Origin of the sequence: Methylibium rhizosphaerae (assembly GCF_006386545.1) — a bacterium.
Classification (GTDB): domain Bacteria; phylum Pseudomonadota; class Gammaproteobacteria; order Burkholderiales; family Burkholderiaceae_C; genus Pseudorivibacter; species Pseudorivibacter rhizosphaerae.
The window spans coordinates 1-56994 of the sequence record NZ_SWAR01000027.1; the positions used below are offsets into that span (position 1 = coordinate 1).

48 protein-coding genes and 1 pseudogene (1 of these 49 only partly in view) are annotated in these 56994 nt (G+C 70.2%); 27 read left to right on the forward strand and 22 right to left on the reverse strand.

Translation table 11 applies throughout. From position 1 onward, the window contains the following. Positions 1-154: 154 nt before the first annotated feature. The 3 genes from E8D38_RS18415 to E8D38_RS18420 all read right to left on the reverse strand — a co-directional run bounded on the left by E8D38_RS18415 (position 155) and on the right by E8D38_RS18420 (position 1368). Positions 155-787 carry a hypothetical protein gene (locus E8D38_RS18415; RefSeq protein WP_140634195.1) on the reverse strand — a complete coding sequence of 211 codons (633 nt, stop codon included), beginning with the start codon at positions 785-787 and terminating at the stop codon, positions 155-157. Between the two features lie 32 nt (positions 788-819). Further along, a complete protein-coding gene (locus tag E8D38_RS28360) occupies positions 820-993 on the reverse strand; it encodes a hypothetical protein (RefSeq protein WP_181179236.1) in 174 nt (57 codons plus the stop codon). Positions 994-1110: 117 nt separating this feature from the next. Then, positions 1111-1368: a hypothetical protein gene (locus tag E8D38_RS18420; RefSeq protein ID WP_140634197.1), complete on the reverse strand. Its 258-nt coding sequence runs from the start codon at positions 1366-1368 to the stop codon at positions 1111-1113. A 122-nt stretch (positions 1369-1490) separates the two neighbouring features. Between E8D38_RS18420 and E8D38_RS18425 the strand changes: the two genes are divergently transcribed. Next, positions 1491-2393 (forward strand): alpha/beta hydrolase, encoded by a 903-nt coding sequence (locus E8D38_RS18425; RefSeq protein ID WP_140634199.1) that lies wholly within the window; start codon positions 1491-1493, stop codon positions 2391-2393. Here the strand turns inward: E8D38_RS18425 and E8D38_RS18430 are convergent. Together E8D38_RS18430 and E8D38_RS18435 are read right to left on the reverse strand one after the other, a co-directional pair. After that, a complete protein-coding gene (locus tag E8D38_RS18430; protein WP_140634201.1) occupies positions 2390-2827 on the reverse strand; it encodes a GNAT family N-acetyltransferase in 438 nt (145 codons plus the stop codon). The two genes, E8D38_RS18425 and E8D38_RS18430, sit on opposite strands and share 4 nt — an antisense overlap. Before the next feature lie 8 nt (positions 2828-2835). Beyond that, the gene (locus E8D38_RS18435) at positions 2836-3183 is read right to left on the reverse strand and encodes a GFA family protein (protein ID WP_140634202.1); all 348 of its coding nucleotides are present in this window, start codon (positions 3181-3183) and stop codon (positions 2836-2838) included. 151 nt (positions 3184-3334) lie between these two features. Here E8D38_RS18435 and E8D38_RS18440 point away from each other — a divergent pair, with 151 nt between their 5' ends. After that, positions 3335-3922 (forward strand): DUF924 family protein, encoded by a 588-nt coding sequence (locus E8D38_RS18440; RefSeq protein ID WP_140634204.1) that lies wholly within the window; start codon positions 3335-3337, stop codon positions 3920-3922. On the opposite strand, the gene E8D38_RS18445 is transcribed toward E8D38_RS18440, so the two are convergent. Continuing rightward, positions 3919-5628 (reverse strand): long-chain fatty acid--CoA ligase, encoded by a 1710-nt coding sequence (locus E8D38_RS18445; RefSeq protein ID WP_140634206.1) that lies wholly within the window; start codon positions 5626-5628, stop codon positions 3919-3921. The genes E8D38_RS18440 and E8D38_RS18445 overlap by 4 nt on opposite strands. A gap of 144 nt (positions 5629-5772) precedes the next feature. Between E8D38_RS18445 and E8D38_RS18450 the strand changes: the two genes are divergently transcribed. From E8D38_RS18450 to E8D38_RS18475, 6 genes are all read left to right on the forward strand, one after another. Then, entirely contained in the window at positions 5773-6939 is a 1167-nt protein-coding gene (locus tag E8D38_RS18450) for a YbaY family lipoprotein (protein WP_140634208.1), read from the forward strand. An 82-nt stretch (positions 6940-7021) separates the two neighbouring features. Continuing rightward, positions 7022-7558 (forward strand): hypothetical protein, encoded by a 537-nt coding sequence (locus E8D38_RS18455; RefSeq protein WP_140634210.1) that lies wholly within the window; start codon positions 7022-7024, stop codon positions 7556-7558. 122 nt (positions 7559-7680) lie between these two features. Then, positions 7681-8493, forward strand: a complete 813-nt coding sequence (locus tag E8D38_RS18460; RefSeq protein ID WP_140634212.1) for a transporter substrate-binding domain-containing protein — start codon at positions 7681-7683, stop codon at positions 8491-8493. Between the two features lie 50 nt (positions 8494-8543). Next, the gene (locus tag E8D38_RS18465) at positions 8544-9206 is read left to right on the forward strand and encodes an amino acid ABC transporter permease (protein WP_140634214.1); all 663 of its coding nucleotides are present in this window, start codon (positions 8544-8546) and stop codon (positions 9204-9206) included. A gap of 16 nt (positions 9207-9222) precedes the next feature. Further along, a complete protein-coding gene (locus E8D38_RS18470) occupies positions 9223-9876 on the forward strand; it encodes an amino acid ABC transporter permease (protein WP_140634216.1) in 654 nt (217 codons plus the stop codon). Then, the gene (locus tag E8D38_RS18475) at positions 9860-10624 is read left to right on the forward strand and encodes an amino acid ABC transporter ATP-binding protein (RefSeq protein ID WP_140634218.1); all 765 of its coding nucleotides are present in this window, start codon (positions 9860-9862) and stop codon (positions 10622-10624) included. The genes E8D38_RS18470 and E8D38_RS18475 overlap by 17 nt, the downstream gene beginning before the upstream one ends. A 4-nt stretch (positions 10625-10628) precedes the next feature. Here E8D38_RS18475 and E8D38_RS18480 read toward each other — a convergent pair whose 3' ends face one another. After that, positions 10629-12365, reverse strand: a complete 1737-nt coding sequence (locus tag E8D38_RS18480) for a serine/threonine protein kinase (RefSeq protein ID WP_140634220.1) — start codon at positions 12363-12365, stop codon at positions 10629-10631. 159 nt (positions 12366-12524) lie between these two features. Between E8D38_RS18480 and E8D38_RS18485 the strand changes: the two genes are divergently transcribed. Continuing rightward, on the forward strand, positions 12525-12872 hold the full coding sequence (locus tag E8D38_RS18485; RefSeq protein WP_140634222.1) for an FKBP-type peptidyl-prolyl cis-trans isomerase: 348 nt from the start codon (positions 12525-12527) through the stop codon (positions 12870-12872). 10 nt (positions 12873-12882) lie between these two features. Here the strand turns inward: E8D38_RS18485 and E8D38_RS18490 are convergent, their stop codons facing one another. Continuing rightward, positions 12883-13215 carry an antibiotic biosynthesis monooxygenase gene (locus tag E8D38_RS18490; protein ID WP_140634224.1) on the reverse strand — a complete coding sequence of 111 codons (333 nt, stop codon included), beginning with the start codon at positions 13213-13215 and terminating at the stop codon, positions 12883-12885. 74 nt (positions 13216-13289) lie between these two features. Continuing rightward, positions 13290-13700 carry a hypothetical protein gene (locus E8D38_RS18495; protein ID WP_140634226.1) on the reverse strand — a complete coding sequence of 137 codons (411 nt, stop codon included), beginning with the start codon at positions 13698-13700 and terminating at the stop codon, positions 13290-13292. 430 nt (positions 13701-14130) lie between these two features. Between E8D38_RS18495 and E8D38_RS29425 the strand changes: the two are divergent. From E8D38_RS29425 to E8D38_RS18535, 8 genes and pseudogenes are all read left to right on the forward strand, one after another. Further along, positions 14131-14403, forward strand: a pseudogene (locus E8D38_RS29425) (MFS transporter); the annotation flags it as partial. Continuing rightward, positions 14384-14779, forward strand: a complete 396-nt coding sequence (locus E8D38_RS29035) for a hypothetical protein (RefSeq protein WP_246099559.1) — start codon at positions 14384-14386, stop codon at positions 14777-14779. The pseudogene E8D38_RS29425 and the gene E8D38_RS29035, both read left to right, overlap by 20 nt. A gap of 36 nt (positions 14780-14815) precedes the next feature. Continuing rightward, positions 14816-15625: a helix-turn-helix domain-containing protein gene (locus E8D38_RS18510; RefSeq protein WP_140634228.1), complete on the forward strand. Its 810-nt coding sequence runs from the start codon at positions 14816-14818 to the stop codon at positions 15623-15625. 64 nt (positions 15626-15689) lie between these two features. Next, the gene (locus E8D38_RS18515) at positions 15690-18017 is read left to right on the forward strand and encodes a putative bifunctional diguanylate cyclase/phosphodiesterase (RefSeq protein ID WP_140634230.1); all 2328 of its coding nucleotides are present in this window, start codon (positions 15690-15692) and stop codon (positions 18015-18017) included. A gap of 59 nt (positions 18018-18076) precedes the next feature. Beyond that, positions 18077-19228 carry an extracellular catalytic domain type 1 short-chain-length polyhydroxyalkanoate depolymerase gene (locus tag E8D38_RS18520; RefSeq protein ID WP_140634232.1) on the forward strand — a complete coding sequence of 384 codons (1152 nt, stop codon included), beginning with the start codon at positions 18077-18079 and terminating at the stop codon, positions 19226-19228. A 40-nt stretch (positions 19229-19268) separates the two neighbouring features. After that, entirely contained in the window at positions 19269-20285 is a 1017-nt protein-coding gene (locus E8D38_RS18525) for an ABC transporter substrate-binding protein (RefSeq protein WP_181179237.1), read from the forward strand. After that, positions 20282-22312 (forward strand): diguanylate cyclase domain-containing protein, encoded by a 2031-nt coding sequence (locus tag E8D38_RS18530; RefSeq protein ID WP_140634236.1) that lies wholly within the window; start codon positions 20282-20284, stop codon positions 22310-22312. The genes E8D38_RS18525 and E8D38_RS18530 overlap by 4 nt, the downstream gene beginning before the upstream one ends. Positions 22313-22387: 75 nt before the next feature. Beyond that, a complete protein-coding gene (locus tag E8D38_RS18535) occupies positions 22388-24259 on the forward strand; it encodes an ATP-binding protein (protein ID WP_140634238.1) in 1872 nt (623 codons plus the stop codon). A 58-nt stretch (positions 24260-24317) separates the two neighbouring features. Here E8D38_RS18535 and E8D38_RS18540 read toward each other — a convergent pair whose 3' ends face one another. Further along, positions 24318-24566, reverse strand: coding sequence for a DUF3297 family protein (locus E8D38_RS18540; protein WP_140634240.1), 249 nt, complete (start codon positions 24564-24566; stop codon positions 24318-24320). Between the two features lie 134 nt (positions 24567-24700). Here E8D38_RS18540 and E8D38_RS18545 point away from each other — a divergent pair, with 134 nt between their 5' ends. From E8D38_RS18545 to rarD, 3 genes are all read left to right on the forward strand, one after another. Further along, complete coding sequence (locus E8D38_RS18545) at positions 24701-25642, forward strand: pseudouridine-5'-phosphate glycosidase (RefSeq protein ID WP_140634242.1); 942 nt, start codon at positions 24701-24703, stop codon at positions 25640-25642. Positions 25643-25715: 73 nt separating this feature from the next. After that, positions 25716-27275, forward strand: a complete 1560-nt coding sequence (locus tag E8D38_RS29360) for a methyl-accepting chemotaxis protein (protein ID WP_140634245.1) — start codon at positions 25716-25718, stop codon at positions 27273-27275. Between the two features lie 108 nt (positions 27276-27383). Then, a complete protein-coding gene (gene rarD, locus E8D38_RS18555; protein WP_140634247.1) occupies positions 27384-28268 on the forward strand; it encodes an EamA family transporter RarD in 885 nt (294 codons plus the stop codon). Between the two features lie 20 nt (positions 28269-28288). On the opposite strand, the gene E8D38_RS18560 is transcribed toward rarD, so the two are convergent. From E8D38_RS18560 to E8D38_RS18570, 4 genes are all read right to left on the reverse strand, one after another. Then, complete coding sequence (locus E8D38_RS18560) at positions 28289-29764, reverse strand: M48 family metalloprotease (protein ID WP_140634249.1); 1476 nt, start codon at positions 29762-29764, stop codon at positions 28289-28291. 106 nt (positions 29765-29870) lie between these two features. After that, entirely contained in the window at positions 29871-30038 is a 168-nt protein-coding gene (locus E8D38_RS28365; protein WP_181179239.1) for a hypothetical protein, read from the reverse strand. Further along, on the reverse strand, positions 30035-31219 hold the full coding sequence (locus tag E8D38_RS18565) for a PepSY-associated TM helix domain-containing protein (RefSeq protein ID WP_140634251.1): 1185 nt from the start codon (positions 31217-31219) through the stop codon (positions 30035-30037). The genes E8D38_RS28365 and E8D38_RS18565 overlap by 4 nt, the downstream gene beginning before the upstream one ends. 167 nt (positions 31220-31386) lie before the next feature. Then, the gene (locus tag E8D38_RS18570; protein WP_140634253.1) at positions 31387-33267 is read right to left on the reverse strand and encodes a PAS domain S-box protein; all 1881 of its coding nucleotides are present in this window, start codon (positions 33265-33267) and stop codon (positions 31387-31389) included. Positions 33268-33432: 165 nt separating this feature from the next. Here E8D38_RS18570 and E8D38_RS18575 point away from each other — a divergent pair, with 165 nt between their 5' ends. From E8D38_RS18575 to E8D38_RS18585, 3 genes are all read left to right on the forward strand, one after another. Next, positions 33433-34776 (forward strand): TAXI family TRAP transporter solute-binding subunit, encoded by a 1344-nt coding sequence (locus E8D38_RS18575; protein WP_140634256.1) that lies wholly within the window; start codon positions 33433-33435, stop codon positions 34774-34776. 66 nt (positions 34777-34842) lie between these two features. Continuing rightward, positions 34843-36210 (forward strand): NAD(P)/FAD-dependent oxidoreductase, encoded by a 1368-nt coding sequence (locus E8D38_RS18580; protein ID WP_140634258.1) that lies wholly within the window; start codon positions 34843-34845, stop codon positions 36208-36210. A gap of 103 nt (positions 36211-36313) precedes the next feature. Continuing rightward, positions 36314-38131 (forward strand): aminopeptidase P family protein, encoded by a 1818-nt coding sequence (locus E8D38_RS18585; protein WP_140634261.1) that lies wholly within the window; start codon positions 36314-36316, stop codon positions 38129-38131. A gap of 38 nt (positions 38132-38169) precedes the next feature. On the opposite strand, the gene E8D38_RS29365 is transcribed toward E8D38_RS18585, so the two are convergent. The 3 genes from E8D38_RS29365 to E8D38_RS18600 form a co-directional block, all read right to left on the reverse strand. After that, positions 38170-39750, reverse strand: coding sequence for a methyl-accepting chemotaxis protein (locus E8D38_RS29365; RefSeq protein WP_140634263.1), 1581 nt, complete (start codon positions 39748-39750; stop codon positions 38170-38172). A gap of 237 nt (positions 39751-39987) precedes the next feature. Next, positions 39988-40773: a LytR/AlgR family response regulator transcription factor gene (locus E8D38_RS18595; RefSeq protein ID WP_140634265.1), complete on the reverse strand. Its 786-nt coding sequence runs from the start codon at positions 40771-40773 to the stop codon at positions 39988-39990. Beyond that, entirely contained in the window at positions 40773-41849 is a 1077-nt protein-coding gene (locus E8D38_RS18600) for a sensor histidine kinase (RefSeq protein WP_140634267.1), read from the reverse strand. The genes E8D38_RS18595 and E8D38_RS18600 overlap by 1 nt, the downstream gene beginning before the upstream one ends. A 164-nt stretch (positions 41850-42013) precedes the next feature. Here E8D38_RS18600 and E8D38_RS18605 point away from each other — a divergent pair, with 164 nt between their 5' ends. Further along, a complete protein-coding gene (locus E8D38_RS18605) occupies positions 42014-42643 on the forward strand; it encodes a YitT family protein (protein ID WP_140634269.1) in 630 nt (209 codons plus the stop codon). A 16-nt stretch (positions 42644-42659) separates the two neighbouring features. Here E8D38_RS18605 and E8D38_RS18610 read toward each other — a convergent pair whose 3' ends face one another. From E8D38_RS18610 to E8D38_RS18630, 5 genes are all read right to left on the reverse strand, one after another. Further along, complete coding sequence (locus tag E8D38_RS18610) at positions 42660-44846, reverse strand: C1 family peptidase (RefSeq protein WP_140634271.1); 2187 nt, start codon at positions 44844-44846, stop codon at positions 42660-42662. Between the two features lie 81 nt (positions 44847-44927). Next, complete coding sequence (locus tag E8D38_RS18615) at positions 44928-47777, reverse strand: zinc-dependent metalloprotease (protein WP_140634273.1); 2850 nt, start codon at positions 47775-47777, stop codon at positions 44928-44930. A 272-nt stretch (positions 47778-48049) separates the two neighbouring features. Next, positions 48050-49714: an energy-dependent translational throttle protein EttA gene (gene ettA, locus E8D38_RS18620; RefSeq protein ID WP_140634275.1), complete on the reverse strand. Its 1665-nt coding sequence runs from the start codon at positions 49712-49714 to the stop codon at positions 48050-48052. A gap of 147 nt (positions 49715-49861) precedes the next feature. Then, complete coding sequence (locus E8D38_RS18625) at positions 49862-52387, reverse strand: ATP-binding protein (RefSeq protein WP_140634277.1); 2526 nt, start codon at positions 52385-52387, stop codon at positions 49862-49864. Positions 52388-52400: 13 nt separating this feature from the next. Further along, positions 52401-53501, reverse strand: coding sequence for a TRAP transporter substrate-binding protein (locus E8D38_RS18630; protein WP_181179241.1), 1101 nt, complete (start codon positions 53499-53501; stop codon positions 52401-52403). A gap of 246 nt (positions 53502-53747) precedes the next feature. Here E8D38_RS18630 and otsB point away from each other — a divergent pair, with 246 nt between their 5' ends. From otsB to otsA, 3 genes are all read left to right on the forward strand, one after another. After that, positions 53748-54491 (forward strand): trehalose-phosphatase, encoded by a 744-nt coding sequence (gene otsB / locus E8D38_RS18635; protein ID WP_140634280.1) that lies wholly within the window; start codon positions 53748-53750, stop codon positions 54489-54491. Between the two features lie 68 nt (positions 54492-54559). Next, positions 54560-56377, forward strand: coding sequence for a glycoside hydrolase family 15 protein (locus E8D38_RS18640; RefSeq protein WP_140634282.1), 1818 nt, complete (start codon positions 54560-54562; stop codon positions 56375-56377). A gap of 32 nt (positions 56378-56409) precedes the next feature. Next, positions 56410-56994: the start of an alpha,alpha-trehalose-phosphate synthase (UDP-forming) gene (otsA, locus tag E8D38_RS18645; protein WP_140634284.1), read on the forward strand. It continues 813 nt past the right edge of the window; 585 of the gene's 1398 nt are visible here — the first part of the coding sequence; it begins with the start codon at positions 56410-56412; the stop codon falls past the right edge of the window.

Sequence of the window (56994 nt, forward strand, 5' to 3'; positions counted from 1 at the left end):
CCCCTGGCAGGCACTCACCCTGCGGGCCGGGGCCGGCAAGGGCGCATGCGGGTGTTGCGCCGCTTGCCCAGGCGTCCAGCCTGGGCTGCGCACCGCGCCTACGCCTGCACCCTTGTCGGCCCCCGCGGGGGGGCCATTTCACTGACGCAGTGGACTAGAAAAGCCCTGCCTTCTCGGCTGCGCCCAAGGCGGTCTTGGCCAGCGAACCGAGCTGGGCATTGATGTCGGCCGAAGGCGGGGTACTTGCCTTGGCCGTCCACAGCAGCCGGCCGCTGGCCACGTCGGTGATGCGGTTGTCGGTGGCGTAGCCGGCAGTGGGCTGGCCGCCGCCGATGGGCACCGACACACCGCCTCCCACGCCGACCCGGCCGGTGCCGATGCCGAAGCCGCCGATCCCGATCGACATGCCGGGGCTCAGATCGCGGGCGGCCAGCATGACGGTGGCCGACAGCACCGCCTTCGCACCCGCCTCACGGGCCGCCGCGAAATACTGCTCGGCCGGCAGCGGACGGCCAGGCTCCGGGTTGACGACCTTGGAGGCATGCACGGGCACGGCGCCGCGCGCGACCACTTCGGCCGCCAGCTGGTCCTGGCAGATCTGCTTCACCACGCTTTCGAAGGCCTCGCAGGCCACCAGTACCTTCGTCCCGCGCAGCGAGGCGGTGCCCCCCAGCTGGGGGTCGACCCATTGCGCGTCGAGCCGCGTCGAGGCGCAGCCTCCCACGAGCAACGCCGACACCAACGCGGTGGCGGCCAGCAGCGGGCGGGTTGCGGCGGTGGGTGACATGGGGTCCTCCTTTGCGCGTCACGCGTCAAGCGTCAGTCGGATCGGTGCGGGTCTTCCGCTTCGTTGCCATCATCGTCCTTCGGGATGTCTTCCTCGAAGGCCTGCTCCGGCTGTTCGTTGTCGAGTATCGGCGAGCGAGCCGGGCGTTCGGGCGGCGAGTTGCGAGTGTCGGGGTTGGACGGACCGGCGGGTTGGCGAGCGGACATGGCGAACTCCTGCAGTGACGGTGGGCATGCCCGCAGTGTCCTGTGCGCACGGGCCGCGCCCCATAGGGCAGCCGGCCGGCCGGCTGTCGGCAGCGGCTGACAGCCGCTGACAGCCGCCTATCGGTGCTTGACGTGTTCGCGGTTGAACCCGCGGGTGGGCGCGATGGTGCTCGGCAAGCCGGAAGAATTCGGATCGCACGGCGCCTGCCATTCGCGCAGCTCCTGCTCCAGCACCTTGTGCCCGTCTCGCGCTGCGATCTGGATCAGCTCGAACACGTTCACGTCGTTCACGAGGTCATGACCCAGCCCGCGCTTGAGCAGGCGGTAGATCTCCTGAACATCCTCGGTGGCTCCTGGCTTGGTGGCGTCGTTCATGGTGCGACCTTCCGGTTGCTGCGTTGCGGGATATCTGCATTGTGGGCGTCTGCCGTGCCTGGCACGTAAAGAAATCCCTGATCGCCTTGAACTTTCGGGCGGGCGCGCGATCTTGCAGCTCCATGACGAAGGACAGGAAATCGCCGGCCGCCCTGTGGCGGGCCGGACTGGGCGCCGTGCTGGCCACCGCAGCGCTGCTGGGCTGCGGCTCGTTCGAGGAGCAGCAGCGCAAGTGGATCTTCCAGCCCTCGAAGGAAACCTGGCGGGCCGGCGCCAGCGCCGCCGAAGGCATGGAGGACGTGTGGATCGACTTCCATTCCGCGGCCTCGGGCACCCCGGCGCGCCTGCACGGCCTGTGGCTTGCGCAGCAGAACGCCGACGCCCCGGTGCTGCTGTACCTGCACGGCGCACGCTGGGACGTGCGGGGCAGCGCGCCGCGCATGCGCCGCATGCACGAGCTGGGCTTCTCGGTGCTGGGCATCGACTACCGGGGTTTCGGCAGGAGCACCGAGGCCCTGCCCTCGGAACTGATGGCCTACGAGGACGCCCGCGCCGCCTGGGATTGGCTGGCGCAGAAGCACCCGACCGCGGGGCGCTATATCTTCGGCCACTCGCTGGGCGGCGCCATCGCGGTGCAACTGGCCAGCGAAGCGGGCAACGAGCTGCAGGGCCTGATGCTCGAAGGCACGTTCACCTCGATCCCTGCCGTGTTCGACACCATGAAGTGGGGCTGGCTGCCGCTGGGTCCTTTCATCACGCAGCGCTTCGATTCGGCCAGCCGCATCGCCAAGGTCAAGGCACCGGTGCTGGTGGTGCACGGCAGCGCCGACCGGCTGATCCGGCCGGAGCTCGGTCAGCAGCTGTTCGAGCAGGTGAAGGCCGAGAAGAAGAAGTGGCTGCTCATCGAGGGCGGCTCGCACCACAACACCAATGCGCTCGGACAGGCGCAGTACCGCCAGGCGCTGGCGGAGCTGTTCGGGCTGGGGGCGAAGGCAAGAGGCGGCGCCGCGGCTGCCCTGCACTAGCGGGTTAGGGCGCGCTTTTGCATCAGGTACTTGACGATGCCCTGCGGGTATCCGGAGATCTGCGCCAGGGCTTCGTAGCCATGGCGGCGGTAGAACTGCGGCGCCTGGAAGCTCAGGGTCGTGAGGTAGTAGATGCAACAGCCTCGCGTCGCGGCATGCCGTTCGAAGTCCGCCAGCAGCCGCGATCCGACGCCTGAGCCGCGGTGCGCCTCGTGCACCCACAGCTGCAGCAGCTCGCAGCAGCCGCCCCAGGTGCGGCCCACGGCCCCGCCGACCACCTCGCCGCCGGCGCTTCTGGCAAACACCGCCAGCGGCCGCACTTCGCCCAGCGGCGCGGCCGCGAAGTTGTAGCCGTCGAGCCCGGCGTCGACCGCGTCCAGGGCCTCCTTCGGAGGCTGGTCGCAGACCTCGAAGCGCGGGGAGTCGACGTTCATCGGCCGCGCTACTTCGACCGACCGTCGAACGGCGTGACCTGCACGCTGGCGAGGTCGATGTCTTCGAGGCAGCGGATGTTGATGGCCGCCATGCGGTTGCCCTTGGGGTCGGTGCCCTCGCCATAGGGATGCATGCCGCACGACGGGCAGAAGCGGTGCTTGATGACGTGCTTGTTGAAGGTGTAGGTGCTGGCGTTCTCTTCCGGTGTGAGCAGCCGGAGCTGGTCACGCGGCACGAACCACATCAGCGAACCCTTGCGCTGGCAGATCGAGCAATTGCAGGAGATCACGCCCTGCGGCTCGCCGTCCACCTCGAAGGCGATGCGGCCGCAATGGCAACTTCCGCGGTGAGTCATGCTGGTTCTCCTTGGGCTTCTAGGCTTCCAGGCAGGCAGGGGCGCGAGCGCGAGCTGTCCCGTTTGATCGGCCGCAGCCTACCGCAGGAGGCCTCGTCCGGAGAAGCCCCACGGCTGCCGGCGCGGCCGCATGAGGGCACGATCGCCGCCCATGACCATGCACACCCCCGTTTCGAACGCCGCCGCGGTGACCGACTTCTGGTTCGGCACCGACCCCGACTACCCACAGCGCGATGCCTGGTTCCGCAAGAGCGACACCTTCGATGCGCAGATCCGCGACCGCTTCGGGCCCACCATCGAAGCCGCGCTGGCAGGCGGCCTGCACGACTGGGATGCCACGCCGCAGGGCCTGCTCGCACGCATCGTGGTGCTCGACCAGTTCACCCGCAACGCCTTTCGCGGCTCGGCGCGGGCCTTTGCGGGCGACGCCCTGGCGCTGGCCGCTGCACGGCAGCTGGCGGACGCGGGGCTCGACCGCGAGCTGCATCCGGTGTGGCGCTGTTTCGCCTACCTGCCCTTCGAGCATGCGGAAGACCTGGCGATGCAGGAGCGGTCGGTGGCGCTGTTCACCGCGCTGGCCGCGGCCGATGCCCGCTTCGAAGGCCACCTCGACTATGCACACCGGCATCACGACGTGATCCGCCGGTATGGGCGGTTTCCGCACCGCAACGCCGTGCTGGGCCGTGCCTCAACCCCGGAGGAGCTGGCCTACCTGGCACAGCCGGGCGCCGGCTTCTAGGTGCCCGCGCCACCGGAGCGCTCGCGCTCCTGCAGCACCCGCCACAGCACCTTGCCCGCACCCGACTTCGGCAGCGCATCGACGAACTCCACCACCCGCGGGTACTTGTATGCCGCCATCTGCTCGCGCGACCAGTCGATGAGGTCGGCCTCGGACACCTGGCCGCGCTGTTCGGGGCGCAGCACCACCACCGCCTTGACCGTCTCGCCGCGGTAGGCGTCCTGCGTGGCGATCACGCAGGCTTCCTGCACCGCCGGGTGCTTGTACAGCAGCAGCTCCACCTCGGCCGGCCACACCTTGAAGCCGCTCGCGTTGATCATGCGCTTGAGCCGGTCGGTGATGAAGAAGTAGCCTTCATCGTCCATGCGGCCCAGGTCGCCGGTGCGGAAGAAGCGCTCGCCGTCCACTTCGACGAACGCCGCCGCGGTGGCCTCGGGGTGGCGCCAGTAGCCTTCGAACACCATCGGCCCGCGGGTGACGATCTCGCCCACCTCGCCCACCGGCATCTCCTTCAGCGTGACCGGATCGATGACACGGGAGTCGGTGCCGTACAGCGGGATGCCGGCGCACTGCAGCTTGGCCCGCTCGGGCGGGTTGCCATGGGTGGGCGCTGCGGTTTCGGTGAGGCCGTAGCCTTCGGCGAAGGTGAGGCCGAACTCCGCCTGCAGACGCTCGGCCACCGCATGCGGCATCGCCGCGCCGCCGCCGCTCAGGTAGCGCAGGCTCGACAGGTCGAAGCTGCGGTAGTTGGGGCTTGCGAACAGGTCGATGATCATCGTGGGGATGCAGGTCCAGTGCGTCACCCGATGGCGCGAGATCAGGGCGCCGGCGAGCTCGCGGTCCCATCGCGGCATCAGCACCACGGTGCTGCCGCACCACAGCGCGCAGTGCATGCCGTACATCATCCCGGTGATGTGGAACAGCGGCACCACGCCCAGGCTCACCGACTCGGCGCTGGCATGGCCCCACAAGGCGCCGCCCACCGCGTTGTGCATCAGCGTGCGGTGGTTGTGCATGCAGCCCTTGGGCAGCCCGGTGGTGCCTGAGGTGTAGGGCAGGATCGCCAGGTCGTCGGACCGCGCCTGGTGCGGCCCGGGTTGCATCCGGGCGGCCAGCGCGTCGGCCCAGCGGGTGGCGCCCAGGGGCAGCGGGTGCTCGGCCCGCAGCCACTGCTCCATGGCGGCCGGCGGCGCGAGGCCGGGCTCGTACTGCTCGGGAAGTGCGTCGGCATAGCGGGCCACCAGCAGGTGGCGCAGGCGGTCTCCGGCCGGCAGCGCCTCGTTGGCCCGCGCGACATTGGCCGCGAGGTCGGCGCTGCAGATGGCCACCCGTGTCTGCGGGTCGGTGATGTAGTGGCCGAACTCTTCGGCCTTGTTCATCGGGTTGACCGGCACCACCACCGCGTCGGCACGCAGGATGGCGTAGTAGGCCACCACGTACTGCGGGCAGTTCTGCATGTACAGCGCCACGCGGTCGCCGCGCTTCACGCCGGCATGCTGCTGCAGCCAGCCGGCCAGGGCCTCGCACTGGCGCTGCAGTTCGGCATAGCCGAGCGAGCGGCCGAAAAAGAGGTAAGCAGTCTTGTCCGGATAGCGGCGCGCCGCGACCTCGAGGTTGAACCACAGCGTGGTGTCGGGCACCACCAGTTCCCTGGGCAGGCGTTGCGGCCAGTGGCGCAGGTGCGGTCGATCGGCGGGAACGGGCATGCAGCGGCTCCGGAAGAAACAAGGGCAGACCGGTGTACCGCAGCGCCGCCCGGGGCGCCATGGGAACGCCCCGCACCCGCCCTGTCTCCGGCGCGACAAGCCACGGCGTACGATGGCCGGCTCCTGCCACCCGAAAGACACCCGATGCTCACGTCGCTGCAGCAACGCCTGGCCGCATTGGCACTGCCGTGCCTGGCGATCGGCGGCACTGCGGCCGCCGCGCCGTCGGCCCAGGTGGCCCACCGCTGCAGCGGCCAGGAACAGGTGGTGGTGCTGTACGACAACAGCGCCCGCGAGCCGGGCCGCGCGCTCGCCTGGGTGCACGACGGCACCCAGACCCACCGGCTGCCGCTGGTGCGCTCGGCCTCGGGTGCGCGCTATACCGACGGGCTGTGGTCGTGGTGGGGCAAGGGCGGCGAGGCGCGACTCGAACGCAAGGGCCGGCCGGCCCTCACCGGCTGCCGGGCCGAACTGACGCAACGCGTGCTGATCGACCGGCGCACCCGCACCCAGTGGCTGCTGCCGCCGGCCTGGACCGAAGAGCGGGTGGACGAGACGCTGCTGCAAGGCCGCGCCGCCGAGGCCGCGCAGCCCGGCGCCCAGGTGCTTGCGCGCTACAGCGCCCGTCCCGCCGCCGCGGCCGGTGCGCCGCAGGTGCTGGCGCGGCTCCTGGTGTTCGGCACCCCCGACTGGGAGGCCCTGGCCGCGTCGCCCAGCGGCGCGGCAGCCGGTGAGCCGGTGCTGCGCACGCCGACGTGGACCTACGTCATGCACTTGCCCCCCGCACCTGCCGCACCCGCGGGCAGCGCGAGCACGCCGGAAGGTGCCGCCTCCGAACCGACGCTGTCGCCGCCGCCGGCCGGGCAGGTCGAACTCGAAGCGGCCGCCCACGGCCTGCGGTCGGGCCTGCAGCTGTGGGGCCGCGGTCCGCTGCTCGAAAGCTGCCGGGTGCAGGGCAGCGTGAACCATCGGGAACGTCTGGCGCTGTTGCCGGGCGACCAGCTGCAGGTGCAGCTGCTCGACCTGTCGAGCCCCGGCACGCCGCCCAAGGTGCTGGCCGAGCACCGACGCGCGGTGGGCCAGGCCCAGGTGCCGCTGCGCTTCGAGCTGCCCTGCGGGCCGGCGCCGCTGCCCGAGGGCGCGGACGCGCGCATCGTGGTGAAGGCGCGCATCACGCGAGGCGGCCAGGTGCTGCTGGCCAGCGAAAACCCGGCACCGGTGCTCACCCAGGGGCTGCTTCACGAAGCCACCCTGCAGCTCAGCCGCATGCGCGACAAGCCGGCCCGGCCCAGCCGCGAAACCAGCCGCTGAACCAGCCCACAACCCTGCCCCGGCCGCGGTTGTTGGCACGCGCACGCGGGGCTATGCTGGCCGGCTCCTGCCCGCACCCACCATGGCCCTGCCGCTCGCCGCTGCGTTTGCTGCCCCCAATCTCGCACCCGCCGTCATCGACGTCGAGGCCTCGGGATTCGGCCGCGACAGCTACCCGATCGAGGTGGGGCTGGCGCTCCCCGACGGCCGCTGCTGGTGCAGCCTGATCAAGCCGCTGCCGCACTGGCAGCACTGGGACGCCTCGGCCGAGTGCATGCATCACATCGAACGCGCCACGCTGCTCGACCATGGGCGCGACGCGGTGCTGGTGGCCCGCGAGCTGAACCGGCTGCTCGGCCGCCAGACCGTGTACTCCGACGGCTGGGCGCATGACTACACCTGGCTGGCCAGGCTGTATGACGGCGTGGGCGAAAGCCCGTCGTTCCGGATCGACACGCTGCGCGGCCTGCTCAGCGACGACGAAGCGGCCGTCTGGCATGCCACCAAGCAGGAGATCGCCAACGAGGTGAGGCTGGAGCGCCACCGCGCCAGCAGCGACGCCAAGCTGCTGCAACTCACCCTGCTGCAGGTGCGCACGTTGCGCCGCTCGCGGTCATAAAGCACCATGTCGGTGCGATGGCCGTCACAAATGCGGGCATGCGACGGCTCGGTGCGCACCGGAATCGAGCGATGCCTTGCATACAAGCCTGGCATGCAACCTGCACTGAGGAGCCGGGCCCGATGCCCGCCCCTTTCCAGGAGACACGCGTGAACCGACCCCGCCTGCTTGCCGGCCTGCTGGCCGCCCTTGCCCTTGTTGCCGCCCCTGCCGCCCGCGCCGATGCGCTGGACGACGTGCTGAAGGACAAGCTGATCCGCATTGCCGTCCCGACCGACTTTCCGCCCTACGGTTTCGTCGCCACCGACCTGAAGCCGCAGGGGCTGGACATCGACATGGCCAACCTCATCGGCGCCAAGCTGGGCGTGAAGGTCGAGCTGGTGCCGGTGACCAGCGCCAACCGCATCCCGTACCTGCAGACCAAGAAGGCCGACCTCGTGATCTCCACGCTCGGCAAGAACCCCGAGCGCGAGAAGGTGATCGACTTCACCGCGGCCTACTCGCCCTTCTTCCAGGCCGTGTTCGGCCCCAAGGGCACGACCGTCAAGAGCGCGGCCGACCTGGCGGGCAAGAGCGTGTCGGTGACGCGCGGCGCCATCGAGGACATGGAGCTCACCAAGATCGCGCCGTCCGGCACCGACATCAAGCGCTTCGAGGACAACAACACCACCGTCTCCGCCTTCGTGTCGGGCCAGGTGCAGCTCATCGCCACCGGCGCCTCGGTGGCCGGCAACCTGATGGCCAAGAACCCGCAGCTTGGCACCGAGTTCAAGTTCGTGCTGAAGGACTCGCCCAACTTCATCGGCGTGGCCAAGGGTGAAGACAAGCTGCGCGCCAAGGTCAACGAGATCATTGCCGAGGCCAAGAAGGCCGGCGAGCTCGACAAGCTGGCCGGCAAATGGCTCGGCCGCCCCGCGGGCGACCTGCCGCAGTGATGACGACCACCATCCCTGGCCACTGCCACTGGCTTTAGCAGTACCGGCGCATGAGCATCAGCTTCGACTTCGCGGCCGTGCTGGCCGAGTGGCCCCTGCTGGCCAAGGGCATGGCGGTGACGCTCGCGCTCACCGCCGTGTCGGCCGCGCTGGGCATGCTGCTCGGCGTGGCCTGCGCCTGGGCCCGGCATGAAGGGCCGGCCTGGCTGCGCGCGCTGGTGGGCACCTATGTGGAGCTGATCCGCAACACGCCCTTCATCGTGCAGCTGTTCTTCCTGTTCTTCGGGCTGCCGAGCCTGGGCGTGAAGCTTTCGCCCGAGCTGGCCTCGGTGCTGGCGATGGTGATCAACCTGGGCGCCTATGCGGCCGAGATCGTGCGTGCCGGGCTCGCCACCACGCCGCATGGGCAGATCGAGGCCGGCCAGAGCCTCGCGCTCGACCGCTGGCAGCTCTTCAGGCATGTGGTGCTGCCGCCCGCGCTCAAGCGGGTGTGGCCCGCGCTGGTGAGCCAGATCGTCATCGTGATGCTGGGCTCGGCGGTGTGCGGACAGATCGCCACCGAGGAGCTGTCGTACGCAGCCAACCTGATCCAGTCGCGCAACTTCCGCGCCTTCGAGTCCTTCATCGTGGCCACCGCGCTCTATCTCGCGCTCGCGGTACTGGTGCGCCAGCTGCTGAACTGGGCCGGGCCGCGCTTCCTGTTCGGCCGCTGAAGGGACACACAACACCATGGTCGACTTCAGCCTCTGGGACATCCTGCGCAACCTGCTGCTCGCCGCGCGCTGGACCGTCGGGCTTTCCCTCATCGCGTTCTTCGGCGGCGGCCTGGTGGGCCTCGCGCTGCTGGTGGCCCGGGTGGCCAGGCTGCGCGGCGCCGAGCCGCTGGTGGCCGGCTACGTGCAGCTGTTCCAGGGCACGCCGCTGCTGATGCAGCTGTTCCTCGCCTACTTCGGCATCGCGCTGCTGGGCATCAACGTGTCGCCCTGGGTCGCCGCGGCGCTGGCCCTCACCCTCTACACCAGCGCCTTCCTCACCGAGATCTGGCGCGGCTGCGTCAACGCCGTGCCGCGCGGGCAGTGGGAGGCCGCACAGGCGCTGGCCCTCAACCTGCGCGAGCAGCTGCGCTACGTGATCGGCCCGCAGGCGCTGCGGGTGGCGCTGCCGCCCACCGTGGGCTTCCTCGTGCAGGTGATCAAGGGCACGGCGCTCGCGTCGGTGATCGGCTTCATCGAGCTCACCAAGGCCGGCACGATGATCACCAACGCCACCTTCCGTCCGTTCACCGTCTACGCCTGCGTGGCACTCATGTACTTCGTGCTGTGCTACCCCATCTCGGCCTGGAGCCGATCGCTCGAAAGGAAGTTGCATGTCGCTCGCCGCTGAGGCGCCCGCCCCCCGTACGCCGGGCATCGTCGAGATCCGCGGGCTGCGCAAGCGATTCGGCCAGAACGAGGTGCTCAAGGGCATCGACCTGACGGTCGCCCGCGGCGAGGTCATTGCCATCATCGGCAAGAGCGGCTCCGGCAAGAGCACGCTGCTTCGCTGCATCAACGGGCTCGAGAGCTTCGACGAAGGCTCGCTGAGCGTGGACGGTCAGGCGCTCGAGCACGGCAACCCGCGCGCGATGCGCGAGCTGCGCCAGCACGTGGGCATGATCTTCCAGAGCTTCAACCTGTTCCCGCACCTGAGCGCCGGCCGCAACGTGATGCTGGCGCCCCGGCTGGTGAGGAAGACCCTGCCGGTCAAGGGCGAGGAGCAGGCCAAGCGGCTGCTTGCGCGGGTGGGCCTGGCCGAGAAGTTCGACGCCCTGCCCGAGCAGCTCTCGGGCGGTCAGCAGCAGCGGGTGGCCATCGCCCGCGCGCTCGCCATGGAGCCGGCGGTGCTGCTGTGCGACGAGATCACCTCCGCGCTCGACCCCGAACTGGTGGGCGAGGTGCTGCGGGTGGTGGAAAGCCTGGCCGACGACGGCATGACGCTGCTGATGGTCACCCATGAGATGAACTTCGCCCGCAAGGTGAGCGACCGCGTGGTCTTCATGCACGCCGGCCGCATCCACGAGATCGGCCCACCCGAAGAACTCTTCGGCAACCCCAGGACCCCCGAACTCCAGCAGTTCCTCTCGCGCGAATGACCCGTCAGGGCTGATAGGCCCGCTGGTTGGCTTCTTCCTGTTCGCGCACCCGCTTGCATTGCGTGTGGTGGGCGAATTCCGGCTTCTCGCATTCGCGCTTCATGCACAGGAAGAGCGCCAGCAGCACGCGGCTGCCGCAGGCTTCGCGCGGGCTGCGCGGGCCGGCCTGTGGCGCCGGCGTGTGCACGGCGGCGTTTTCTGCCCGCTGCTGCTGCTGCTGCGGCGGCGTACGCCGGGGTGCCGGTTCGGGCTCGCCGCCTTCGGCTCGTGCGCCGGACGGCTCATGGGTCGGCCTCGCGCGCGGCCGCGGCGTGGGCGCCGCGGCGGCCAGCAACGTGCCGGGCGCGGGCGTCGCAGCCGAGGCAGGTGCGGCGACCGCCGCACTGGCGGCAGTGGCCTGCGAAGCTGCCACCATGGCCACACTGGCCGCCTGAGCCACCGTCTGCGCCGGCGCAGCAGAGGCCGGCATCGCCACCGCAGAGGCGGCGGGTGACGAGGCAGCCGCCTGCACCTCGGCCGGGCCACGCTCCGGCTTCGACGTCACGTACCACAGCAGGCCGGCAAACACGATCGGCACGATGCCAAGAGCGGCCAGGGGCCAGCGGCGGCGCCCGCCGGCCGACGCCTCGGCGGGGGGCCTGGCGGACTCCAGTGGCGGCGCCCCGGTTGCCGGTGCCCAAGCCGTCTGCGGCTGGGAGGGGGCTCGCGGCACCACCACCGTGGCCTCGTGCGCCGCTTCGGCGGGCGCAGCCGGGCGCGGCGGCGAATAGGGCTGCGTCGGTGCATAGGCGGCCGTGGGTGACGCGGCCTGGCCTGCCTGCTGCGCACCTTCGCCGCGCAGCAGCGCCTGCAGAGCGGCCACGTTTTCCGGACGCCCCTGCGGGCGTACGGTGAGGCAGGCGTCGATGGCGCCGACGAAGGCGTCGCTGTAGTGCAGATGGGCTTCGCTGGCCAGGGTGGCGGCCACGCTGCGTGCGGTGGGCAACTCGTCGTGGACGGCCCGCGCCGCCGCCGGCGTGGGCGGCCGGCCGGTCAGGCAGAAGTGCATGACCGCGCCGAGCGCGTACAGGTCCGTCCAGGGGCCCTGCCGCAACCCGGCCGTTTCGGCGTATTGCTCGATCGGCGCGAAGTTGGGCTTGAGGATGGCGGTGAGCGTCTGCGTCCGGTCGCCGATGACGCGGCGGGCCGCGCCGAAGTCCAGCAGCACCGGCTGGCCGTTGGCCAGCAGCAGGATGTTGTCGGGCGCGATGTCGCGGTGGTAGACCTGTTCCTTGTGCAGCACGTCGAGAGCGCCCAGCAGCGGCTCGAGCAGGTCGCGCAGCCAGGCCTCGCCGGGCGGCTGCTCCATGCTCTTGCGCACGTCGCGCAGCGTGCGGCCCTGGTAGTAGGGCATCACCATGTAGGCGGTGCCGTTGTCTTCCCAGAAGCGGTAGACCTTCACCAGCGACGGATGGTCGAAGCGCGCCAGCAGCTTGGCTTCGTTGACGAAGGAACGCAGGCCCACGCCGAAGGTCTCGACATGCGAGGTCGAGCGGATCGACACCGAAGCCCCCTGCCCTCGCGCGGCCAGCGCCTGCGGCATGTATTCCTTCAGCGCCACCAGCCGCTCGAGGGCATGGTCGAAGGCGAGGTACACGATGCCGAAGCCGCCGACGCCGAGCACGCGCTGGATCTCGAACTCGCCCAGCCGGGTGCCGGGCTGCAGCGCGTCATGTTCGGGAGGCGGCGTGTCTTGCGTCATGGGGGCCCGGGGAACGGAAAGGCAAACAGGCGGCAGCTTAGCTCACGGCGTTGGGGTGGTGGCCAGTGACTTGCGACTGGAGACCGGCAACCGTTCACAATGCACTCCCCTGGTCAGCAGTCACCAGTCACCAGTCACCAGTCACTACCAAGAACCACCATGATCACCACCGCATCCGGGCTCCAGTACGAAGACACGAAACAAGGCACCGGCGCCACCGCCCAGGCCGGCCAGCAGGTCACCGTGCACTACACCGGCTGGCTCTACGAAAACGGCCAGGCCGGCGCCAAGTTCGACTCGAGCAAGGACCGCAACGACCCCTTCGAATTCCCCCTGGGCGCCGGCATGGTGATCCGCGGCTGGGACGAAGGCGTGCAGGGCATGCAGGTGGGCGGAACGCGCCGCCTGGTGATCCCGCCGCAGCTCGGCTATGGCGCTCGCGGCGCCGGCGGCGTGATCCCGCCGAACGCCACGCTGCTGTTCGAGGTGGAGCTGCTGGCGGTCTGAGCCCGCCGGCTCAGGCGTTGCGGTAGGCGCCGAAGTCCGCCCGCACGCCGAGCCGCTTCATGAAGGCCGGCGGGTCGAAACCTTCCTGCGCATAGCGCTGCTGCATGACCGCCTTCGCATCGGCGGCCGCCTCGGCGCTGGCCCATTCGACGAGGGTGACCACCCGGGTGTCGCCCCCGTCACCCGGCTGCGCCAGCACGAGGTTCTGCAAGCAGCCTGGCTGCGGATCGAGCGCCTGCTGCACCTGGCGCAGGCGCTCCATGAAGGCTTCGAGCGCTGCGGCCGGTACGTCGAACCTGTCGATGCGGTACAGCGATGCAGTGTTGCGGGCGGCTTGCGACATGTGAGGCTCCTTGAGGGTCGATCGAGGTGGCAGGCAGTCTGCAACCTCAATCAACCTTCAGGTCAAGCCCCCCTTCAGGCCGCCGCCAGCGACGGCGTGCCGCTGCGGCGAAGCCCCATGAACTCGAGCTCGGTCAGCGCCAGCACGACGACGATCTGCACCACGAGGAAGGCCTGGCCAAGGAAGGTGGGCGACGCCCACGAGCCCACGAGCAAGCCCAGGCAGCCGAGCACCCAGCCCACATTGCAGGCGATCACCACCCACACCGCCGCACGCGGCAGCGCCTCGCCCAGCGCCATCAGCAGCAATGCAGCGGCAAAGGGCAGCAGGCCGAGGCCCGCGTAGTGCAGCAGCGGCGCCGGCAGGCCCAGCAGATCGGCGAGCGGCCCCTGCGCCAGCACCATCAGCGCGCCGCAGGCGGCGCCGGTGGCGGCATCCACGGCCAGGGTTCGACGCAGCAGGGTGGAGGGACGGAACATGTTCATGGCAGTCTCCTTGCGATGTGCCGCCCGATCGGGAGGCTTCGCACGCATGATCGGAGGGCGGCTGCACCGCGTCGATTACCTGGCAGGTCATAGACTGCGCCTTCTTCCAACCGGAGCCCCACCGTGCTGCTGAAGGTAGGAGAGCTGGCCCGGCACACCGGGCTCACGGTGCGCACCTGCACCACGACGACAGCATCGGCCTGCTGTGCCCCTCGGCCCGCTCCGAGGCCGGCTACCGCCTCTACGCGCCGCGCTTCGCCGCGGTGCGAGACGCCATGGAGCGCGGCGTGCCGCCCGATTCGCCGCAGATCCAGCCTGTGATCCACCGGTGGATGCGCCTGATGCTGCGCTGGATGAACGGCGACTTCGACCTGATGGCCCCTGAGCGCGGCCCGACTTCCACTGGTGGATGGGCGGCGCATTCATCTCGATGCTGGGCGACCAGTTCACGCTGGTGGCCCTGCCGTGGCTCGTGCTGCGCACGACCGGTGATCCGCTGGTGCTGGGCACCGTGCTGGCGGTCATCAGCGTGCCGCGGGCGCTGCTGCTGCTGGTGGGCGGCGCCCTCGTCGACCGCTACTCGCCCAAGCGCGTGCTGATGCTCACCAAACATGTGAACACCGTGCTGCTGGGTGTGCTGGCCGCGCTGGTGGCCGCGGGCAGCCTGTCGCTGTGGATGGTCTATGCGCTGGCCGCCGGCACCGGCGTGGCCACCGCATCAGCATCCCGGCCGGCACGTCGATGCTGCCGCACGTGGTGCCGCCCAGGCGAGCTGGCAGGCGGCCACGCTGCTGCTGGCCATCGGCCTGCTGGGCGGGTTCATCCAGGTGAGCGTGTTCACCTGGATCCAGCAGCGCGTGCCGCGCCGGTTGCTGGGCCGCGCGATGAGCCTGTTCATGTTCATCTTCATGGGCCTGGCACCGCTGGCGGGCGCGGCCACCGGCTGGCTGCTGCGCGGCGTGTCGGCGGCACAGGTGTTCGGCGGCATGGGCCTGGCGCTGCTGGCCACCGTGCTGCTCGCGCTCGTCGCCTCGCCGATGCCCCGGGTGCGCGACGCCGCGGCGCTACCTCCCACGTAATGGAGGCGCGGCCGGCGCTGCGATATCGTCGCCCGCATGAACCACCCCCACGGCCCCCAACCCGTTGGCGTGATGCTGCGCGAATGGCGCCAGCGCCGCCGCATGAGCCAGCTCGACCTGGCGCTCGAAGCCGACATCTCGACGCGCCACCTGAGCTTCGTCGAGACCGGCCGCTCGCAGCCCAGCCGCGAGATGCTGCTGCACCTGGCCGAGCGTCTGGAGATCCCCTTGCGCGAGCGCAACGTGCTGCTCACCGCGGCCGGCTTCGCCGCCGTGTTCCAGGAGCGGCCGCTGTCGGACCCGGCCATGCAGGCCGCACGCAAGGCCATCGACCTGGTGCTGGCCGCGCACGAGCCCTTTCCGGCCATCGCGATCGACCGCCACTGGAACCTGGTGGCCGCCAACGCGGTGGTGCCGCTGCTGCTCGAAGGCGTGGACGCCTCGCTGCTGGAGCCGCCGGTCAACGTGCTGCGCCTGAGCGTGCACCCCAGGGGGCTGGCGCCGCGGCTGGCCAACCTGGCCCAGTGGCGCGCGCACCTGCTGGCGAGGCTGCACCACCAGGTGCAGCTCACCGCCGACCCGGTGCTGGCCGCCCTGCTCGCCGAGGTGCAGGACTACCCGATGCCGGCCAGCACACCGCCGCCCACCGGCGCCGAGCCGGACTATGCCGGCGTCGTGGTGCCCTTCCAGCTCGTCACGCCCGCGGGCACGCTGTCCTTCCTGGGCACCACCACGCTGTTCGGCACGCCGGTGGAGGTCACGCTGTCCGAGCTGGCCATCGAATCGTTCTTCCCCGCCGACGCGGCCACCGCGGAAGCCTTGCGGCAGCTCGCCGCCGCGCGCTGACAGGGCGCCGCCCCTCAAGTTGCGGCGCGGGGCGCCGATAACCCTGGGATCCTGCGCGATCCCGATGCGTTTGCCCGCCCCGCTCCACCGGCTGCGCCAGCCCAGCCGACTCACCCTGGCCGCCATGACGGCGACCGGGGCGCTGGTGGGCGCCTTGTGGCTGAGCGTCTGGTGGACGCTCAAGTCGGAGTACGAGATGCACGCGCGGCTGGCGCTGGGCCAAGCCGACAACGCCGCGCAACGCCTGGCCGACCGTGCCTCCAAGCTGCTCGACCGGTTCAGGCAGACGCTGCTGTTCAACAAGCACCTGTACGAACGCGACGGTCGCATCGACTTTGCCGGCCTGTCGCGTGCCGGGCTCACCGGCGAGCACCGGCGGACGATCGCCTACCTGATCGGCCCGGACGGCGTGGTGATCGCCGACTCCGACGGCATCGGCCAGGGCCACGACCTGTCGGACCGCGAATACTTCCGCGCCACGCGGGTGGGCTCGGAGCTGCATGTGTCCAGGCCGGTCTATGGCCGCCTCTACAAGCGCTGGATGGTGCCGATGGCCCAGGCGATGCACGACCGGCTGGGGCGCTTTGCCGGCGCGTCGGCAGTGGCCTTCGAGGCCGGCCTGCTGACCGACGGCTTTGCGCTCGGCCAGTACGAAGACACCCTGGTCGCGGTGCTGCGCCCCGACGGCGAATACCTGTCGCGCCGCACGGGCAGCCAGCACAGCGTGGCCGACCACATCGACCCGACGGTGATCCGCCAGTTGGTCGAGCAGCAGCGGCGCGAACTGCGGCCGTCGATCAGTCCCATCGACGGGCGTGCGCGCTTCGGAGCCATCGTGCCGATCGAGGGCTATGGCCTCAACGCCATGGTCGCCCTGTCGCCTTCGAGCGCGCTGGAGGGCTACTACACCTCGCGCACGCAGGTGCTGGTGGCCGCGGTGTTTGCCACGCTGGCCATCATGGCCGGCGCGGCGATGCTGACACGGCAGGCGCACCGCATGGGCGACATCGAGGCCGAGAAGGAACGCGCCCAGCGCAAGCTGGTGCATGAATCCCAGCGGCTGCGCACCAGCCTCTTGTCCGATGCCCTGACCGGCCTGCCCAACCGGGCCGCCTTCGAGGCCCGCCTGGACGCCGTGCTGGACGACGGCCAGCGCCAGGACTTGCAGCATGCGCTGATGTTCATCGACCTCGACCAGTTCAAGGTCGTCAACGACACCTGCGGCCATGCGGCCGGCGACGAGCTGCTCAAGGAGGTCGCTGCGCTGCTCGGGCAGGAGATCCGCAGGCACGACCTGCTCGCCCGCCTGGGCGGCGACGAGTTCGGCGTGCTGCTCGAAGGCTGCCCGCGCGAACCGGCGCTGCGCGTCGCCGAGTCGATGCGCCGGCGCATCGCCGAGTTCCGCTTCCTGTGGAACAACCGGCCGTTCCAGCCCGGCATCAGCATCGGCGTGGTGCCCTTCGCGGTGGGCGAACACAGCCGCACCGAGCTGCTGCGCCTGGCCGATTCGGCCTGCTACGTGGCCAAGGAGGCCGGTCGCAACCGGGTGCATGTGTACGACGAGACCGACACCGCGGTGGCCAGCCGCTGTGACGAGCTCGACTGGGTGTCACGCCTGCAGCGCGCACTGGCCGAGGACCTGTTCGAACTGCACGGCCAGCGGATCCTGCCGATCCAGCCCGACGGCGACCATGACGTCGAGCATGTGGAGATCCTGATCCGCCTGCGCGGCGACGACGGTCGCATCGTGTCGCCGATGGCGTTCATTCCCGCTGCCGAACGCTACGGCCTCATGCCCGCCATCGACCGCTGGGTGATCCGCCAGGCGCTGGCGGCGCATGCGGCATACGAGCGCCACAGCGGGCGCGCCGCGCGCTTCTCGATCAACCTGTCGGGTGCCACGCTCGCCGACCCGGCATTGCTCGACTTCGTGAGGGAGCAGCTCGCGGTGCAGGGCGTGGCACCAGGCATGGTGTGCTTCGAGATCACCGAGACGGCCGCCATCGACAGCCTCGATGCGGCGGCCGACCTGGTCGGCCGCCTGCGTGGGCTGGGTTGCCGCATCGCGCTCGACGACTTCGGTTGCGGCATGTCGTCGTTCGCCTATCTCAAGCGCCTGCCGGTGGACTGCGTGAAGATCGACGGCGGCTTCGTGAAGGACATGCTCAGCGAACCGGTGGACTATGCGATGGTGGAGGCGATCCACCACATCGCCCGCCGCATGGGCCTGCGCACCGTGGCCGAGTTCGTGGAAGACCAGGCCACCGCCGACGCCTTGCGCCGGCTCGGCGTGGACTATGTGCAGGGCTATGGCGTCCACCGCCCCGCGCCGCTGCTGGCCGAACGGGCCGCACCGGCCGCTCGCGGCGAACCCCAGCGCGAAGCCGCGTAACAGTCTGTCGAACCTCGGGCCCCCGGGTCCCGATACCATCCTCCGCAACCCGGAGGACCATGAGGCCGACACTTCAACAGCTCAGGCAGCGGGCGCAGTCGCTGCTGCGCCGCATCGTCGAGGCCGCGCACCGCCTGCTCGAAGCGCTGCGTGCGCGGCTGCCTTGGGGGCAGCCGCCTCAGGAGCCGCAGGCCACGGCCGCCCCGCCCGTCGAACCGCCGCCACAAGCGCCGCGCGAGCTGCCGCCGCCCGAACCGCCGCCGCGAGGCCAGGGCCGCTTCGATGCCGGCTACTTCAGCCACCGCGAGGGCGACCGGCACTACCGGCTGTTCGTGCCGCCCGCCATGCCGGAGCGCACGCTGCACCCCTTGCTCGTGATGTTGCATGGCTGCAAGCAGCACGCCGAGGACTTTGCCGCCGGCACCCAGATGAACGCGCTGGCCCGGGACCTCGGCCTCTACGTGCTCTATCCGGAGCAGCCCCGTTCGGCCAACATGCTGCGCTGCTGGAACTGGTTCAAGCGCCGGCACCAGCAACGCGACAGCGGCGAGCCGGCGGTGCTGGCCGACCTGACCCGCGAGGTGATGGCCGAGCACCCCATCGACCGGCGGCGCGTCTATGTGGCCGGGCTGTCGGCCGGTGGCGCCATGGCCGCCATCCTGGGCCATGCCTACCCCGACCTGTTCGCAGCCGTCGGCGTGCACTCGGGCGTGCCGCGCGGCGCAGCCCATGACGTCGCCTCCGCCGTATCCGCCATGAAGGACGCCGGCGCGAGCGACCATCCGTGGGCCCACGAAAGCTTCCGGCACGGCGGCCGGCCGGCCGCCGGGGAGGCGCCGCTGCCACGGGTGCCCACCATCGTGTTCCACGGCGACCTCGACACCACGGTGCACCCGCGCAACGCCGAGCTCGTGCTGCAGGCCGCGCTCGCAGGCGGCGACGCCACCGTCTCGCCCCTGGCAGCCACCGAAACCGGCCTCTCGGCGCATGGCCTGCGCTACACGCGCACCGTCTATCGCGTCGCCGGCGATGGCCCGGCCCTGGCCGAACACTGGCTGGTCCACGGCGTGGGCCATGCCTGGTCGGGCGGCCATGCGACGGGATCCTTCACCGGCCCCAGCGGACCCGACGCCAGCCGCGAGATGTGGCGCTTCTTCGAGGCACACACATTGCCGAGCACGGCTCTCGCCGAGGTCGCCGAGACCGCCTGATTCAAGCCCCCTTGCCGCCTTGCCGAAATTCGAGGAATCCATGCCTGGACGCAACGCCCTGACGCCTTGGCTGCCGGCACTGCTCGGCCGGCTGCGCCTCTGGCTCGGGCTGGCCGCGTTGCTGGTGGGCGCCGCGGCGGCCGGCGCGCCGCCGAAGGAGCTGACCATCGCGGTGGCGAACACACCGCTGTCGCTGCCGCTGTTCGTGGCCGACAGCCAGGGCTACTTCGCCGACGAAGGACTGAAGCCCCGGCTGCAGGAATGCGTGGGGGGCTTCCGCTGCATGCAGCTCATGTTCGCCGGCGAAGCCGACCTCGCCACGGCCGCCGACGCGCCCATCATGTTCAACAGCTTCGACCGTGCCGACTTCGCCGTGCTGGGCACCTTCGTCGTTGCACATGACGACACCAAGCTGATCGCACGCAAGAGTGCAGGCATCACCAAGCCGCAGCACCTGACCGGCAAGCGGGTCGGCGCAGTGCTGCGCTCGTCCAGCCATTACTTCGTCGATGCCTACCTCCTGATGAACGGGGTCGAGCCGAAGTCGGTCACGGCGCTGGACCTCGCGCCAGGAGCGCTGGTGGGGGCGCTGGCCTCGGGCCAGGTGGATGCGATCGCCGTCTGGGAGCCGCAGGGCTGGCAGGCCATGCACCGCCTCAAGGACGACGCCACGCTGCTGCCCAGCCGGGGCGTCTACAACGAAACCTTCAACCTCGTCGCCTCGCACCGTGTCATCGGTACGCGCGACGCCGAGCTTGCCAAGGTGCTGCGTGCCATCGAGCGGGCCACGCGCTTCATCCGCGCTCGGCCCGCCGAAGCCCAGGCCCTGCTGCGTGCCAGGCTCAAGCTGGACCAGGACACCGTCGACTGGCTGTGGCAAGGCATGCGCTTCCGCCTGTCGCTCGACCAGGGCCTGCTGCGCACGCTGGAATCCGAGGCGCGCTGGGCCCTGCGCGAGGGCCATGTCCCGCAGGGCAAGGTGCCCAATTTCCTCAAGTACGTGCACACCGCTCCGCTGCGCGCGGTCAACGAGTCCGCCGTCGGCCTGCCCCAATGAAGATTCGCACGCAGCTGCTCGCCTCCGTCGCCGCTTCGCTGGCCCTGGCCCTCGTGGTGGCCGCCGGCGTGTGGGTCAGCGCCCGCCAGCAGATCGCCGCAGCCGACGAACAGGAGCGCGCGCAGACCACGGCGCGCGAGATCACCGGCCTGCTGGTGCTCACGCAGGAATACGCGCTGCATCTCGAGGAGCGCGCGGCGATGCAGTGGCAGGTGCGGCATGCGTCCTTGATGGGCGGGCTCGATGCACCCGCCGCGTTCGGCGCCGATGCCATCGGTGAGCTGCAATACCAGGCCAGCCAGCTGCCGCCGCTGTTCGCCCGCCTCACCGACCTGGCGAATGCGCCGGAGATCCCGTTCACCGACCGCCGCAAGGAGCTGCTGGTGGACCGGCTCGTGGGGGGCATCCAGGGCATGTCGGACAGCGCCTATCGCTGGTCGCGCGAGGCGGCGCAGGCGCAGCGAGCGGCCGAGCGGCGCTTCCACGTCGCCGCATCGGCCGCCATCGCCGCCACCGTGCTGCTCGCGGTGGCCCAGGGGCTGTTCTTCACGCGCCGCGTGCTGAGGCCGTTGCGCGCGCTCGAGCGCGCCACCGAATCCATCGAGCAAGGCGACCTGTCCGCCCGCCAGCAGTGGCTGCCGCGGCGCGACGAGCTGGGCGACCTGGCGCGCCGCTTCGACGCCATGACCGACGCCCTGCGCCAGCGCACCGAGCAGCTCGAAGCCACCAACGCCTCGCTCGACCGCGAAGCCGAGCTGCGGCGCCTGTCCGAGCAGCGCATCCGCAGCATCCTCACCCATGCGCCCGACGCCTTCATCAGCATCGACAGCCAGGGGCACATCCGCGACTGGAACGGTCAGGCGGAGCAGACCTTCGGCTGGACGCGCGACGAGGCGCTGGGGCGCGACCTCGCGGCCCTGCTGATCCCCGAGCGCTACCGCGAGAGGCACCTGGCGGGCATGGGCCGCTTCGCCGCCTCCGGCGAAGGGGTGGTGTTCAACCAGCGCATCGAGATGCAGGCGCTGCGCAAGGATGGCAGCGAGATTCCGATCGAGATGTCGATCGCTGCGCTCGAAACCGATGCCGGCTGGACCGCCAACGCCTTCCTGCACGACATCTCCGAGCGCAAGCGGGTGCGCGAGCAGATCCAGACCAGCGAAAGGCGGCTGCGCGACATCACCGACAACCTGCCGGTGCTCATCTCCTACATCGACGAGCAGCAGCGTTTCCGCTTCTGCAACGGCACCTTCATCGACTGGCTGGGCGTCGAGCCCACCGAGATGCTCGGACGCACGGTGCTGGAAGTGACGGGGCGGGAGCTGTACGAGCAGCGGCGCGAACTGATCGAGCGGGCGCTGGCCGGCGAACGCGTTTCGTTCGAGCTCGCATCCACCGCGATGGGCCGCACCCGCCATCTGCAGACCACCTACGTGCCCGACGTCCGATTCGACGGCACGGTGGCCGGCATCTACACGCTGTCCACCGACATCTCCGACCTGAAGGCGGTGCAGCAGCAGCTCAGCCAGATGGCGCGCTTCGACACGCTCACCGGGCTGGCCAACCGGCGCCAGCTCAACGAGAAGCTGCCCGAGGCCGTGGCGCGAGCACGCCGCTCCGGCGAGGCGATCGCGCTCATGTACCTCGACGTGGACCGCTTCAAGGCCATCAACGACAACTACGGCCACGCCACCGGCGATGCGGTGCTGCAGGAGTTCGCGCGACGCGTCCGCTCCAGCGTGCGGGTCACCGACATCGTCGGCCGTCTCGCAGGCGACGAGTTCGTGGTGGTGCTCGAGGGGCTGCATGCCGCGGCCGAGCCGCAGTTCGTGGCGCGCAAGATCATCGCCGCGATCGAGCGGCCGTTCGAGCTGGCCAGCGGCCTGGTGCTGCAGGTGAGCACGAGCGTCGGCATCGCCTTCGCCGCCGACGCACGGCTTGCGCCCGAGGCGCTGCTGGCCCGTGCCGACGCGGCGCTCTATGAAGCCAAGGCGGCCGGTCGCAACACCTTCCGGCTCGCCACCGTCTGAGGCCGCGGGCATGCTCCGTGCTGCCGCCCCCTCTGTATAGGCGTACCATCGCGCAAACTTCGCGAGGGCGTTCTCGTGAACGTGCCCGAGGCCCACCCCTTCGAGTCCAGCTTCACGCTCGACGCCGCGCTCCTGGCGAGGCAAAAGGCCGACAACGCCCGGCGCCTGTACACCGCGCAGGTTCCGGCGGTGCGCATGGTCGGCTTCCTGATCATCTGCGTGATTGCGCTGCTGCAGCACGTGCGCGGGCAGACCGTGCTCGCCCCGGCGCAGCTGGCGCTGTTCGTGGGCGGCAACCTGCTCTACGCGGTGCTGGCCTGGGCGGTGCTGCGCCATGGATACGACCGCTTCAGGGGCGTGGACCTGAGCCTGCTGCTGTTCCATGCCGACGTGCTGGTGTGGCTGCCCAGCCTCTACCTATTCGAGCAGGCAAACCTCTTCTTCGCCTTCTTCCTGCTGGTGCGCGTGGCCGACCAGGTGGGCTTCGGTTTCCGGCGCGCGCTGTACTTCAGCCATGTGGTGTCGCTGGCCTACGTGGCCTACTCGCTGTGGATGCCGCGCCACCCGGCTGGCGCGACGCTGGCCGACCGCCTCACGATCGCCGCCACGATGTACATGCTGGGCGGCTACCTCGCCGTCACCGGCCTCGTGATCGAGCGGCTGCGCGATCGCCTGCGCACCGCCGTGCATGCGGCACGCGACCTGGTGGTGCGGCTCGAGCACGAGACCCGCACCCTCGAGGCTCAGGCGGTGGAGCTCGACCTGGCCCGCCATCAGGCCGAACAGGCCAGCCAGGCCAAGTCACAGTTCCTGGCAGTGGTGAGCCATGAGATCCGCACCCCGATGAACGGCATCCTCGGCACCACCGAGCTGCTGCTCGGCTCCGCACTTTCCGCCGAGCAGCGGCGCTATGCCAAGGCGGCGCACCGCTCGGCCATGGTCCTGCTCGCACTGATCGACGACGTGCTCGACCTGTCGCGCATCGAGGCCCGCAAGCTGGTGCTGCACCCCACCAGCGTGGATCTGCGCGCGCTCGCCAGCGAGGCGGTGGAGCTGATGAGGGTGGCCGCGCACGAGAAGCCGGTCACCCTCGCCTGCAACCTGCCGGCGCAACTGCCGGCCTACGTGGAGTGCGACCCGATACGCCTGCGGCAGCTGCTGGTGAACCTGCTGCACAACGCGGTGAAGTTCACCGAGCGCGGCAGCGTTTCGCTCGACATTTCGCTGCTGGCTGAAAGCGTTCGCAGCGTGCGCCTGCGTTTTGCGGTCACCGACACCGGCATCGGCATCGCGCCCGATCAGCTCCAGTTGGTGTTCGAGTCGTTCACGCAGGCCGACAACTCCAGCACCCGCCGCTATGGCGGCTCGGGCCTGGGGCTCGCCATCGTGAAGCACCTCGTCGAGCTGATGCGCGGCCAGGTCGGCGTGAGCAGCAAGCCGGGCGAAGGCTCGAGGTTCTGGTTCGACCTCACCCTGCCCAAGGCCGCCGCCCCTGCCGCGCCGGCCCAACCGCTTGCAGGCGCGGACGGGCACGATCCGCACCACAAGCTGGCGGCGCGGGTGCTGCTCGTGGAAGACGACCCGGTCAACCAGCTGGTGGTGGAGAACATGCTGGTCAAGCTCGGCTGCACGGTCGACATGGCGGGCGACGGCAGGGTCGCATGCGAAGCTGCGGCGGCCGCGCACCACGACCTGATCCTGATGGACCTGCACATGCCCGGCATGGACGGCTACGAGGCCACCCGCCGCATCCGTGCACAAGAGGAAGCCCGCGGCACCTACACGCCGATCGTGGCGCTGACCGCCGATGCGCTGGCAGGCGACCGTGAACGCTGCATCGAAGCCGGCATGGACGACTTCGTCACCAAGCCGATCAGCACGGCAATGCTGGCAGCCGTCGTGGAGCGCTGGACGGGACACGGCACGCCGTCCCCCACCCGCTGGTAGTTTGAATGGTGACTGGTGACTGGTGATTCACGAGTCACTGATCACCGGTCACTGGTCACTACCGATAGAACGCCTCGACCTTGCCCTTGAGGGTGATGAGCAGCGGCTGGCCGCGGCGGTCCTTGGTCTTGCCGGAGGGGACCTTCACCCAGCCTTCGCTGACGCAGTACTCCTCCACGTCGAAACGCTCCTTGCCGTTGAGGCGGATGCCGATGTCGTGCTCGAACGCGGCGGCCACATGGTGGGGGCTGCGCGGGTCGGTCGAGAGGCGGTCGGGCAACGCGGGCTTCTGGGCCGGTTCGGTCATGGGTCTGCTTTCTTTCGGGTCAACGGTCGTGCCGGGTCGGGCATTTTCGCGGATTTGCTCTCCAATACCGCATGCGCCGGCATCCGGCATCCGGCATCCGGCATCCGGCATCCGGCATCCGGCACGGAGGACACATGGCACACACGCTGCTCGACATCCAACCCGACGTGGCCGCCGCGCTGGCCGAAGGCCGGCCGGTGGTGGCGCTGGAGTCGACCATCATCTCGCACGGCATGCCGTGGCCGCGCAATGTCGAGACGGCACTGGCGGTCGAGGCCGAAGTGCGGGCCCACGGCGCCACCCCGGCCACCATCGCGGTGATCGACGGCCGCCTGAAGGCCGGGCTGGCACGCGAGCAGATCGAACGGCTGGGCCGTGACGGCCAGGCAGTGGCCAAGCTCAGCCGGCGCGACCTGCCGGTGGCCGTGGCCGGCGGCGGGACCGGCGCCACCACGGTCGCGGCGACGATGATCGTGGCGGCGCTGGCCGGCATCCGCGTGTTCGCCACCGGCGGCATCGGCGGCGTGCACCGCGGCGCCGAAACCAGCTTCGACATCTCGGCCGACCTGCAGGAGCTCGCCCGCACGCCGGTGGCGGTGGTGTGTGCCGGCGCCAAGTCCATCCTGGACCTGCGGCTCACGCTCGAGTACCTGGAAACGCACGGCGTGCCGGTGATCGGCTATCGCACCGACCGTCTGCCGGCCTTCTTCTGTCGCGACAGCGACTTCGGCGTCGACGTGCGGCTGGACGAGGCCGCCGCGATCGCGCGGGTGATGCAGGCGAAATGGTCCCTGGGCCTGGGCGGCGGGCTGGTGGTGGCCAACCCGGTGCCACAGGCCCACGCCCTGCCGCGCGAGACCGTGGACGCCGCCATCGACCAGGCGCTGGCCGACGCACAGGCACAAGGCCTCGCCGGCAAGGCGGTCACGCCCTTCCTGCTGGCGCGGGTGAACGACCTGACCGGCGGCGACAGCCTGGCCGGCAACATCGAGCTGGTGCGGAACAACGCCCGGCTTGCGGCCGCGGTGGCGGCGGCCTACGCAGAGCTCGCCGCGCCGATGGCGAGCCCCTGGTAAAAACCCTAAAGGCTGGTGCGGAGCAGCCGATAAGGGGGCGAGTTCACCGTTTGCGTACAAGGACCCGCTCTCCATGCTTCGCCAGTTCAAGCTTCGCACCCGCCTGCTGGGCGGCTTCTCGACACTGCTGCTGATGTGCGGCGTACTGCTCTCCGTGGCGGCCTTCGGCCTCGTGGTCGCACACAAGGGCCTCGACGGCATCGTCAACAGGCTGATTCCCGTGAGCAACATCACGGTGGCCGCCCGCACCGGGCTGCTCGACAGCCGTGCGCAGACGGCACGCATGGTGGCATCGATCTTCGACCGCGCCGAGATCACCAAGTCGCGCGCCGATTGGGACGCCGCCCAGAAGGTGCTCGACCAAGCGATGGACGACTTCGACCGCGCCACCGACCAGAAGGAACACAAGGACAGGCTGCAGACCTTCCGCGGCCACGTGAGCACGTATCGCCAGGCGGTGCTGCCGGTCGCCGCGAAGCTGGCCGAGGACGGCTATGCCGATGCGCAGGAAGCGATGCAGGCCATGCGTGCGTCCGACCCCAGCGCCCAGGCCATGCTGGCCATGCTGGCCGACATAGAAGGCAACCTGAGCAAGGGCAGCCAGAAGGTGTTCGCCCAGGTCCAGGGCATGGTGTCCTCGGCCATCACCTCGCTGGCCGTCGGCTTCGTCGTGTTCGCGGTGCTCGGCATCGCGCTGGCCTGGCGCCTGTCGCGTTCGATCAGCCTGCCGCTTGACGAGGCCCGCGTGCTGGCCGACAGCATCGCCGCCGGCGACCTGCGGGCCAGCCCGCCGGTGGAAGGCCGTGACGAGGCCGCCGAGATGATGCGCTCGCTCGTGGCCATGCGCGCCTCGCTCGCCAGCATCGTGGGCAACGTGCGCTCCAGCGCCGACAGCATCCAGGTCGCCAGCACCGAGGTGGCCACCGGCAACATGGACCTGTCGTCGCGCACCGAGCAGGCTGCGAGCAACCTGCAGCAGACGGCGGCCTCGATGGAGCAGCTCACCGGCACGCTGCAGCACAGCGCCGAATCGGCCGGCAACGCCAACCAGCTCGCCTCGTCGGCGGCGCAGATCGCCATCCGGGGCGGCGAGGTGGTCGACAAGGTGGTCTCGACGATGGACGAGATTTCCGCGAGCTCGAAGAAGATCGCCGACATCATCGGCGTGATCGACGGCATCGCCTTCCAGACCAACATCCTGGCGCTCAATGCCGCGGTGGAAGCGGCGCGTGCCGGGGAACAAGGCCGCGGTTTCGCGGTGGTGGCCGGCGAGGTGCGCTCGCTGGCCCAGCGCTCGTCGGAAGCCGCCAAGGAGATCCGCGGACTCATCGGCAGCAGCGTCGACCGGGTCGAGGCCGGCACGCAGCTCGTGCGGGATGCGGGCACCACGATGAACGACATCGTGGCCAGCGTGCAGCGGGTGACCGACATCATCGGCGAGATCACCGCCGCGGCCACGCAGCAGAGCGCCGGCATCCAGCAGGTCAACGCCGCGGTGGGCCAGCTCGACCAGATGACGCAGCAGAACGCTGCACTGGTCGAACAGAGCGCCGCCGCCGCCGACAGCCTGAAGGACCAGGCGGTGAAGCTGGCCGGCGTGGTGTCGACCTTCAGGCTGGCCGAGGCGGGCTGAGGACGCCCAAGACCCCGCGCGGGCAGCGTGCCTGCGCTTTGCCGACAATCCGCGCCTCCCTCACCTCGCTGCCGGGCGCTCCGACTGCCCGCAACGCCTTGCCTGACCATGCGCCGCGGAATCGTCTACGCCGCCCTCGCCTACATCTGCTGGGGCCTGTTTCCTCTGTACTTCAAGGCGCTGCAGGGCGTGGCGCCGCTCGAGGTGCTGGCGCATCGCGTGCTGTGGTCGCTGGTGTTCGTGGCGCTCGTGCTGCTGGTGCAGAGGCACTGGAGCTGGCTGGGCAAGGTGTGGCGAGAGCCGCGGCTCGCGCGGCCGTTCGTGGCCAGCGCCACCGTCATCGCGCTCAACTGGTTCGTCTACATCTGGGCGGTCGTCAACGGCCACGTGGTCGAGGCGAGCCTCGGCTACTTCATCAACCCGCTGGTCAACGTGCTTGTGGGCTACCTGGTGCTGAAGGAAAGGCTGCGCCCAGGCCAATGGGCCGCCGTCGCCCTGGCCGGGCTGGGCGTGCTGTGGCTCACCGTGCTGGCCGGCAAGCTGCCGTGGATCGCGCTCGTGCTGGCCTTCAGCTTCGCCACCTACGGCCTGTTGCGCAAGACGGCGCGGCTCGGCGCGCTCGAAGGCCTGGCGCTCGAGAGTTCGGTGCTGGCGCCGTTTGCGCTGGCCGGCCTGCTGTGGGCCGCCTCGCAGGGCCAGGCGAGCTTTCCGGTCGCTGATGCCGGCACCCAGTGGCTGCTGGTGGCGGCCGGCCCCATCACCGCCATTCCGCTGCTGCTGTTCGCGGCCGGCGCGCGGCGCATCCCGTTTTCGCTGCTCGGCCTGCTGCAGTACTTCGGCCCCACGCTGCAACTGCTGATCGGCGTGTGGGTGTTCGACGAATCCTTCGAGCCGGCGCGCGCCGCCGGCTTCGCCGCCATCTGGCTGGCGCTGCTGGTCTACAGCGCCGAAGGCTGGTGGCAGGGGCGCCGCAGCTCGGCGGCGCCCGCCTAGGGCGGCAGAGAGAGCGCGCCCTACTGCTCCGCCACCACCTTCACCAGCTGGCCGGGCTTCGGCTCGCCGCCGGCATAGAAGCCGTTGAGCAGCCGCAGCTGCTGCTCGGCATAGGTGGACAGCGGCGACTGCTTCGCCAGCTCGGCGAAGCCGCCGCGCGGATAGGCCACGGTGCGCACCACCCACGGGCGGGCCGCCTTGCGGTCGGCGGCGGTCAACGCCCGGAACGATGCCTCGGCCTCCTTGAGCTGCGGCATGGCGCGGTCCAGGCTGGGCGCGTCCTTCGCGGCATAGCGCAGCAGGTAGTGGCGGTCCTGCGGCCCGGTGGCCACCGTCACCACCACGCCCTGTGACTGGCCGCGTTCGTTCTTGCGCGTGCCGGCGAAGTGCGTGGCGGCGAGGCCGTTGAGGCTGCGCATTTCGGTGCGGCCTTGTTCCGGCTTCACCAGGTTGCGCAGGATCTCCTCGTGGGTGCTGCCGGCCTTGGGCGGCACCGCCTGCATCACGAGCCCGGCGGTGCCCTCGCCGTTCACGAGCGCCACCGCCTCGGCGGTGTTCTGGATCTTCCAGCCCACCGGCGCGGTGAGCGCGATGCCCAGCGGCTCGTGATAGAAGTTGCGCCCGCGGGTGACGCCCTGCTCGCGGCTTTCGCCGAAGCTCATGCCGTTGACCGCCTGCAGGAACCGGGTGCGGCCCTCCTCGCTGTAGTCGCCCTTGTATTGCGAGGCGATCTGCGTGATGTCGCGCAGGCGCTGGTCATTGCTGGGGTGCGAGGCCAGCCAGTTGTGCTGGGCCGGCACGGACCTGCCTTCGGCCTTGGCCTGGTCGGCTGCGAAGGCCTCCTGGTTCTTCAGCAGCTGGATCACGTCGACCATGTTCTGCGGGTTGTAGTGCACCCGCGAGAGGTACTCGGCCCCCAGCTTGTCGGCCTGCAGCTCCTGCTCGCGGCTGTACGAGGCGATGTAGCCGGCCGCCACGCTCTGCGACACCTGCGATGCGATGTCGCCCACGCCGAGCACCGCGCCCAGCACCGTGGCCGCCAGCACGCCGATGCCGGCGGTCTGCTGCCGCGTGGCGCGCTGCGCGCCGTGGCGGGCGGTGACATGGCCGATCTCGTGGCCCAGCACGCCGGCGAGGTCGGCCTCGCTGTCCATGTAGGCCATGATCCCGCGGGTGATGTAGACGTAGCCGCCGGGCAGGGCAAAGGCGTTGATCTCGGTGCTGTCGAGCACCGTGAAGTGCCACTCGAGCTGGCTGCGGTGCGACTGCTTCGCCAGGCGCTGGCCCACGTCGTTGACGTAGGCCTGGAGCCTGGCGTCCTGGTAGGCCCCGTACTCGGCCAGCACCTCCTCGTGCGCCTTCCTGCCCTGGGCGACTTCGTCGCTTTCGTTCATCACCGAGCGCTCGCGCTCTCCGGTGACGGGGTTCTCGACGGTGGCGCAGCCGGCCAGCAGCACGGCAGCCGCCAGCGACACGCACGCCACGAACTTGCGCATGGTCGTCTCCTGTTGGTGGTTGCAGGCTGCGGATTGTCGCGGTCCTGCAAGACCTTGCGCGCAATGGAATGGAAGAGGCGAAAGGAAGAGGCAGGCGCGGGCGGCTTCAGCGCCCCCAGATGTGGCGCGCCGCCACCAGCACCGGCAGGCCCAGGCCCGCCCAGGACAACGCGTCGTAGGCACCGTCGCCCACGAGGGCCGACAGGAGCCCGATCGCGCTCACCACCCCCAGCAGCAGCGGCCAGCCCCACAGGCGGCGGAAAGCGGGCGTCATTCGAGGCCTCCCCGCGCCTGCGACGGCTGCCCGCGCAGCGGCGCCGGGGCCCGCGGCTCGATCACCGCGTCGGCCTCGTCGGCCAGGCTGCGCGGCTGGCGGCGCTTCAGCCACAGGTACAGGCCGCTGCCGAGCACGACGATGGTGGCGATGTCGAGCAGGGCCCACAGGATCTGCATCGGCATGCCGCCGTAGTCGCCGAAGTGCAGCGGCTGCGACACCAGCAGCGCGGTCAGGTACCAGGGCAGCTCCACGCTGGCGGTCAGCTTGCCGTTGCCGGCGTCCATGAGCACCGGCTTCACCAGCCGCGAAGTCAGCGGCTCGTTGCCGCGCATGAAGATGGTGTAGTGGTGCGGGCTCGAGAAGTCGGTGCCGGGGAAAGCCACGAACGACAGCGTCTTGTCGGGCTCGGCCTCCTGCGCCCGCCCGAACGCCTGCTGCAGCGACGCCAGCCGCTCGGGCACCTGGTGGTCGCGGTAAGGCGCCAGCAGCGTGGAGAGCTGGTCGTACTGCCAGTACTTGATCAGCAGGTCGGCCCAGGTGTTGATGACGCCGGTGAAGCCGACCACCAGGGCCCACACGAGCGTCACGATGCCCAGCAGGTTGTGCAGGTCGAGCCACCTGATGCGCGGCGTGCGTTCGCGGCGCACGGTGCCGAAGTCGAGCTTGCGCATGAAGGGCGCGTACAGCACCACGCCCGACACGATGGCCACCACCAGCAGCAGCCCCATCAGCCCGAGGAACAGCTTGCCCGGCAGGTCGGCGAACAGGTCCACGTGCAGCTTGAACATCACGTACATGAAGCCTTCGTTGAACCTGGGCTCCGCCAGCACCTGCGCCGTGCGCGCATCGACCGCCACCGTCTTCTGGTTCTTGTCGTCCAGCGGCGTGTCGCCGAGGGTGACGTACCAGAACTTGTCGTCGTCGATCTCGCGAGACAGGAACTGCGGCGCCTTGCCGGGGTGCCGCGCCTGCGCCACCGCCATCACGTCGTCGAGGCTCGCACGCGGCGTCCCGGCGGGCATCTCCGGCGCCTCGACTTCGGTGCCGAGCAGGTGGCCGATCTCGTGGTGAAAGATGAGCGGCAGGCCGGTGAGGCACAGCAGCAGCATGAAGACGGTGCAGACGAGGCTGGACCACTTGTGGATCCAGGCCCAGGTCTTGACGGTGGTGCTGGTCATCGCATTCCTTTGCCGTGCTGACGACACACGGGGGGACGAGGCGAAGGGTCTCTCCTCGTCAAAGAGGGCGAATGATAATGATTTGCAATTGCATATTGCAAGACAAGATGCCGGGGAGGCATCCGGCTCCGCAACCCGGACGGTCGGCGGTGCGAGGGGGGGAGGCGTCAGCCCAGCCGGCCGGCGCGGCCCAGCTTGACCCAACGGGCCAGCACTTCCACCAGCCGGGCCGGCTCGATCGGTTTGGCCAGGAAGTCGTTCATGCCCTGGGCCAGTGCCGTGTCGCGCACCGACACCAGCACGTCGGCCGTCAGCGCCACGATCGGCAGGCCGGCGCCGCCGGAGCGGGCGCGCAGGGCTCGGGTGGTGTCGATGCCGCTCATGCCGGGCATGTGCAGGTCCATCAGCACCACGTCGTAGCGTTCGCCGCGGCGTTCGGCCTGGTCGACGGCGGCGAGCGCATCGGCGCCGCCCACCACCCGTTCCACTTCGGCGCCCCACTGCTGCAGCGTGGCCTCGGCCACCAGCGCATTCACCGCGTTGTCCTCGACCAGCAGCACCCGCGCCCCGTGCAGCTGGGCGGCCGGGTCGGCGCTGCGGCCGTTGAAGCCGCTGGGCAGGCGCGCCAGCGGCAGCGGCAGCTCGGCCCAGAGCAGGCTGCCGCGCCCGGCCTCGCTGCTCGCGCCCACCTTGCCGCCCATGAGTTCGGCGAGCCGGCGGCACACGGCCAGGTCCTGCGTGGCCGGCTCGATGCCGCTGCCGGTGTCGCGCACGACGATGCGCACCCGGTCGCCCGACGCACACGAGAGCTCCAGGCTCACCCGCCCGCGTGCGGTGAACTTGAGCGCATTGCTGATGAAGCTGCTGACGATCTGGCGCAGGCGCACCGCGTCGCCCCGCACCCAGGCCGGCACGCCGGCCGCGATGCCGATGTCGAATTGCAGGCCTTTTTCCGCCGCCAGCTCCGCATAGGCGCCGTGCGCCTTGCGCATCAGCGCATGCAGGTCGAAGTCGACCGCTTCGATGCTGAGCTGGCCCGCCTCGATCTTGGAGACGTCGAGGATGTCTGAGATGACGCCGGCCAGCGCCTGGGCACTCGACTGGATGCGCTCGAGGTAGTCGCGCTGCACCACGGGGTCGAGCCCCGGGGCGAGAGCCAGCCGTGCCAGGCCCAGCAGGCCGTTGAGCGGCGTGCGGATCTCGTGGCTGGTGTTGGCCAGGAACTCGCTCTTGGTGCGGCTGGCCGACTCGGCGGCTTCCTTCGCGGCCGCGAGCGCCAGCTGCGCCTCGCGCTCCTGGGTGATGTCCTCGACGATCCAGATCGTGCCGCCGCTGCCCGGCCGGTTGGGGTCCACGGCCCGCGCACGGATGCGCGCCCAGAACAGGCTGCCATCGCGCCGGCACATCTGGCTCGACATGTCCAGCGGCTCGCCGCCGGCCAGCACCGGCGCGGCGATCCGGCCCATCTCTGCATACGCCTCGGCCGAGGGCCACACCGCGCTGCCCGGCCGGCCGATGATCTCGCCGTGCGCCCAGCCGAACATGGCTTCGAAACGCGGGTTGACGTGCTGGAACTGGCGCTCTCGGGTGAAGGCGATGCCGACCATCGCGTTGTCGAGGATGGCAGCCATCTGCAACCGCTCGATGTCCTGCGCGGTCACGTCGCGCATCGAGGCGACCAGCAGCGTGTGCTCGCCCTCGTGCACCACCGTCGCCGAGATGCGCAGGTTGATGGCGCGGCCGTCGCGCGTGCGGAACTCGGCGGCCCAGTCGTTCACGGTGCCCTGAGACCTGAGCGCCTCGATGTAGCGACGGCGCTCCTCGCCGTGGCCCCACAGCCCCACGTCCACCGCCAGGCGGCCGACCAGTTCATCGCGCGCGAAGCCGGTGAGCCTCACGAAGCCGTCATTGACCATCAGGAGCCGGCCGGAGTCGAAGTCCGTCACCGTGATGGGGTCGGGGCTCGCCTCGAACAGGCGCGTCAGCATGGCCACGCTGGAAAGCGAGGCCGGGCTGCGTTCAGGGGCTGCGGAAGCGGGCGGCGTCACGGTAGCTGCCCATTAAATCGGCGTGCCGCGCGCATCACAAGCCGCTCCGTCGCGCGACAGCGCTGTAGCGTGCATTGCGCCACAGCTCGCCGGCAGGGTGGCCGGCGATCGGCTCTGCGCCGCTCCGCGGTATCGTGCTGGCTTTGCACCCGCCCCCTCGCCCGCATGCCGAAAGTCCTGCGCCACACCCTGCTGTCCGTGCGTGACCTGCTGGTCACCGCCGGCCCCTTCCTCTTGCTCGCGCTGGCCCTGCTGGCGCTGGCCTACTGGGCCCTCGACCCGACGCCGCCGCGTCGCGTGGTGCTCGCCACCGGGCCGGACCAGGGCGCCTACGCCGAATTCGGCCAGCGTTATGTCGAGCACCTGAAGCGCTTTGGCGTGACGGTGGAGCTGCGCAAGACGCAGGGGTCGGCCGAGAACCTGCGGCTGCTGCGCGAGGAAGACTCTGGCGTGGACTTCGCCTTCGTGCAGGGCGGCGCCGGCCGCCTGCACGAGCCCACCGAGGAAGCGATCGAAGGCCTGCTGACGCTGGGCAGCCTGTTCTACGAGCCGGTGTGGCTGTTCTATCGCGAGGCGGTCGCGCAGGAGAAGCTGCAGCAGCCTTCGGTCACCGGACTCACGCAGCTGAAGGGCTGGCGCATCAACATCGGCGCGCCCGGCAGCGGCATCACCAACCTGATGCTGCGGCTGTTCGACACCAACGGGCTCGACGCCGGCGACCTCACCGTGTCCCGGCTCGAGCAGACGCCCGCAGTGATGGCCTTCCTGGCCGGCGAGATCGACGCGCTCGTGTTCGTGTCGGCGCCCGAGTCGCCGATGGTCCAGATGCTGCTGCAGACGCCGGGCGTGAAGCTGCTCGACTTCGCGCAGGCCGAGGCCTATTCGCGCCGGCTGCCGGCGGTGGCGCCGGTGACCCTGCCGCGCGGCGTGATCGACCTGGCCAAGGACCTGCCGCCGGCCGACGTGCGCCTGGTGGCCCCCACGGCCATGCTGGTCGCACGCGAGGATGCCCACCCGGCGCTGCAGCAGCTGTTCGTGCAGGCAGCCCGCACCATCCACGGCCAGCCGGGCTGGTTTGCCCGCAAGGACGAGTTCCCGTCCACCCGCAACACGGTGCTGCCGGTGTCGAAGGAGGCACAGCGCTACTACGAGTCGGGCCCGCCCTTCCTGCAGCGCTACATGCCGTTCTGGGTGGCCAACCTGGTCGACCGCATGTGGGTGGTGCTGGTCTCGCTGATCGCGATCCTGATCCCGCTGTCGCGGGTGGTGCCGCCGCTGTACGAGCTGCGCATCCGGTCGCGCATCTTCCGCTGGTACGGCCGGCTGCGGCAGATCGAGGAGAACCTCACCGACGCTCAGGCCGACCGGGCGGCGCTTCTGAAGGAACTCGACGAGCTGGACGCGAAGGTGGAGCGCATCGCGGTGCCGCTGTCGCATGCGGACGAGCTGTATGCGCTGCGCAGCCACATCGAGCTGGTGAGGAAGAAGCTGGGGGCGCTCGCGGGCTGAAGCCGGATGCTGCGCCGCACAATCCGCCCCGGAGGCTGGTGTAAAAAGCACCCGAGGAGAAAAGAGATGCAAGCACCCCCCGTCCCCATCAAGACCGAGCGTCCCCGGGTCGTCGTCATCGGCTGCGGCTTCGGCGGCATCGAGGCCGTGCGCAAGCTGTCGAAGGCGCCGGTCGACATCACGCTGATCGACCGCACCAACCACCACCTGTTCCAGCCCCTGCTCTACCAGGTGGCGACCGCCGGCCTGCCCGCGCCGGCCATTTCCGGCCCCATCCGCCACATCCTGCGGCACGAGATCCAGCGCGGCAACCTCACCGTACTGCTGGGCGAGGTGATGGACATCGACGCGCGCGCCCGCTGCGTGGTGCTCGACGGCCAGGAGCATGTGCCCTACGACGCGCTGATCGTGGCCACCGGCGCCACCCACAGCTATTTCGGCCATGACGGCTGGGCTGCCTATGCGCCGGGCCTCAAGACGCTGGCCGACGCATTCGACATCCGCCGGCGCCTGCTCACCGCCTTCGAGCGTGCCGAGCGCGAAGGCGCCGAATCCCCGGTGCGGCAATCCTGGCTCACCTTCGCGGTGGTCGGTGCCGGGCCCACCGGCGTCGAGATGGCGGGCACCATGGCCGAGATCGCCTATCACACGCTGCCCCGGGAATTCCACCGCATCGACTCGCGCCAGGCCCGGGTGGTGCTCATCGAAGGCGCGCAGCGCGTGCTGGGCGCCTTCCCCGAAGACCTGTCGGCCAAGGCGCACGAGCAGCTGCGCACTCTGGGCGTGGAAGTGCTCACCGGCGCACGCGTCACCCACATCGACGCGCAGGGCCTCAGCTATGAAACCACCGCGGCCGACGGCAGCGTGGAAAAGCAGGTGCTGCCGGCGCGCACCGTCATCTGGGCCGCCGGCGTCGCCGCTTCGCCGCTGGGGCGGGCACTCGCCAACAGCACCGGCTGCACGCTCGACCGCGCCGGCCGCGTGGTGGTGGAGCCCGACCTCAGCGTGCCGGGGCATCCCGAGATCCAGGTGGTGGGCGACCTGGCCGCCGCAAAGAGCTACCCGCCCAAGGGAGAACCCACCGCGGTGCCCGGCGTGAGCCCCGGCGCCAAGCAGATGGGCCGCACGGCCGCCGCCAACATCCTGCGCCGGCTGAAGGGCGAGCCCACCCAGCGCTTCCGCTACATCGACTACGGTTCGCTCGCCACCATCGGGCGCCGGCGCGCGGTGATGATGATCGAGGTGCCGGTGCTCGGCCACGTCAAGGCCAGCGGCTTCCTGGCCTGGCTGTTCTGGCTGTTCGTGCACATCTACTTCCTCATCGGCTTCCGCAACCGCATGGTCGTGTTCATGGACTGGGCCTGGGCCTACTTCACGTCGCAGCGCCATGCGCGGGTGGTGCCGGACCCCATGCCTTCCAAGCGGAGCCCGTAGGCGGCCCACGGGCAAGGGGGAAAACCGGCCCCTAGAATCGACCACCCCTGTCGATCACCCCCGAGGCGCCCTTACCCATGGCGCCCGCCGCCGGAGCCTCACCATGGACACCCGCACCTCCCCCATCCGTCCCCGACTGGCTGCCCTGCGCGATGCGATGTCGCGCCATGGCATCCATGCCGTGCTGGTGCCTTCGAGCGACCCGCACCTGTCCGAATACCTGCCGGGCCGCTGGCAGGGCCGCGAATGGTTCTCCGGCTTCACCGGCTCGATGGGCACCCTGGTGGTGGCCCAGGACCGTGCGGCACTGTTTGCCGACAGCCGCTACTGGGTGCAGGCCGAGGCCGAGCTGGCGGGCAGCAGCATCGACCTGGTGAAGATCCCGACCGGCGCCTCGTCGGCCCATGTGGACTGGCTCGCGGCCAACGTGCCGGCCGGCCGGACCGTGGCGGTGGACGGCGCCACGCTGGGTCTGGCCGCCGCGGTGCAGCTGCGCGCCGCCCTGGAGCGCGCCGGCGTGCAGCTGCGCACCGAACTCGACGTGCTGGCGGAAGCCTGGCCCGAGCGCCCCTCCCTGCCCACTGCGCCCGTCTACGAACACCGCGCACCGCATGCCCCGCTGCCGCGCGCCGCCAAGCTCTCGCACGTGCGCGAGGCGATGGCGCGCCACGGCGCCACCCACCATTTCGTGTCGACGGTGGACGACATGGCGTGGCTGTTCAACCTGCGCGGCTCCGACGTCAACTACAACCCGGTGTTCCTGGCACATGCGCTGATCTCGCGCGACGCCGTGCTGCTGTTCGTGGGCGAAGGCAAGATCGACGCGGCACTGGCCCAGGTGCTGGCGACCGACGGCATCGTGATGCGGCCCTACGGCGACGCAGCGGCGGCACTGGCCGCGCTGCCGGCCGGCAGCGCCCTCCTGCTGGACCCGAAGCGGGTGACCCTCGGCCTGCGCGAGGCGGTGGCGCCGCAGGTGAAGGTGGTCGAGGCCATCAACCCCTCGACGCTCGCCAAGAGCCGCAAGACCGAAGCCGAGGCCGCCTTCGTGCGCGAAGCCATGGAGCGCGACGGCGCGGCCATGTGCGCCTTCTATGCCTGGCTCGAGCAGGCGCTCGGCCATGAAGTCATCACCGAGCTCACCATCGACGAGCGTCTGAGCGCCGAGCGCGCGAAGCAGCCGGGCTTCGTGTCACTGAGCTTCAACACCATCGCCGGCTTCAATGCCAATGGCGCCATGCCGCACTACCGCGCCACCCGCGAGTCGCATGCGGTGATCTCGCGCGCCGGCGGACTGGCGGCGCAAGGCCTGCTGCTCATCGACTCCGGCGCTCAATACCTGGGCGGCACCACCGACATCACCCGCGTGTGGCCCATCGGCACGCCGACGGCCGAGCAGCGGCGCGACTACACCCTGGTGCTCAAGGGCACGCTCGCCCTGTCGCGCACGCGCTTTCCGCGCGGCACGCTGTCGCCGATGCTCGATGCGATCGCCCGCGCCCCGCTGTGGGCCGAAGGGCTCGAATACGGCCACGGCACCGGCCATGGCGTGGGCTACTTCCTCAACGTGCACGAAGGCCCGCAGAGCATCTCGAAGGCGGTGCCCGACGCCCACATGGCCATGGAGCCGGGCATGATCACCTCCATCGAGCCGGGCCTGTACCGCCCCGGCCAGTGGGGCATCCGCATCGAGAACCTGGTGCTCAACGTGCCGGCCGGCAGCACCGAGTTCGGCGAATTCCTCGCCTTCGAGACGCTCACGCTGTGTCCCATCGACACGCGCTGCCTCGACCGTTCGCTGCTGCGCCAGGACGAGGTCGACTGGCTCAATGCCTACCATGCCGAAGTGCGCCGCCGCCTGTCGCCGCATGTGAGCGGCGATGCGTTGCGCTGGCTCGAAACGCGAACCGCCCCGGTGTGAGCGGGGCGGTCGGTTTCCGGCGCGTCGGCTGATCGGGTTCAGACTGCCATCGCCATCTCTTCGCGGTCCAGCCGGAAGGCGCGCACGGTGGCGGTCAGGCGGTGCGCCTGTTCCTTCAGGCTCTCGGCGGCCGCCGCGCTCTCTTCCACCAGCGACGCGTTCTGCTGCGTCATCTGGTCGAGCTGGGTGACGGCGGTGTTGACCTGGCCGATGCCGTCGCTCTGCTCGGAGGCGGCGGCGGTGATCTCGCCGATGATGTCGTTCACCCGCGCCACGCTGGCCACGATCTCGGCCATCGTGCTGCCCGCGTCCTGCACCAGCCGCGAGCCGGCTTCCACCCGCTCGACCGAGGCGCCGATCAGGCTCTTGATCTCCTTGGCGGCCTCGGCGCTGCGCTGAGCCAGGCTGCGCACCTCGCCGGCCACCACCGCGAAGCCGCGGCCCTGCTCGCCGGCACGGGCCGCTTCGACTGCGGCGTTCAAGGCCAGGATGTTGGTCTGGAAGGCGATGCCGTCGATCACACCGATGATGTCGGAGATCTTCTTCGAGCTGGCGGTGATCTCGTCCATGGTGTTCACCACCTGCGACACCACCTCGCCACCCTTGGCGGCCGACGCCGACGCGGAAGAAGCCAGCTGGTTGGCGGTGCGGGCCGAGTCGGCGGTCTGCTTCACCGTGCCGGTGAGCTGCTCCATCGAGCTGGCGGTCTGCTGCAGGTTGCTGGCCGTCTGCTCGGTGCGGCTGGACAGGTCCTGGTTGCCGGTGGCGATCTCGCTGCTGGCAGTCGAGATGGACTCGGCGGACTGCCGGATGTCGCCCACCAGTTCGCGCAGCTTGTCCTGCATGAGCGCCACCGCCTGAAGCAGGCGGCCGATCTCGTCATGGGTGCGGATCTCCACCTGGTTCGACAGGTCCCCCGCGGCAATGCGCTCGGCCAGCTGGATGGCGCTGCCGACCGGCACGGTGACGGCCCGCGTCAGGCGCCAGGCCAGCACGGCCCCCAGCACCAGGGCACCGGCCGCGGCGGCCAGCGTGACGAGGCGGGCACGGGTCTGGCTGGCGCTCGCGCCGGCCTGCGTGCTGGCGTTCAGGTCCATCTCCAGCTTCACCAGGTCGCCCACCGCCTTGCGCCAGCCCTCTTCGGCCGGGCGCACCTTGCCGGTGAGCATGAGGGTGGCCTCGATGTTGGCGCCTTCCTTGCCGTGGCGCGCCGCCTCCTTGACCAGCGGAATGGTGCTGGCCGCGTGCGCCTCGATGGCCTTCTGCAGCTTGCGTTCGTCTTCGGTGACGCCGGCGTCGGCCTCCATCGCGTCGGCCAGCGCCTTGGCGGACTTCTGGTAGCGGGCGATGGTCAGGTCGAGCTGGGCGACTTCCTGGTCGATCTCCTTCACGTCGGTCAGCAGTGTGATCGAGCGCGTACGGATCGCCATCTCGTTGATGTCGCCCATCAGCTGGTGCGCGAACTCGGTCTTCGGGTTGTTGACCTCGACGATGCGCGTGAGCCTGCCGCCGATGTCGGCGATGCTCATCCAGCCGATCCCGGCGATGGCGAGCACGAGCGCGAGGATGACCGAGAAGCCGAAGACCAGGCGTTGGCTGAGTGTGAGTTGTCTCTTCATGGGGTGCCTTGCTTTGCGCTTGGAACGTTGTTCGATGGCTATCCGATTCGAATAGGAACGAATCGATTCTTGCGAGCGGACTCCCTGACCAGCGATCGGAATATCGGCACCACTTCGGGGCTACTTGAGGCTTGGCCCTCCGGACAAACCCTTGTGAGTAGTGACTGGTGACCTGTGACTTGTGACCGGTCACCAGTCACAGGTCACTGGTCACTGGTCACTACCTGGAAGACCCACTCACATTTGCCGGAACAGGTGCACGTAGCTGCGGCTGACGGGCAGCACCTCGGTGCGGCCGCTGAGGTGGACCTCGGCGGTTTCGTTGGGGCCGCGCGTGACCTGCGTCACGCTGCGCAGGTTCACGATGGTCGAGCGGTGGATCTGCACGAAGCGCTCGGGGTCGAGCTCGTCGGCCAGCTCGCGGATCGACTTGCGGATCAGCGCCTCGCCGCCTTCCCACACGACCAGCGTGTACTTCTCGTCCGAGCGCAGGTAGAGCACCTGCTCCACCGGGATGAGCCGGATGCTCTGCCCGACCGAGGCCTTGATCCACTGCAGCCAGGCCCGCTTGCCCGGCTCGCCCTGCTGCTGGCGCATCCGCGCGGCCAGCTGCTCGATCACCGCGTCGAGCCGGTCGTCCGCCGCCGGCACGGCCGGCGCCTCGAGCCGCTCGCGCAGGCGCTGCACGGTGTCGGCCAGCCGCTGTTCGTCGAACGGCTTGACCACGTAGTCGATCGCGCCCTGCTCGAAGGCCTGCACCGCGTATTGCTCGTAGGCGGTGATGAACACCACATGGGCGCGCCGCGCCACCGCGCGGGCCGCCTCGATGCCGTTGACGCCGGGCATGTGGATGTCGAGGAACAGCACCTGCGGCGCCTGCTCGTCGAACAGCTCGATGGCCTCGCGCCCGTTGCGGGCCTCGGCCACCACCTCGAGCTCGGGCCACAGGCGCGCGAGCAACAACCGCAGCCGCTCGCGCAGCAAGGGTTCGTCGTCTGCAATGAGCGCGGTGGTGGTGGCCATCAGTCGGCAGGGAAGACGATCTCGGCCCGCACGCCCGACGGCGTGTGCTCCGACAGCTCCACCTGCGCGCGCGGGCCGAAAAACACGGTCAGCCGCTCCCGCAGGTTGGCCAGGCCGGTGCCGGGCCGGGCAGTGTCGCGCAGGCCCACGCCGGTGTCGAGCACCCACACCCGCGCACCGCCGCCCTCGCTGCGCGCACCGATCTCGATGCGCCCGCCTTGCTCGCTGGGGTCGATGCCGTGGCGGATGGCGTTCTCCACCAGCGTGAGCAAGGCCATCGCCGGGAAGCGCAGGCGGGCCAGCTCGGCCGGCAGGTCGATCGAATAGCTCAGCCGGTCGGGCATGCGCAGGTGCATCACTTCCAGGTAGGCACGCACCAGCTCCGTCTCGGCGGCCAGCGTGGAGCCGCTTTCGTCGCGCAGGCGGGGCATGGCCGCACGCAGGTAGGCGATGAGGCTGCGCAACACCGGCGCCGCGCGCGGCGAGCCGGTTTCGACCAGCGCCTGCACGTTCGCCAGGGTGTTGAAGAGGAAGTGCGGCTCGATCTGCGCATGCAGCGCGCGCAGCTGCGCATCGAGCGCCTGGCGGGCCAGCGTGCTGCGCTCGAGCTCGAACTCCAGCGCCTGGGCATGCATCTGCGCATCGCGCTCGCGGTACAGCGCCCCGAGCGTGAGCAGCAGCCCCACCACCAGGCTGGAGCCCGCGATCCACAGGAAGCCGGACAACAGGCCCTCGTGCTGCAGCAGCCGCGACACGTCGCCGCCCACGAACATGACGTACAGCGCAAACGTCGCCAGCGGAGCGGCCAGCCCCACCGCGATGAGCTGCATCACCCAGCGCGGCACCAGCGTCTGCGGCCAGTTGCCCGCCAGCGTGAAGGCCAGCAGCAGCGCCATCGAGATGACCAGGGTGCGCCCCAGCAGGATGGGGAACGGCGTGATGAAGATCGGGTTGAGCGCAAACGCGACGATGGTGCCGAGGATCAGCGCGATGGTGACGCGGCGGCTGTTCAGGCCGGCCAGCCAGCCGGTCCTGCGCCGCGCCGCCGGAGCCGTCGAAGGAGAAGAAGGGTTCATGACGGGAGAACGATACCGGCGCGGGCAGCGGGCTCCAAGTGCGCCCGGGCCCTGGTGCGATGAGCGACGGAAATCGGGGCGCAGGCTGCGGCAGGCCCTGCCGCGGGCGCGGGCTGCGCGCCCGCGGCGCCCGCACTGGCATGGTTCCTGCGCAGCGCACCGGCATGGACTCCTCTTCCCCACCCGTCATCGACCCATCGGTGCGCACGCACACGGCGTTCGAGGACGCCCAGGCGCTGTTCACCGGCGTGCTGTTCGTATCGCTTGCGCTGATCCTTTTCGCGCAGGTCGGCCTGCTCACCGGCGGCACGGCCGGCGCGGCCTTCGTGCTGCACTACGCCACCGGCATGGGCCTGGGCCAGCTGTTCTTCGTGATCAACCTGCCGTTCTACTGGTTCGCGTGGCAGCGCATGGGCACGGAGTTCACCCTCAAGACCTTCCTCTCGGTCAGCCTGCTGTCGCTGGTCACCGAGTTCTCGCCGCGCCTGTTCGCCATCGAGCGCATCCACCCGGCCTATGCGGCCGTGCTGGGCGGCCTGCTGCTGGGCTCGGGCTGCCTGTTCCTGGCGCGCCACCGCGCCAGCCTGGGCGGCGCCACCATCGTGTCGCTCTACCTGCAGAAGGCGCGCGGCTGGCGCGCGGGCAAGGTGCAGATGGCCATCGACTGCGCCATCGTGCTGCTGGCGCTCGGGGTGGTGGAGCCCACGCGCGTGGCCTATTCGGTGCTGGCCGCGGTGGTGATGAACCTGTTCATCGCCATCAACCACCGGCCGGGCCGCTACGCGGTGCTGTGAGCCGCGGCATGCCGCATCAGACCGCGCGGCTGCGGTGGATGAACTCGACCACGCGCCGCTGGGTGCCCGGGTCGTTGTCGAAGCCGCCGTGCGTGCTGCTGCCCACCGGCGGCCCCGCCTCACCCGGCAACGCGCCGCCCGGCGATGGCCACACGCCGATGCGCCGCCGCGTGGCGGCGTCGAGCCCGCGCCAGTAGGCATTGAAGAACTTCTCCATGCCCAGGATGGGCCGGGTGGTGCCCGAACGCAGGCCGAAGTAGTCGGGCTGGCCGAGCACCGGGCGCAGGTCGCCGGACTCGAAGGAATCGGACACGAGGTAGAGCAGCGAGCGGCGGTAGGGTCCGCAGGTCGGGTCGTCTTCCTCGGCCCGGTCGGTCAGGTGGAACTGCTGGAAGCGCTGGATGTCGCCGCGGTCCAGGTGCGGGCGCACCAGCTCGTCGAAGGTCTCGACGCGCACGGCCGGCGCCATGAAGCTCACCGACTCCCATTTCATGACCTGCCGGCCCTCCGGGTCGCGGTGCAGCGCGTCGATCAGGTAGCTGGCCACGATGCTGCCGGCCGAATGGCCCACCAGGTGCATGCGCACCTTCTTGTTGGCGATGTTGTGCTTGAAGTGCCTGTACAGCAGCACCGCACCCGCCTGGGCGTCGTCGGCCACGTGGTCGCGGTAGGTGCTCATGGCCTGCGCGTTCTGCTTCATCTCGCCCCAGAGCTCGGAGCCGGGCCGGGCCAGCGTGCGCTCGAGCCTGCGGTTCCACCAGCGCTCCACGCTCTCGCCGAAGCCCACCGAGCGCGGCACGCCGCGTATCGCGTCCTCGAGCCGGTTCATCACCGTGGACAGGAAGTCGGTCTCCCACATCAGGAAGATCGGGAAGACCTGCGCCTCGTAGAGCATCGGGATCCACTCGGCGGCGATGCGGGCCGCGCCCTCCTCGCCCACCAGCCCGCCGTGCGCATAGACGCACACGTCGACCACCTCGTTCTGGAGCCCCCAGCGCCTGCGGGCTTCGGCCAGGTGCACGTCGACGATGGCGCGCACGTCGTCGGGCGTGGTGCGGAAGGTGCCCGCGGGGCTCAGTGCGCCGTTGTTGCCCATGTCGATGATGAAGGGCGACAGCTCGCGGTTGCGCAGCACCTCGCTGGCCGACAGCGAAACGCGCCCGTCGCGCTCGCGCAGCGAGATGCTGTGCGCGATCTCGCTGTGCTCGCGCGTCACCACCCCCAGCTGCGCCACCCAGCAGTCCATCGCGTTGCGCAGCCAGTCGTCGTAGGTGAGGATCGCGTAGCCGTGCGAGCCCCAGTCGGTGCCCCAGCTGTTCTGGATCAGGAAGCCGCGCTCGTTGTAGCCGACGATCGCGAACGCGTGACCGGGGTGTTCGGCGTGGCCGCCCTGCACCGGAATGGACCAGATCCTGTCGTCGAAGGAGGTGGGCCGGGTCTTGCGCCGGTCGGCCTTGACGCCGGCGTCCCAGCCGGAATGGCAGCCGCAGCTCGCATACAGGATGCCCACCTCGTTGAGCGCGGCATGCATGTCGATGATGTTCTTCACCTCGATGCGGTAGTAGGCGCCCAGCGGCCGCGTCACCGCGTCGAACCACCAGTCGTCTTCCACCTTCGGCGCAGCCGCGGGCATCTCCAGCCCGGGAAACAGCTTCGACGAGCAGGCGCCGTGCTTGAACCAGCCCTTCAGCGCACCGCGCAGGCTGGAGCCTTCGTCGGCCACCGAGCCGGGGAATTCGTCATAGCGCCGCGCCATCGAGTACAGCATGTACGGCGAGATCGACGGCTTGCGCTCGCGCCCGGAGCTGCGCAGCAGGTGCTGCACCACCAGCGCCAGCGCAAAGCCGGTGCAGGCCTTGGTGTCGGCCTGGTTCAGCACCTCGAGGCCGTGCCTCGGGAACAGCTGCAGCTGCGGCGTCACCGAGACGGCCGGTCGGAACGGACGGTCGCGAAAGTCGATGGAGTCCGGCCGCGCCACCCGCAGGAAGGGGCTCTTCTCGCGCGTGCGCTGGTCGGCTGCCTTCTCGCCCGCCGCCTTGGCCTTGCCGGTTTCCTCGGCTTCGAGGGCAACCGAGGCGCCAGGCGGCAGCGGCACTGCCGGTCGCCCGGCCCGCGGGCCGGTCACCGCCAGGCCGGTGTCGGACCTGGGTCGCGACTTTGCGGCCTTCTTGCCGGCCGCACGGGCACTGCTGCTGGTGGCCATGCCGTCCTCCTCGCTGCGCGATGGGCGGCATGGTTCAACGCGCGCACGGCGCGGTCAACCCCCAATGAGTGGAGGCCGCTCCTACGCGCCTGCGCGCTGCAGCTTGGCTCCGAGTGCTTCGCTGAGCGAATCGGCGCTGTCCTGCAGGTGGGCGCGCGCCTCGGTGCTGAGGCCCGGGCGGCCCGAGGCCGCGTTGATGCGCGCCAGCAGGGCACGGGCTTCATGCCGCAGCAGGCTGCGCGCGTCGGCACGGGTCAGTGCACCGGGGCGCAGCAGCAGGCCGCTCAGCCGGTTGAGGTGCTCGCGCTGCAGCTCGCGGCGCAGCGCGGGGATGTCGGCGCCGCCGGCCAGCTCGCTCCAGATGTCCTTGCTCAGGCGGCCGTACAGCTCCGAAAGCGGGAAGGCATCGCCGCGGCGGGTCGCCTTGGCTTCGCTGTCGAGCAGGCGCACCGCCAGGCCGTCGCTCATCAGCTGGCCGAGCAGCGTGCGCTGCATGTCGATCACCAGCTGCGACGGCGAGAAGTCGGTCGCCACCGCCAGCTCCCCTGCGAACACCGCGTCGGTGCGCTCCAGGTAGTCGGGCGCCAGGCGGCGCTGCAGCGAGGGCGACACCTTCAGGCTGTCGGCCGCGAGGAGGCCGCGGGCCAGCACGTCGAGCGCTTCGCGCTGCGTGGCGGCCGGCACCGGCGCCAGCGGGTCGCGGCCGCTGCCGGGGAAGTCGCGCAGCGTGCGCACGCCGCCGATCTGGCGCGTCAGCACGCCGGCCGCACGGGCCACGTCGCGCAGCGCATAGCTCACCGAGCGGCGCAGCACCGAGTAGTCCTCCTGCGGACGCAGCTCACGCTTTTCCTGGCGCGCCAGCAGGTCGCGGGCGATGTCGAAGCGCTTCTTCGCAAAGCCCAGCACGTCGGCGCCCAGGTCGAAGTGGATGGCCTCGGGATCGACGCCAAGGAAGTTGTCCTCGTCAGTGCCGTAGGCCAGCAGCGGCTCGGCGCTGCGCCCGGCAATGCGCTTGAGCTCGGCCTCCTCCTTTGCCGGATCGATCGGCTTGTAGGCGTATTCGATGGCCCAGTAGTCGTAGGGGCCGAGGGTGAGCTGCGAGGCGGTGCCGGCCTTTTCGCCGGGGCGCGGCAGGTTGAACGGCGCGTATTCCATCACCGAGCCGGTGATGCCGTGCTCGCGGGTGAAGGCCTCGTCGGCCAGCTGCTGCTCGGTGTACACGCGGGAGGCACGGAAGTTGTGGCGCAGGCCCAGCGTGTGGCCCACCTCGTGCATGGTCGTGTCCTTCAGGTAGTCGAGCACGAACTGCTGCGCCAGCGGGCTGTCGGGTGCCAGCTCGCCGCGTGCGGCCAGCACGTCGAGCAGGTAGCCCAGCTGCTCGGCGGCATGGTCGGCATACAGGCAGCTGCGCGCGTCATGCGCATGCCCGGCCTGCTGCGGCGAATGTGCATCGGCGGCAGCGGCCTGCGGCAGCTGCATCAGCGAGGGCCAGTCGGTCGCCACGCGGCCCAGGATCTGGGAGCGCACCGCCCGCACCGTGCGCGAAGACAGGCTCTCGAAGCCGATGTCCGCATCGAGGATCTCGCCGCTGCGGGGATCCACATGGCTCGGGCCGATGGCACCGAACTGCGGGTTCGCGTTGGTCATCCAGCGGATCGAGGCCACGTCGGCATCCAGCGTGTCGAAGTCGGCGTCGTCAGGCTGGACCTTCACGACCACAGCGTTCTTGAAGCCGACCTTTGCGAACGCCTTGTTCCACTCCAGCACGCCGGCCGTCATGGCCTCGCGATACTTCTCGGGCACGGTACGGTCGAGCCAGAAGGTGATCGGCTTGACCGGCTCGGAGATGTCGGCCTGCGGGTCCTTCTTTTCCAGCCGCCAGCGGTTCACGAAACGCTGCACCGGCGTGCGGGCGAGGTCGTTGCCGAAGTCCTGGGTGTTGGTGGTGAAGTAGCCCACCCGCGGATCGGCGGCGCGCGGCGTCATCGGCACGTCGGGCAGCTTGACCAGCGAGTAGTGCAGCTGGAAGAACATGCTGCGCGCATCAGGCAGCGTGCGCGGTGTCGAGGGGCCGGTGGTGCCGGGCGCCGGGCTGGCCAGCGGCAGCGCGATCGACGAGGTGGCGTAGTGGTTCTGCGTCTCGAACACCACCGAGTCGGCCTTGCCGCGCACCTTCAGGATGGCCGAATGCCGGCTGTCGAAGCCGTAGTTCTGCCGGTAGGTGCGGGCCAGCCACTGGCCGATGCCGAGCATGTCGCTCACGAACAGGCCATTGGCCTCGATGAGGATGGACTTGCGCTCGGGGTGCGGCTGGCTGGCCACCGTGGCGCTGCCCAGCAGGCTGGGCGAAAACGCCGCGCTGACCGCGCGCCCCTCGGGCGTGCCCGCCTTGGCCACGAAGCCCGCATTGCGCGCGATGAGCTGCACCTGGTTGTGGATGCGGCGGAACTCGACCAGCTGCTCTTCGGTGGCCGCCGCGCGCATCGACATGCTGCCGCCGTACAGCCCGTTCTCGCCGATGCCGCTGGCCAGCTTGGGCGACAGCAGGAAGGGCTTGCCCAGGTCTTCGGCCTTCAGTTCGATCCAGACCTTTTCATCCTTCTGCCACAGCGTGAACAGGCCGTCGACCTTCTTCGCGTCCCGCACGACGGTGGCAAAGGCCGGCGGCGAACCGGGCGGCAGCGGTGCCGCCGGGCCGGCAGCGGTCGACGGGGCCGATGCCGCGCCGGCCGGTGCGGCCGCTGCGGCGGCGCCATTGCCGGCACCGGCAGCGGCGGCCTGCGAACCGCCCAGGTGCGTGGGTGGCACCGAAGCGGGCGGCGACGCCTGCTGCGTGGTGGCGCAGCCGGCCAGCAGCACGGTGCCGAGGGCGATGGAGACGGGCGAAAGCGGGAACGAAACAAGGCGCGAAAGCGCAGCACGCGGATTCATGGTCGAAGACGGCCCTTCTGGAACGGCACCAGCCCGTGAAAGCAGGCTTTGCGCCAGGCAACGGCAGGCCGCTGTCGCCGCCCCCGCTGTGACCCGTCAATGGTGTCGGAAAGCGGGCAAAGGTTTCATCGGTAAACACCCCGGACCGCGTGCAGATGTCGCGGGGCCGCGAACCGTTGCAAGTGTGAACGGCGGCGCAAAAGAAAAAGGGAGGCGAAGGCCTCCCTTTTCGGTGGATGGCCGCCCTGCCGGCGGCTCAACCGGTCATCACTTCACTTGATGTTCTTGAAGCGCAGGCGGTGCGGCCGGGCTCCTTCCTCGCCCAGGCGCTTCTTCTTGTCTTCTTCGTATTCCTGGTAGTTGCCGTTGAAGAAGTACCACTGAGAGTCGCCCTCGGCCGCCAGGATGTGGGTGCAGATGCGGTCGAGGAACCAGCGGTCGTGGCTGATCACGAGCGCCGAGCCGGCGAATTCGAGCAGGGCCTCTTCCAGCGCACGCAGGGTTTCGACGTCGAGGTCGTTCGAGGGTTCGTCCAGCAGCAGCACGTTGCCGCCCTTGGCCAGCGTCTTGGCCAGGTGCAGGCGGCCGCGCTCGCCGCCCGACAGGTTGCCCACCAGCTTCTGCTGGTCGTTGCCCTTGAAGTTGAAGCGGCCGATGTAGGCCCGGCTGGGCATCACGAACTGGCCGACCACGATGTTGTCCAGGCCGCCGGAGACGTCTTCCCACACCGTCTTGTCGTTGGCCAGCTCCTCGCGGCTCTGGTCGACGAAGGCCAGGCGCGCGGTCTTGCCGATGGCCACCTCGCCGCCGTCGGGCGTTTCGGTGCCGCGGATCATGCGGAACAGCGTGGACTTGCCGGCGCCGTTGGGGCCGATGATGCCGACGATGGCACCGGCGGGGATCTTGAAGCTCAGGTTGTCGATCAGCAGCCGGTCGCCGAAGCTCTTGGTGACGTTCTTGAACTCGATGACTTCATTGCCCAGGCGCTCGGCCACCGGGATGAAGATTTCGTTCGTCTCGTTGCGGCGCTGGTATTCGACGTCGGACAGCTCCTCGAAGCGGGCCAGGCGCGCCTTGCTCTTGGCCTGGCGGCCCTTGGCGTTGGAGCGCACCCACTTGAGTTCTTCCTTCATCGCCTTGATGCGGGCGTCTTCCTTCTTCTGCTCGATCTCCAGGCGGCGCTCCTTCTGGTCGAGCCAGTCGGAGTAGTTGCCCTTCCAGGGGATGCCCATGCCGCGGTCGAGTTCCAGGATCCACTCGGCGGCGTTGTCGAGGAAGTAGCGGTCGTGGGTGATGGCCACCACGGTGCCCGGGAAACGCTGCAGGAAGTGCTCGAGCCACTCCACCGATTCGGCGTCCAGGTGGTTGGTGGGTTCGTCGAGCAGCAGCATGTCGGGCTTGGACAGCAGCAGGCGGCACAGCGCCACGCGGCGCTTCTCGCCCCCGGACAGCACGCCGATCTTGGCGTCCCAGGGCGGCAGGCGCAGCGCGTCGGCGGCCAGCTCGAGCTGCAGGTCGGTGTTTTCGCTGCCGGCTGCGGCGATGATGGCCTCCAGCTCGGCCTGCTCGGCCGCCAGCTTGTCGAAGTCGGCATCGGGTTCGGCGTATTCGGCGTAGACCTCGTCCAGCCGCTTCTTGGCAGCCAGCACGCCGCCGATGCCCTGCTCCACCGCTTCGCGCACGGTCTGCTCGGGCTCGAGCTGCGGCTCCTGCGGCAGGTATCCGATCTTCAGGCCCGGCATGGGCACGGCTTCGCCTTCGATCTCCTTGTCGATGCCGGCCATGATCTTGAGCAGCGTGGACTTGCCCGAGCCGTTCAGGCCCAGCACGCCGATCTTGGCGCCCGGGAAGAACGACAGCGAGATGTCCTTGAGGATCTGACGCTTCGGCGGAACGATCTTGCCGACGCGGTTCATGGTGTAGACGTATTGCGCCATGTGCGAGCTCTGGGTAGGAAACGGGAGGGGCGGCGTTTCCGGCCTGGGGAGCCGGACCGGGCCGGCAGGGGCCGGTTGCCGCAAGATGGGGCCGATTATCGCCCCTGCGCCGATCGGCCGCTTCCGGCGCGGCCTCGAGCCGGCGCGTCAGGCTTCCACGCCGCTCGCCGCCCGGACGATCGCCGCCGCCAGCTGCTTGGCGCTCACCGGCTTGGAGACGTAGTCGTTCATGCCGGCGGCGAGGTAGGCCTCGCGCTCGGCCACCATCGCGTTGGCAGTGAGGGCCACGATGGGCAGGCGCCCCGCCGCCCCCGGCAGCTCGCGGATGCGCCGCGCCGCGGTCTCGCCGTCCATGCCGGGCATCTGGATGTCCATGAGCACCAGGTCATGGTGGCCCGACTTCACCCGCTCCACGACGTCGAGCCCGTTGTCGACGATGTCGACGTGGTGCCCCATCTGCTCGAGCAGCGCCCGGATGACGATCTGGTTCACCTCGTTGTCCTCGGCCACCAGCACCCGCAGGCCGCCGGCCATGTCCGGCGGCACCTCGGCCAGCGTGTCCTGCGCCTCGGCCGGCAGGCTGGCGCGCGCCAGCGGCACCGACACGCGGAAGGTGCTGCCCTTGCCGAGGTCGGTTTCCACCGAAATGCGCCCGCCCATCAGGTCGACGATCTCGCGGCAGATGGCCAGCCCCAGGCCGCTGCCGCCGTAGCGCCGCGCGGTGCCGCTGTCGGCCTGGGTGAAGCGCTGGAACAGGCGCGGCAGGCTGTCGGCGTCGATGCCGATGCCGGTGTCGCGCACCGCGATGTTGAGCTCGACGCGCCCGTCGGCGAGCGCACGCTGCGACACCTGCACGCAGACGCTGCCCTGGTCGGTGAACTTCACCGCGTTGCCCACCAGGTTGAACAGCACCTGCCGCAGCCGGCTCGCATCGCCCTGCAGCACCGCGGGCACGTCGGCGGCCGACTCCACGGCCAGGGCCAGGCCCTTTTCCTGCGCGCGCACCGACAGCGCGGCCACCACCTCGGACACCAGGCGCTGCGGCTCGAAGGGCGCCGCCTCCAGCTCCATTCGGCCGGCTTCGATCTTGCTGAGGTCGAGGATGTCGTTGATCAGCGCCAGCAGGCTCTTGCCCGAGCTGTGGATGGTCTGCGCATAGCTGCGCTGCTCGTCGGTGAGTTCGGTCTTGAGCAGCAGGCTGTTCATGCCCAGCACGCCGTTGAGCGGGGTGCGGATCTCGTGGCTCATGGCGGCCAGGAACTGCGACTTCGCCAGGTTGGCCGCCTCGGCGTCGGTCTTGGCCCGCGCCAGCGCACGCTCGGCGGTGGTGATGTCGCGGAACACGCCGACCACGCCGCCGTCGGGCGTGCGTCGCTCGATGACATGGATCACCGTGCCGTTGGCGAGCTCCATCTCGCACATGCCCGAGCCGCTGCGGTGCAGCGACAGCCTGGCCTCGCGCCAGGCGGCCCGCTGCGCGGCGTCGCCGTCGGGCACGGCGCCCACGACGGCCGCATCGACCAGCGCCTCGAAAGGCACCCCCTGGGCGATGACGCCCCGCAGCCACGGGAACATCTCGAGGTAGCGATCGTTCCAGGCCACCACCCGGTCGGCGGCATCGCACAGCAGGAAGCCGTCGGCCATGGCGCCCAGGGCGCGGTCGAGCGTCTTCTTGGCCTGCCCGATCTCATGCCGCGCCAGCGCCAGCCTGCGCACCTGCCACTGCAGGGCGGCGCCCGCCAGCAGCAAGACCGACACGAACGCGGCTGCGGCCAGCATGATGCGGCGCTCGCGCACCCGCCAGTCGGCCAGCACCTTGTCGAGCGGCACGCTGGCGGCGATCAGCACGGTGCGGTACAGCGTGGGTCGAGCCACCACGATGGAGTCGCTGCCGTCCAGCCGCCCGGCCACGCGGTGCGCCTCGCCGCTGGCAAAGCCGATGTCCAGCGGCGGCGACAGCAGCGTGCCGAGCTTGGCGTCGACCGACGGCAGGCTGGTCAGCAACTGGCCGTCGCTGCGCTCGAAGGTGACGGTGAGGCCGGGGATGTCGCTGCCCTGGCCCAGGATGTTGGCGATGAGCACCAGCGGCACCTCGGCCACCACCACCATGCGCTGCTGCCCCGGCAGGGTGACCGGCCGGGCGAAGTACAGCGCCCGCTCAGTGGTCGCGAAGTTGACCAGCGGCTCGCTGATGACCAGCGCCGGCGCCGTCTGGCCGGCCACCGCATGCAGGAAGCTGCGCGGCAGCGGCATGCCCAGCCGTTCGGTGTCGCGGCGGGCGGCCACCAGCACGCTGCCTTCGCTGTCGACGAGCGCAAGGTCGCGCAGCAGCAGGTTGCGGTTGACCTGGCTCTTGAGCAGGCGCGACGCCACGGTGCCATAGATCGCGCCGCCTTCGTCCGAGGCCGGGCGCAGCACTTCGGCCATGTCGGCCAGCAGCAGGTCGATGCCGATGAGGGTGCGGTTGAGCGAGGCCTCGGCTCCCGCGACGAACCGCACCGCGCGCGCCTGGCCCTCCGAGATCTCATGCTCCCGGCCGCGCTCCAGCAGCAGGGCCATGGCGAACAGCGTCGCGCCGCTCAGCGCCAGCACCGCCGCCCAGATGAAGGCGGCCACCCGGCGCGCATGGCGTGCCCCGGGTGCCGGTGAGGTGCGTGCGTGCAGTTGGTTCATGCGTCCGGCCGCCTCAGCGCAGCTCGATGCCCAGCGCCGGGCCGAGCGTCTGCTGCCAGACCTGGGCGCATTGCGGGCCGCAGCGCCGCGCCCAGCGCGGCAGCACGGTGTTGACCAGGATCTCGCGGCGCAGGCGCTGGTCGGCCGGCGAATCGGGCACTTCCTTCATGCGGCCGACGCGGCCGGTGCGGCAGGAGCTGGTGCCGGTGTTGCAGGCCACGCCTTCGCCCGTCTCGTGTCCGGCTTCGGCCCAGATGGCCTGCTCCAGCCGGGGCAGTTCCCGGCGCAGCAGCGCCTGCACGTCCTGCGGCAGCGCCTCCCATGCTGCCCCGTTGGCCACGAAGGCGGCCAGGCCCCAGTTGATGGGAGCGGAATGGATGTGGGTCGTGACTTCGTGCAGGCCGATGGTGTTGCCCGACATCGTGCCGGTGATGGCGCAGTCGAGATTGCCGCTGCGCACGCTGGCCACGATCTCGGCAAAGCCGGTGGGCACCGGCACCGCGCCCAGCGCCTCCATCAGGTCGGCCTGGGACGGGCTGGAGGTGCGCACGCGCCGCTTCGCCAGGTCCGCCAGGCCGGCCAGCGGCTTGCTGCAGAAGATCACCTGCGCCGGATAGGCATACAGCGCCAGCAGCTCGATGCCGTAGCGTTCGCGCAGCATCTTCTGCAGGTAGGGCCGGAACGCGGCGACGCTGCGGCGGCTGGAGTCGATGCTGGGGTTCAAGCCCGCCAGGTCGGGCGCAGCGAGTTCGGGGTCCTGGGTGGCGCTCACGCTCAGCAGCGCCGTGCCGAACGGCACCGCGCCCAGCTGCACCAGCCGCAGCATCTCCTGGCCGCGGATGCCGGCGCGGTCGAATGGCACCACTTCGGCGCTGGCCCGCCCGCCGGTCATGCGCGACAGCTCGCGCGACCAGAAGGGCTCCTCGTGGCGGGTGTACTGGTGCAGGCCTGCCAGCCCGCCCACGATGCGCAGGCGCACCGCGGGCTCGGCAGCGGCTGCGCTGGCGGGCATGGCCAGCAGCGGCAGCAGCGCGGCGCACAGCAGCCCGAGCAGTCGGGCCACGAGCCGCCCGCCTGCCGCGCGCGCGTCTGCGCCCCGTTTGGGGTATGGCATGTCGTTCCTCATGTTGTTGGCCGGTGCCCCCCTCCTGCATGGCGAACGACACACGGGCGCTCGCGCAAGGGGGTCTTGCGTCAACGGGTTATCGACAGGAACCGACCCGCATTGAGCCCGCCCCGGGGAAAGCGGCGCTTTTCGGCCTTTTTGATCTGTTACGAAGCGACCCAAAACCGCGCACGGCCCGCGGATTGCCGGTACGCCTACAGAGTTTTCAGCGCTGCTTTGCTACCTTTGTCCGCCATGCAAAACCTCGATGCCCCGGCGATCGACGCGGGCTGCGCACTGTTCGTCGACTTCGACGGCACCCTGGCGGACCTCGCGCCGCGCCCCGATGCGGTGGCGCTGCTCCCCGGCCTCACCGACACCCTGAAGGCCCTGCACCGGCGCCTGGACGGCGCACTGGCAGTGGTGTCAGGCCGGCCGATCGAGCAGCTCGACCGCCTGCTGGCGCCCCTGATGCTGCCCTGCGCCGGCGTGCACGGCGCCGAAAGGCGGCAGGCCAGCGGCGAGGTGGTGCGCCTCGAAACCGCGCTCGAAGGCGTGCTCGAAACCCTGGCCGGCCAGGCCGAGGCACTGGCCGCCCAGCACCCCGGCCTGCTGGTGGAGCGCAAGCCCGGCGCGGTGGCCCTGCACTACCGGCTGGCCCCGGCCTTCGAGGCCGCCTGCTTCGCCTTGATGGAAAGAACCGTCTCGCAGCATCCGGGCCTCAACCTGCTGCATGGCAAGCAGGTGGTGGAAGCCAAGCCGATGGGCGCGAGCAAGGGCCACGCCATCGAAGCCTTCATGGCCGAGACCCCTTTCGCCGGACGCCGCCCGCTGTTCGCCGGCGACGACGTGACCGACGAAGCCGGCTTTGCGGCCGCGCAGCGCCTGGGCGGCTGCGGCATCAAGGTGGGCGAAGGCAGCACGCTGGCGCGCTGGCGGCTGCCGCATCCGGCAGCGCTGCGCCACTGGCTGCAGCACGCGGCCGTCGCGCTGGCCTGACGACCGGCCGGGGCCCACGCGAAGCCAGCAAGCGAACGAACGAACAACATCCCTTCGAGGAGGACGCCATGGACAACAACGTCGAAAGCACCACCCCCTTGCCCACGACCTCGTCGCTCGAGGTCGGCGTGATCGGCAACTGCGGCTTCTCGGCCCTGGTGGACCGATACGCACGGGTGGTGTGGTGCTGCCTGCCGCGCTTCGACGGCGACCCGGTGTTCAACGCGCTGCTCGACCCCACCGCCAACGGCAGCCTGTGGAGCATCGAGCTAGAGGAGTTCAGCCACAGCGAGCAGGAGTACCAGGTCAACACCGCCATCCTGCACACGCGGCTATACGACAAGCGGGGCCAGGGCGTCGAAGTGACCGACTTCGCGCCCCGCTTCCTGAGCCGCGACCGCATGTTCCGGCCGGTGCAGCTGATCCGCCGCATCCGGCCGATCGCCGGCACGCCGCGCCTGCGGGTGCGGCTGCGGCCCAAGTTCGAATGGGGCCTGCACACGCCCACCATCACCCAGGGCAGCCATCACATCCGCTACGTGGGCGCCACGCAGACGCTGCGGCTCACCAGCGACGCGCCCTTGAACTACGTGCTGGCCGAGACGCCCTTCGTCGCCGACCGGCCGATGAACTTCATCCTCGGGCCCGACGAGACGCTGATGGGCGGCATTGCCGACACCGCCCGCAGCTTCGAACTCGAGACCGGCGCCTACTGGCGCACCTGGACCCGGCGGCTGGCCGTGCCGCTCGAATGGCAGGACGCGGTGATCCGCGCCGCCATCACGCTCAAGCTTTCGCTGTTCGAGGACACCGGCGCCATCATCGCCGCCATGACCACCAGCGTGCCCGAAGCCCCGGGCAGCGCGCGCAACTGGGACTACCGCTACTGCTGGCTGCGCGACGCCTTCTTCGTGGTGCGCGCGCTCAACAGCCTGAGCGAGGTCGGCACGATGGAGGACTACCTGCGCTGGCTCACCAACGTGGTGGCCGTCATGCGCGAGGGACACATCCAGCCGCTGTACGGCATCGGCCTCGAGGACAAGCTGACCGAAAGCTTCGTCGAGCACCTGCCGGGCTACCGCGGCCAGGGCCCGGTGCGGGTGGGCAACCAGGCCTGCGAGCACTTCCAGCACGACGTGTACGGGAACATCGTGCTGGGCGCGGCGCAAGCCTTCCATGACCGGCGCCTGTTCCGCCGCGCCGGGCTCACCGAGTTCCACCACCTCGAAGCGGTGGGCGAGCAGGCCATCCGCGTACACGACAAGCCCGATGCCGGCATGTGGGAGCTGCGCACCCGCGCGCGCATCCACACCTCGTCGGTGCTGATGAGCTGGGCCGCCTGCGACCGGCTGGGCAAGATCGCCACCAAGCTCGGGCTGCCCGACCGCGCCGCCTACTGGCATGGCCATGCCAACCACATGCGCGAGCGCGTGCTGAAGGAAGCGTGGAACGAAAGGCGCCAGGCCTTCGCCGAGAGCTTCGGCGGACAGGATCTCGATGCCAGCGTGCTGCTGATGGCCGAGGTCGGCTTCATCGACCCGAAGGATCCGCGGTTCGTGTCGACGGTCGATGCGCTGGAGAAGCACCTGTGCGACGGCCCCTTCATGCGCCGCTACGAAGCGCCCGACGATTTCGGCCGGCCGGAGGTCGCCTTCAACGTGTGCAGCTTCTGGCACATCGACGCGCTCTCGCGCATCGGCCGCAAGCAGCAGGCACGCGAGGTGTTCGAGGCCATGCTCAAGGCCCGCAACCACCTGGGCCTGCTGTCGGAAGACACCCACCCGGTCACCGGCGAGATGTGGGGCAACTTCCCGCAGACCTATTCGATGGTCGGCCTCATCAACGGCGCGGTGCGGCTGTCGGCACCGTGGGACACCGCCATCTAGCCATCCAGCCACACACGAAAGGAATCGCCAGCGTGGGCCGTCTTGTTGTCGTATCGAACCGTCTTGCGGACCCTCGCAAGCCCGCGGCGGGCGGGCTGGCCGTCGCCCTGGGCGAAGCCCTCAACAACACCGGCGGCCTGTGGTTCGGCTGGAGCGGCCACATCGCCGAGCCGGCGCCCGAAGGCTCGGCGCCCAACGAAGCCCAGACGCACGTGCAGCAGGCCGGCGACGTGAAGCTGGCCACCATCGACCTGAGCCGCGCCGACTACGACGCCTACTACCTGGGCTACGCCAACCGGGTGCTGTGGCCGGTGTTCCATTACCGGCTCGACCTGGCGGACTTCAACCCGAACTACCTGAGCGGCTACCAGCGGGTGAACCGGCTGTTCGCGCAGAAGCTCATGCCGCTGCTCAACGACGACGACGTGGTGTGGGTGCACGACTACCACCTCATCCCGCTGGCGGCGGAGCTGCGCGCGCTGGGCAGCCGCCATCGCATCGGCTTCTTCCTGCACATCCCGTTTCCGCCGCCGCTGGTGATGGCCGCGCTGCCGGGCCACGAGGTGATGCTGCGCGCGCTGTTCGCCTACGACCTGGTGGGCCTGCAGAGCGAGGCC

Bases quoted from the DNA above. Each gene is read 5' to 3' on its own strand.
- E8D38_RS18465 (WP_140634214.1), top strand. From the start codon at position 8,544: ATGAGCATCAGCTTCGACTTCGCGGCCGTGCTGGCCGAGTGGCCCCTG.
- E8D38_RS18425 (WP_140634199.1), top strand. From the start codon at position 1,491: ATGACGAAGGACAGGAAATCGCCGGCCGCCCTGTGGCGGGCCGGACTG.
- E8D38_RS18510 (WP_140634228.1), top strand. From the start codon at position 14,816: ATGAACCACCCCCACGGCCCCCAACCCGTTGGCGTGATGCTGCGCGAA.
- E8D38_RS18455 (WP_140634210.1), top strand. From the start codon at position 7,022: ATGGCCCTGCCGCTCGCCGCTGCGTTTGCTGCCCCCAATCTCGCACCC.
- E8D38_RS18580 (WP_140634258.1), top strand. From the start codon at position 34,843: ATGCAAGCACCCCCCGTCCCCATCAAGACCGAGCGTCCCCGGGTCGTC.
- E8D38_RS18640 (WP_140634282.1), top strand. From the start codon at position 54,560: ATGGACAACAACGTCGAAAGCACCACCCCCTTGCCCACGACCTCGTCG.
- E8D38_RS18450 (WP_140634208.1), top strand. From the start codon at position 5,773: ATGCTCACGTCGCTGCAGCAACGCCTGGCCGCATTGGCACTGCCGTGC.
- E8D38_RS18440 (WP_140634204.1), top strand. From the start codon at position 3,335: ATGACCATGCACACCCCCGTTTCGAACGCCGCCGCGGTGACCGACTTC.
- E8D38_RS29035 (WP_246099559.1), top strand. From the start codon at position 14,384: ATGCGCTGGCCGCCGGCACCGGCGTGGCCACCGCATCAGCATCCCGGC.
- E8D38_RS18530 (WP_140634236.1), top strand. From the start codon at position 20,282: ATGAAGATTCGCACGCAGCTGCTCGCCTCCGTCGCCGCTTCGCTGGCC.
- E8D38_RS18495 (WP_140634226.1), bottom strand. From the start codon at position 13,700: ATGAACATGTTCCGTCCCTCCACCCTGCTGCGTCGAACCCTGGCCGTG.
- E8D38_RS18470 (WP_140634216.1), top strand. From the start codon at position 9,223: ATGGTCGACTTCAGCCTCTGGGACATCCTGCGCAACCTGCTGCTCGCC.
- E8D38_RS18575 (WP_140634256.1), top strand. From the start codon at position 33,433: ATGCCGAAAGTCCTGCGCCACACCCTGCTGTCCGTGCGTGACCTGCTG.
- E8D38_RS18475 (WP_140634218.1), top strand. From the start codon at position 9,860: ATGTCGCTCGCCGCTGAGGCGCCCGCCCCCCGTACGCCGGGCATCGTC.
- E8D38_RS18490 (WP_140634224.1), bottom strand. From the start codon at position 13,215: ATGTCGCAAGCCGCCCGCAACACTGCATCGCTGTACCGCATCGACAGG.
- E8D38_RS18415 (WP_140634195.1), bottom strand. From the start codon at position 787: ATGTCACCCACCGCCGCAACCCGCCCGCTGCTGGCCGCCACCGCGTTG.
- E8D38_RS18615 (WP_140634273.1), bottom strand. From the start codon at position 47,777: ATGAATCCGCGTGCTGCGCTTTCGCGCCTTGTTTCGTTCCCGCTTTCG.
- E8D38_RS18565 (WP_140634251.1), bottom strand. From the start codon at position 31,219: ATGACCAGCACCACCGTCAAGACCTGGGCCTGGATCCACAAGTGGTCC.
- otsB (WP_140634280.1), top strand. From the start codon at position 53,748: ATGCAAAACCTCGATGCCCCGGCGATCGACGCGGGCTGCGCACTGTTC.
- E8D38_RS18430 (WP_140634201.1), bottom strand. From the start codon at position 2,827: ATGAACGTCGACTCCCCGCGCTTCGAGGTCTGCGACCAGCCTCCGAAG.
- E8D38_RS18560 (WP_140634249.1), bottom strand. From the start codon at position 29,764: ATGCGCAAGTTCGTGGCGTGCGTGTCGCTGGCGGCTGCCGTGCTGCTG.
- E8D38_RS18420 (WP_140634197.1), bottom strand. From the start codon at position 1,368: ATGAACGACGCCACCAAGCCAGGAGCCACCGAGGATGTTCAGGAGATC.
- E8D38_RS18445 (WP_140634206.1), bottom strand. From the start codon at position 5,628: ATGCCCGTTCCCGCCGATCGACCGCACCTGCGCCACTGGCCGCAACGC.
- ettA (WP_140634275.1), bottom strand. From the start codon at position 49,714: ATGGCGCAATACGTCTACACCATGAACCGCGTCGGCAAGATCGTTCCG.
- E8D38_RS29365 (WP_140634263.1), bottom strand. From the start codon at position 39,750: ATGAAGAGACAACTCACACTCAGCCAACGCCTGGTCTTCGGCTTCTCG.
- E8D38_RS28365 (WP_181179239.1), bottom strand. From the start codon at position 30,038: ATGACGCCCGCTTTCCGCCGCCTGTGGGGCTGGCCGCTGCTGCTGGGG.
- E8D38_RS18545 (WP_140634242.1), top strand. From the start codon at position 24,701: ATGGCACACACGCTGCTCGACATCCAACCCGACGTGGCCGCCGCGCTG.
- E8D38_RS29360 (WP_140634245.1), top strand. From the start codon at position 25,716: ATGCTTCGCCAGTTCAAGCTTCGCACCCGCCTGCTGGGCGGCTTCTCG.
- E8D38_RS18480 (WP_140634220.1), bottom strand. From the start codon at position 12,365: ATGACGCAAGACACGCCGCCTCCCGAACATGACGCGCTGCAGCCCGGC.
- E8D38_RS18485 (WP_140634222.1), top strand. From the start codon at position 12,525: ATGATCACCACCGCATCCGGGCTCCAGTACGAAGACACGAAACAAGGC.
- E8D38_RS18595 (WP_140634265.1), bottom strand. From the start codon at position 40,773: ATGGCCACCACCACCGCGCTCATTGCAGACGACGAACCCTTGCTGCGC.
- E8D38_RS18610 (WP_140634271.1), bottom strand. From the start codon at position 44,846: ATGGCCACCAGCAGCAGTGCCCGTGCGGCCGGCAAGAAGGCCGCAAAG.
- E8D38_RS18630 (WP_181179241.1), bottom strand. From the start codon at position 53,501: ATGCCATACCCCAAACGGGGCGCAGACGCGCGCGCGGCAGGCGGGCGG.
- E8D38_RS18515 (WP_140634230.1), top strand. From the start codon at position 15,690: ATGCGTTTGCCCGCCCCGCTCCACCGGCTGCGCCAGCCCAGCCGACTC.
- E8D38_RS18625 (WP_140634277.1), bottom strand. From the start codon at position 52,387: ATGAACCAACTGCACGCACGCACCTCACCGGCACCCGGGGCACGCCAT.
- E8D38_RS18435 (WP_140634202.1), bottom strand. From the start codon at position 3,183: ATGACTCACCGCGGAAGTTGCCATTGCGGCCGCATCGCCTTCGAGGTG.
- E8D38_RS18540 (WP_140634240.1), bottom strand. From the start codon at position 24,566: ATGACCGAACCGGCCCAGAAGCCCGCGTTGCCCGACCGCCTCTCGACC.
- rarD (WP_140634247.1), top strand. From the start codon at position 27,384: ATGCGCCGCGGAATCGTCTACGCCGCCCTCGCCTACATCTGCTGGGGC.
- E8D38_RS28360 (WP_181179236.1), bottom strand. From the start codon at position 993: ATGTCCGCTCGCCAACCCGCCGGTCCGTCCAACCCCGACACTCGCAAC.
- E8D38_RS18585 (WP_140634261.1), top strand. From the start codon at position 36,314: ATGGACACCCGCACCTCCCCCATCCGTCCCCGACTGGCTGCCCTGCGC.
- E8D38_RS18605 (WP_140634269.1), top strand. From the start codon at position 42,014: ATGGACTCCTCTTCCCCACCCGTCATCGACCCATCGGTGCGCACGCAC.
- E8D38_RS18600 (WP_140634267.1), bottom strand. From the start codon at position 41,849: ATGAACCCTTCTTCTCCTTCGACGGCTCCGGCGGCGCGGCGCAGGACC.
- E8D38_RS18460 (WP_140634212.1), top strand. From the start codon at position 7,681: ATGCCCGCCCCTTTCCAGGAGACACGCGTGAACCGACCCCGCCTGCTT.
- E8D38_RS18520 (WP_140634232.1), top strand. From the start codon at position 18,077: ATGAGGCCGACACTTCAACAGCTCAGGCAGCGGGCGCAGTCGCTGCTG.
- E8D38_RS18525 (WP_181179237.1), top strand. From the start codon at position 19,269: ATGCCTGGACGCAACGCCCTGACGCCTTGGCTGCCGGCACTGCTCGGC.